Source organism: Kitasatospora sp. A2-31 (assembly GCF_022288725.1).
Classification (GTDB): domain Bacteria; phylum Actinomycetota; class Actinomycetes; order Streptomycetales; family Streptomycetaceae; genus Kitasatospora.
In genome coordinates, this window is record NZ_JAKNTA010000006.1 from 448,547 (window position 1) to 497,526 (window position 48,980).

The window sequence follows — 48,980 nt, forward strand, 5'->3', positions numbered from 1 at the left end:
GGGCCCGCGACGACACCTAGCGGTGTCAGGCCTGCTCGGCGGCCTCGGCCTCGGCGGCCGCGGGGGCCTCCTCGACCTTGGTCTCCTCGGCCTTGGCGTCGGCCTCCTTGACGGCACGCTTGGTGGCGGCCTCGGCCTCGCCGACGGCGGTCTGCGCGACGGTCAGCGCCTCGACCAGCTCGATCACGGCCATCGGGGCGTTGTCGCCACGACGGGGACCGATCTTGGTGATGCGGGTGTAGCCACCCGGGCGGTTCTCGTAGCGCGGCGCGATCTCGGTGAAGAGGGTGTGCAGCACCGAGATGTCGGTGATGGTCTTGCGCACCAGGCGACGGTTGTGGATGTCGCCCTTCTTCGCCTTGGTGATCAGCTTCTCCGCCAGCGGGCGCAGGCGGCGGGCCTTGGCCTCGGTGGTGGTGATGCGGCCGTACTGGAACAGCTCACGGGCCAGACCGGCGAGCAGCAGCGGCTCGTGGTGCGGGCCGCCGCCGAGGCGGGCACCCTTGGTGGGACGCGGCATGGAATTACTCCTCGATTCTCCGACTGCGGCCGTACCAGGTACCGCAGCGGGCGTACGGGCACTGTGCCCGCACGACTTTCACGACGACGGGGGCGGTTCCGGGGAACCGCCCCCGCGGTCAGGTCTTTCAGTACTGCTCGGTCTCCGCGTAACCCGCGTCGTCCAGGTCGTCGGCGCCGAAGGCGTCGGCGGCGGCGGTCGGGTCGAACCCGGGCGGGCTGTCCTTGAGGGCCAGGCCCATGCCGGCCAGCTTCGCCTTGACCTCGTCGATCGACTTCGCACCGAAGTTGCGGATGTCGAGCAGGTCGGCCTCGGAGCGGGCGACGAGCTCACCCACGGTGTGGATGCCCTCGCGCTTGAGGCAGTTGTACGACCGAACGGTGAGCTCCAGCTCCTCGATCGGCAGCGCCAGGTCGGCGGCCAGGGCGGCGTCCGTCGGGGACGGGCCCATGTCGATGCCCTCGGCGTCGATGTTCAGCTCGCGGGCGAGGCCGAACAGCTCCACCAGGGTCTTGCCGGCCGAGGCCATGGCGTCGCGCGGACGCATGGCGGGCTTGGTCTCGACGTCGACGATCAGCTTGTCGAAGTCGGTCCGCTGCTCGACACGGGTGGCCTCGACCTTGTAGGTGACCTTCAGCACGGGGCTGTAGATCGAGTCGACCGGGATGCGGCCGATCTCCTGGCCGGAGGCCTTGTTCTGCACGGCGGAGACGTAGCCGCGACCGCGCTCGACGGTCAGCTCCATCTCCAGCTTGCCCTTGCCGTTCAGCGTGGCGAGGACGAGCTCGGGGTTGTGCACCTCGACACCGGCCGGCGGCGCGATGTCGGCGGCGGTGACCACACCCGGGCCCTGCTTGCGCAGGTACATCACGACCGGCTCGTCGTGCTCCGAGGAGACGACCAGCTGCTTGATGTTGAGGATGAGGTCGGTCACGTCCTCCTTGACGCCCGGCACGGTGGTGAACTCGTGCAGGACACCGTCGATGCGGATGCTGGTGACGGCGGCACCCGGGATCGAGGAGAGCAGCGTGCGGCGCAGGGAGTTGCCGAGGGTGTAACCGAAGCCCGGCTCCAGCGGCTCGATCACGAACCGCGAGCGGAACTCGTCGACGACCTCTTCGGTCAGCGAGGGACGCTGAGCGATAAGCATGAGGGGTGTTCCTCCAGTTGTCTTCGGCACCCACTATTTGATGCCGACAGGACCAAGCGTACGGGGTCCCGCAGAGAACGGGACCCCGTACGAGGTTCAGAGCACTACCGGTGTGCCCGAAGGGCCGACGTCAGACGCGGCGGCGCTTCGGCGGACGGCAGCCGTTGTGCGGGGTGGGGGTGACGTCCTGGATCGAGCCGACCTCCAGGCCGGTGGCCTGGAGCGAACGGATCGCGGTCTCGCGGCCGGAGCCCGGACCCTTCACGAAGACGTCGACCTTGCGCATGCCGTGCTCCTGCGCGCGACGGGCAGCGGCCTCGGCGGCCATCTGCGCGGCGAACGGGGTGGACTTGCGCGAGCCCTTGAAGCCGACGTGGCCGGCGGAGGCCCAGGAGATCACGTTGCCCGACGGGTCGGTGATCGAAACGATGGTGTTGTTGAACGTGCTCTTGATGTGCGCGTGGCCGTGAGCGACGTTCTTCTTTTCCTTGCGGCGGATCTTCTTCGCGCCGGCAGCCTGACGACCCTTGGGGGGCATAAGTCTGTTCTCCTACTGAGGTGGTCGGTCCGCTGACCCGCGGGCCGGAGGGATGTCCGGTTACGGGACGGACTACTTCTTGCCCGGCTTCTTCTTACCGGCGATCGCGCGACGCGGGCCCTTGCGGGTACGCGCGTTGGTGTGGGTGCGCTGGCCGCGGACCGGGAGGCCACGGCGGTGACGCAGACCCTCGTAGCAGCCGATCTCGACCTTGCGGCGGATGTCGGCGGCCACCTCGCGGCGGAGGTCACCCTCGACCGTGAAGTTGGCGTCGATGTACTGGCTCAGCTTGACGAGGTCTTCCTCGGAGATGTCGCGAACGCGGACATCCGGGTTGACGCCGGTCTCGGCCAGGGTCTGCTGGGCGCGGGTACGGCCGATGCCGTACACGTAGGTGAGGGCGATCTCGATCCGCTTCTCACGGGGGAGATCAACGCCGGCGAGGCGTGCCATTCAAGGCTCCTGTGGTTCTTCAGAGGTCTTGCGTGCTGCCTACTCCGACACCTCACGGTGAGGGAGCCCCGGCCTCTGACCGGGGGTGGCAGTCCGCCCTGCGAGAGGGGGATCGGGCAGCCCGCTTATGACGTTTTCGCGTCGCGCGAAGTACTACGAGAAATGCTGGGGAGAGATCAGCCCTGGCGCTGCTTGTGGCGCAGGTTGTCGCAGATCACCATGACCCGGCCGTGACGGCGGATCACCTTGCACTTGTCGCAGATCTTCTTGACGCTCGGCTTGACCTTCATGTCTCAGGTTCTCCGGGTCTAGATCTGGCGCCACCGCCGTCAGGCGGTGGTTCTTTACTTGTAGCGGTAGACGATCCGGCCGCGCGTGAGGTCGTAGGGGCTGAGCTCCACCACGACCCGGTCGTCCGGCAGGATGCGGATGTAGTGCATGCGCATCTTGCCACTGATGTGCGCGAGGACCTTGTGACCGTTCTGCAGCTCGACCTTGAACATCGCGTTCGGAAGAGACTCGATCACGGTGCCCTCGATCTCAATGGCGCCTTGCTTCTTAGCCATGAACTGCGAGATCCACCTTCCGGGACCGGCTACCGTATGCGGAACGCTCGTGCGAACCTGGGTCCACCCCGCCCCCCTGAGGGGAAGAGGGCGTGCTGAAGCACGCTACGAGTGAGCCGACGGTCCATCCTACGCCAGTGCACGGGATGCACCAAAACCGGGGGCACCCGAATCAGCGCTGGGCCACCACGGTCAGCGGCTCGACGTGGGCGGTGCAGGCCGAGCAGCGGCGGGCGGCCTCCGGGATCTCCGTCAGGCACTCGGGGCAGGGGCGCTTCGGGGTCTTCGGCTTCTTCGGCAGGTACCGGGCGGTGGCCTTGGTGACCGGCAGCACGACGCAGAAGTACAGCACCGCGGCGGTCATGACGAAGGCGATCAGCACGTTCAGGAACTGCCCGTACGGGAACGTGACGCCGGCCACGGTCGCCTTGTACGAGCTGAAGTCGCCGGCCGCGCCGACCACCACGCCGACCAGCGGGGTGAGGAAGGCGGAGACGAAGCCGGTGACGACCCCGGTGAAGGCGGCACCGATCACCACGCCGACCGCCATGTCGACCACGTTGCCGCGCATCATGAAGTCGCGGAATCCCTTGAGCACTGCTCTCTCCTGCTCGCTCGAAGCCAGTCCAACGGCAACAGCCACTGCCAGCCGATAAAAGTAGGACAAAAGCCCTGGAGGTCCAAACCTCCAGGGCTCTGATCCGTTCTCAGCGGCCGTCCTCCGCGCGGGCTCCGCGGCCGACGCCCGGGCCGCCGGTCAGGCGAGCGGGTCCGGGGCCGCGGTGACGCCCAGCTTCGCGAGCTCGGCCTTGCCGCCGTCGAAGGCGGTCAGCACCAGCGGGCCCTGCTCCGTGACCGCGACCGAGTGCTCCCAGTGCGAGGCCCAGGTGCCGTCGTTGGTCACGACGGTCCACTCGTCCTCCAGCACCGTGGTGTGCGGGGTGCCGAGCGAGACCATCGGCTCGATCGCCAGCACGGTGCCGGGGACCAGCTTGGGGCCCTTGCCGCGGCCGCGCTCGACGTAGTTCAGCACGTGCGGCTCCATGTGCATCGCGGTGCCGATGCCGTGGCCGCCGTAGCCCTCGGTGATCCCCCACTTGCCCTTGGGCGGCAGCGGCTGGCGCCGGATGAAGCCCTCGATCGCTTTGGAGACGTCGACCAGGCGGTTGCTCTTCTTCATCTGGGCGATACCGGCCCACATCGAGCCCTCGGTGACCCGGCTCAGCATCTCGACCTCGGGGCGGACCTCGCCGACCGCCACGGTGATCGCCGCGTCGCCGTGCCAGCCGTCCAGGATGGCGCCGCAGTCGATCGAGATGAGGTCGCCCTCCTGCAGCACCCGCTCGCCGGGGATGCCGTGGACGACCTCGTTGTTCACCGAGGCGCAGATCACGCCAGGGAACCAGAGGCCGCCGTGGTGGGCGCGGAAGTTCGAGGTGGCGCCGTGCTCGGTGATGACCTTGTCCGCGACGTCGTTGAGCTCCTGGGTGGTCACCCCCGGAGCGACCGCCTCGCGGCAGGCCTTCAGCGCCTCGGCGACGACCAGCCCGGCCGCTCGCATCTTCGCGATCTGCTCGGGGGTCTTGATCTCCACCATCTGGTCACGCCTTCCTTGGGTTCCCGCCCGGTCCTTGCCGGGCGGCCGTGCACTCGTTCCACCGTACGACGCCGTACGGCCGCGCCGCCCCGGAGCGGGCGTGCGCGGCCGTACGAACGTCGGTCGGACTCAGCTGTCCTGCTTCAGCGCCTCGATCGCGCGCTGGGTGACCTCGTCCACCTTGCCGAGGGCCGGGATGACCTCCACCAGGCCCTGCTGACGGTAGTAGTCGATGATCGGCTCGGTCTCCGTGTGGTAGACCTCCAGGCGCGTGCGCACCTTCTCCTCGGTGTCGTCCGAGCGCTGGTACAGCTCGCCGCCGCACTCGTCGCAGACACCCTCGACCTTCGACGGGTTGTAGTCCACGTGGAAGACGTGACCACCGTCGTTGCGGCAGAGCCGCCGGCCGGCGATGCGCTTGACGACCTCGTCCTCGGGGACCTCCAGGTCCAGCACGCCGTCGAGCTTGATGCCCTGCTCCACGAGGAACTCGTCCAGCGCCTTGGCCTGGCCGAGGTTGCGCGGGAAGCCGTCGAGCAGGAAGCCGTCGGCGGCGTCCGCCTGGAGCATGCGGTCCTTGGCCATCCCGATGGTGACCTCGTCCGGCACCAGGCGACCCGCGTCCATGTAGCTCTTGGCCTCGAGCCCCAGCGGGGTGCCCTGGCCGATGTTGGCGCGGAACAGGTCACCGGTGGAGATGTGGGGGATGGACAGGGTCTTGGCGAGCAGGTGCGCCTGAGTACCCTTCCCGGCCCCGGGAGGCCCGACGAGGACGATACGCATCAGCGGAGGAACCCTTCGTAATTGCGCTGCTGGAGCTGGCTCTCGATCTGCTTCACAGTTTCGAGTCCGACGCCGACGACGATGAGCACGCTGGTGCCGCCGAACGGGAAGTTGGTCTGCTGTCCGAAGGCGACCAGGGCGATCATCGGGATCAACGCGATCAGGCCCAGGTAGAGCGAACCCGGCCACGTGATTCGGGTGAGCACGTAGTTCAGGTACTCGGCCGTCGGCCGGCCGGCCCGGATACCCGGGATGAACCCACCATACTTCTTCATATTGTCGGCAACTTCTTCGGGGTTGAAGGAGATGGCGACGTAGAAGAAGGCGAAGAAGACGATCAGCAGGAAGTAGGTGGCCATGTAGATCGGGTGGTCACCCTTGACGAAGTTCGTCCGGATCCACACCGCCCAGCCGGCCTGGCTGTTGGTCAGCTGCACCACCAGCGCGGGGATGTACAGCAGCGACGAGGCGAAGATGACCGGGATGACACCGGCCTGGTTCACCTTGAGCGGGATGTAGGTCGAGGTGCCGCCGAACGCGCGGCGGCCGATCATCCGCTTCGCGTACTGGACCGGGATCCGGCGCTGGGCCTGCTCCACGAAGATGACCAGCATCACAACGATGATGCCGACCGCGACCACCGAGAGGAACTCGACCCAGCCGTCGCCGATGGTGCCGGACTGCTTGATCGCCCACATCGAGGACGGGAACTGCGCCGCGATCGAGGTGAAGATCAGCAGCGACATGCCGTTGCCGATGCCGCGGTCGGTGATCAGCTCGCCGAGCCACATGATCACGGTGGTGCCGGCGGTCATGGTGAGCACCATGACGGCGATCCGGAACACGCCGGTGTCCGGCACGATCTGGTTCGCGTACGGGCAGCCCGAGAACAGCGCGCCGCTGGAGGCCGTCGCCACGATGCCGGTGCCCTGGAGCACGGCGAGCGCGATGGTCAGGTAGCGGGTGTACTGGGTGATCTTGGCGGTCCCGGCCTGGCCCTCCTTCTTCAGCGCCTCGAGTCGCGGGATCACGACGGTGAGGAGCTGGAGGATGATGCTGGCCGTGATGTACGGCATGATGCCGAGCGCGAAAATCGTCAGCTGGAGGAGCGCGCCACCGCTGAACAGGTTGACGAGCCCGAACAGGCCGCTGTTCTTGGTCTCCTTCACACAGGCGTTGACGGCCTGGAAATCCACCCCGGGTACCGGGATGTGCGATCCCAGCCGGAACAGCACCATGATGCCCAGCGTGAACAGCAGCTTCTTGCGCAGGTCGGGCGTCTGGAACGCCCGCGCGAACGCACTGAGCACGGTGCCTCCTGCGCCTCCCGCGCGTCGTCGGCGGGAGGGTCGGTCCTGAATTGGGGAGTTTGCGGTTCGGGCCCCCGTACAGACGGCACAGGCGAGCCTACGCGCAGCCTACAAGGGAACTCCACGGACTCTAACAGTGCGCGGCCACTCGAAAGAAGCGCGTACGGCCCCTCCCCCACTCACGGGGTACGGGATGCCCGGGTTTGCCACACAAAAGAACGAGGGCCCCTGCCGCCCGGGAACGCGGCCCGGCCGGCGCGCCGCCGCGGCCGGGGAAAGGCGCGAGCCCCACACCGCCCGGAAGGGGCGGTGCGGGGCTCGCGGAAGGTCAGCGGGCTCAGACGAGCTCGGTGACGGTACCGCCGGCGGCGGTGATCTTCTCGGCGGCGGAGCCGGAGACGGCGTCGACCGTCACCTGCAGCGCAACCGAGATCTCGCCGGTGCCGAGCACCTTGACGAGGGAGTTCTTGCGAACCGCGCCCTTGGCGACCAGGTCCTCGACCGTGACCTCGCCACCCTGCGGGTAGAGCTCGGCCAGCTTGTCGAGGTTGACGACCTGGAACGTGATCTTGAACGGGTTCTTGAAGCCCTTCAGCTTCGGCAGGCGCATGTGGAGCGGCATCTGGCCACCCTCGAAGCGCTGCGGAACCTGGTAGCGGGCCTTGGTGCCCTTGGTACCACGACCGGCGGTCTTACCCTTGGAGCCCTCACCACGACCCACACGGATCTTGTCGGTCTTGGCACCCGGGGCGGGCCGCAGGTTGTGGATCTTGATCGGGTTGTCGCCCATGATCAGTCCACCTCCTCAACCGTCACCAGGTGACGGACCGTGTGGGCCATCCCGCGGATCTCGGGACGGTCCTCCTTCACCACGACGTCGTGCATGCGCTTGAGACCAAGCGAACGCAGGGTGTCACGGTGGTTCTGCTTGCTGCCGATGTACGACTTGGTCTGCGTGATCTTCAGGCGAGCCATCAGGCGCTCACCCCAGCAGCACGCGCCCGCAGCAGAGCAGCGGGGGCCACGTCCTCCAGCGGCAGGCCACGACGGGCGGCGATCTCCTCGGGGCGCACGAGGCCCTTCAGAGCAGCCACGGTGGCGTGCACGATGTTGATCGCGTTGTCCGAGCCGAGCGACTTCGACAGGATGTCGTGGATGCCGGCGCACTCGAGGACGGCACGCACCGGGCCACCGGCGATAACACCGGTACCAGGGGCGGCCGGCTTCAGCAGCACGACGCCGGCGGCCTTCTCGCCCTGAACGGGGTGCGGAATGGTGCCCTGGATACGGGGAACCTTGAAGAAGTTCTTCTTGGCCTCCTCAACGCCCTTGGCGATGGCGGCCGGAACCTCCTTCGCCTTCCCGTAACCAACACCCACGGTGCCCTCGCCATCGCCCACCACGACCAGCGCGGTGAAGGAGAAACGACGACCACCCTTGACAACCTTGGCGACACGGTTGATCGCGACGACGCGCTCGACGTAAGCGGTCTTCTCGACAACCTGGGCGCCGCCCCGGTCGTCACGCTTACGGTCGCGCCGCTCGCCACCGGTGCCGCCACCGGCGCCGCTACCGCGGCGCTGGGGTCCAGCCATTGGAATTACCTCTCTCGTTTACGTCCGTCGACAGAGCCGACGAGCGGCTTAGAAGTCGAGCCCGGCCTCACGGGCCGCGTCCGCCAGGGCGGCGATGCGGCCGGCGTACCGGTTGCCCGCGCGGTCGAAGACGACCGCCTCGATGCCGGCGGCCTTGGCGCGCTCGGCGACCAGGCTCCCGACCTTCTTGGCCAGCTCGGTCTTGTCGCCCTCGGCGCCCTTGATGGACACGTCGAGGGTGGACGCCGACGCCAGGGTGTGACCCTTGGCGTCGTCGATGACCTGGGCGACCATGTGACGGTTCGAGCGCGTCACGACGAGACGCGGACGCACCTCGGTGCCGACGACGCGCTTGCGAACGCGGATCGCGCGGCGCTTGCGAGCGGCGCTCTTGTAGGCGTTGCCCTTGCCGATCTTGACAGAGACGCTCATCGCTTACTTACCACTCTTTCCGACCTTGCGGCGGATGACCTCGCCCGCGTACTTGACGCCCTTGGCCTTGTACGGGTCGGGCTTGCGCAGCTTGCGGATGTTCGCGGCGACCTCGCCGACCTTCTGCTTGTCGATGCCGTCCACGTGGAACTTGGTGGGCGACTCGACCACGAAGGAGATGCCCTCCGGGGCCTCGACCAGGATCGGGTGGCTGTAGCCGAGCTGGAACTCCATGGAGGAGCCCTTCGCAGCGACTCGGTAACCAACACCGCTGATCTCCAGCGACTTGCGGTAGCCCGCGGTCACGCCGGTGATCATGTTCGCCACCAGCGTGCGGGTCAGGCCGTGCAGGGCCTTCGACTGACGCTCGTCGTTGGGGCGGGTGACAGCCAGAGTGCCGTCCTCGCCCTTGCCGATCTCGATCGGCGCGGCGACAACGTGGGTGAGGGTGCCCTTGGGACCCTTCACCGAGACCGCCTGGCCATCGATGGTGACGTCCACGCCGGCGGGAACCGGGATGGGCAGCCGTCCAATGCGCGACATTGCTGTACCTCCGTTTCCCGAATTACCAGACGTAGGCGAGAACTTCTCCGCCTACGCCCTTCTTGGCAGCCTGCTTGTCCGTGAGGAGACCGGAGGACGTGGAGATGATCGCCACGCCCAGGCCGCCGAGGACCTTCGGCAGGTTGGTGGACTTTGCGTAGACCCGCAGGCCCGGCTTGCTGATCCGCTTGATGCCAGCGATCGAGCGCTCACGGTTGGGGCCGAACTTGAGCTCGATGGTCAGCTTCTTGCCGACCTCGCCCTCAGCGGGCTCCTCAACCTTGTAGGAGGAGATGTACCCCTCCTGCTGCAGGATCTCGGCGACGTGCGCCTTGATCTTGCTGGCCGGCATCGCCACGGAGTCGTGGTACGCCGAGTTAGCGTTACGCAGACGCGTGAGCATGTCTGCGATGGGGTCGGTCATGGTCATGATGGCCTCAGGCCTCTCTCGCCGTGGTTTCTCCGCGCAAGGTCCCCCGTACTCCTGCGGAGTACGGGGCACAGACGCAGGGGACCTACGACGTAGTAAGACTGGGTGCGAGCCCTCCGAAGAGGATCACCTGCCGCCATGGGACGGCCGTGACAGGGGGCCCGACCCCACTACCTTACGGGATTCCGTACGGGAGCCCAAAAACGGGCGATGTGGGGTCGGGCACCTCTGCTTCGCTAGGTGACTGGAACCGCCTGGACTACCAGGAGCTCTTGGTCACGCCCGGCAGCTCGCCGCGGTGCGCCATCTCACGGAGGCAGACACGGCAGAGGCCGAACTTGCGGTACACCGAGTGCGGACGGCCGCAGCGCTGGCACCGGGTGTAGGCCCGGACGCCGAACTTCGGCTTCCGCTCGGCCTTCGCGATGAGGGACTTCTTCGCCATTGGCTCACGCCTCCTTGAACGGGAAGCCCAGGGCACGCAGGAGCGCCCGGCCCTCGTCGTCGGTCTGAGCGGTGGTCACGACGGTGATGTCCATACCGCGCTGACGGTCGACCTTGTCCTGGTCGATCTCGTGGAACATAACCTGCTCGGTCAGACCGAAGGTGTAGTTGCCACGGCCGTCGAACTGCTTCGGGGAGAGGCCACGGAAGTCACGGATACGCGGCAGGGCCAGCGTCACCAGACGGTCCAGGAACTCCCACATGCGGTCACCACGGAGGGTGACGTGGGTGCCGATCGGCTGGCCCTCGCGCAGCTTGAACTGCGCGATGGACTTGCGAGCCTTGGTCACGGCCGGCTTCTGACCGGTGATCGCGGTCAGGTCGCGGATCGCGCCCTCGATCAGCTTGCTGTCACGGGCGGCCTCGCCGACACCCATGTTGACGACGACCTTGACCAGGCCGGGCGTCAGCATGACGTTCTCGTACGAGAACTGCTCCTGCAGCTGACCCTTGATCTCGGAGTTGTAACGCTCCTTGAGACGGGGGGTCACCTTCTCAACAGTCGTCTCAGACATCAGATGTCCTCACCGGTTCGCTTGGCAACGCGGATCTTGTTGCCCTCGTCGTCGAAGCGGTAGCCAACGCGGGTGACGACCTTCTTGCCGTCCTTCTCCACGACCAGCTGGACGTTGGAGACGTGCACCGGGGCCTCGACGGTGACAATGCCACCCTGGGTGCCCGGGCCCGGCTTGGTGTGCTTCTTGACCCGGTTGACACCCTCGACCAGGACCTTGTTCTCGGCGGGGAGGGCCTGGATGACCTTGCCCTGCTTGCCGCGGTCCTTGCCGGTGATGACCTGGACCAGGTCACCCTTCTTGATCTTCATGCTGTTCGCCATGAGTCAGAGCACCTCCGGCGCAAGCGAGATGATCTTCATGAACTTCTTGTCGCGCAGCTCACGGCCGACCGGGCCGAAGATGCGGGTGCCACGCGGGTCACCCTCGGTGTTCTTCAGAACGACCGCGGCGTTCTCGTCGAAACGGATGTACGAGCCATCCGGACGACGACGCTCCTTGACGGTGCGGACGACGACGCACTTGACGACGTCACCCTTCTTCACCGAACCACCGGGGATCGCGTCCTTGACGGTCGCGACGATGACGTCCCCGATGCCGGCGTAGCGGCGACCGGAGCCACCGAGAACACGGATGCAAAGGATCTCCTTGGCACCAGTGTTGTCGGCGACCCGCAGTCGCGACTCCTGCTGGATCACAGCTTTCTCCTGATCGTCAACGAGAGTCGACGGGCCGGCCGCTGCTCACACCGGCGTCCGCGGGGGACCCGGTGCACATACGGCCGTACCTCATCGGCTTCGTTACTTGGCCTTCTCGAGGATCTCGACGACGCGCCAGCGCTTCGTCGCGGACAGCGGGCGGGTCTCCGCGAGGAGGACCCGGTCACCGATGCCGCACGCGTTCTGCTCGTCGTGCGCCTTCAGCTTGTTCGTACGGCGGATGACCTTGCCGTACAGAGCGTGCTTGACGCGGTCCTCGACGGCGACGACGACGGTCTTGTCCATCTTGTCGCTGACGACGAGACCCTCACGGGTCTTGCGGAAACCGCGCGTCTCGTTGGTGTTCTCAGTCATCAGGCGTTCTCCACCGTCTCGATGCCCAGCTCGCGCTCGCGCATCAGGGTGTAGATCCGCGCGATGTCCTTACGGACGAGCTTCAGCCGTCCGTGGTTGTCGAGCTGCCCGGTCGCCGCCTGGAAGCGGAGGTTGAACAGCTCCTCCTTGGCCTCACGCAGCTTGGCAACGAGAGCCTCGTTGTCCAGCTGGCGGAGGTCAGCAGCCTTGGTAGCGGCCGACATCAGCTCTCACCGTCCTCGCGCCGGACGATCCGGCACTTCATCGGCAGCTTGTGAGCAGCGCGGGTGAGCGCCTCACGAGCGACCTTCTCGTTCGGGTACGACAGCTCGAACATGACCCGACCCGGGTGCACGTTCGCGATCCACCACTCCGGCGAACCCTTACCGGAACCCATGCGGGTCTCGGCCGGCTTCTTGGTCAGCGGGCGGTCCGGGTAGATGTTGATCCAGACCTTGCCGCCACGACGGATGTGACGGGTGATCGCGATACGAGCGGACTCGATCTGACGGTTCGTCACGTAGGCCGGGGTCACGGCCTGGATGCCGAACTGGCCGAACGCCAGCTCGGTGCCACCCTTCGAGGCGCCGCGGCGCTTCGGGTGGTGCTGCTTGCGGTGCTTGACCCGACGGGGGATCAGCATTGGGGTCAGGCCTCCGTTCCGGTGTTCTCAGCAGCCGGAGCCTCGGTCACCGGGGCCGCGGGGGCCTCGGCGGCGGGACGACGGCCACGGCCACCGCGCTCGCCACCACGGCGCTCGCCACCGCGGGCGGGACGACCGCCCTCGGGACGGGCCGGGCGGTTGCCCGAGCGGGCAGCGGCGTTCTCAGCGCGGACCTCGGCGATGTTCTTGACGTCGCCCTTGTAGATCCAGACCTTCACGCCGATGCGGCCGAAGGTGGTCTTGGCCTCGAAGAAGCCGTAGTCGACGTTCGCGCGCAGGGTGTGCAGCGGCACACGGCCCTCGCGGTAGAACTCCGAACGGCTCATCTCGGCGCCGCCGAGACGACCGGAGCACTGCACCTTGATGCCCTTGGCGCCGGACTTCATGGTGCCCTGCATCGACTTGCGCATGGCACGACGGAAGGAGACGCGGGAGGACAGCTGCTCCGCGACGCCCTGAGCCACGAGCTGGGCGTCCAGCTCGGGGTTCTTGACCTCGAGGATGTTCAGCTGGACCTGCTTGCCGGTCAGCTTCTCGAGGTCGCCGCGGATGCGGTCGGCCTCGGTGCCACGGCGGCCGATGACGATGCCGGGGCGGGCGGTGTGGATGTCAACGCGGACGCGGTCGCGGGTGCGCTCGATCTCGACCTTGGAGATGCCGGCGCGCTCCATGCCCTTCGTCATCATGCGACGAATGGCGACGTCTTCCTTGACGTAGTCCTTGTACAGCTTGTCGGCGTACCAGCGGGACTTGAAGTCCGTGCTGATGCCGAGGCGGAACCCGTGCGGGTTAACCTTCTGGCCCATTACCGGGTCCCTTCCTTGCTGCTGACGACCACGGTGATGTGGCTGGTCCGCTTGCGGATCCGGTAGGCACGGCCCTGGGCGCGCGGACGGAACCGCTTCAGGGTCGGACCCTCGTCAACGTACGCCTCAGAGATGTAGAGGTCGTCCACGTTGGAGTGGTTGTAGTTGTGCGCGGCGTTGGCGATGGCGCTGTCGAGCACCTTGCCGACCGGCACGGTGGCGGCCTGCGGAGCGAAACGCAGGACGGCCTGGGCCTCCGTGGCGTTCAGGCCACGGATGAGGTCCACCACGCGGCGGGCCTTCATGGGCGTGACGCGGATGTACCGCGCCTGGGCCCTGGCTTCCATGGTTGTCCCCTTAATGGAGTAAGTCATTGAGTCGTTCTGGCGGTGAAGCTCAGGCGACTAGCGACGCTTCGACTTGCGGTCGTCCTTGACGTGGCCGCGGAAGGTGCGGGTCGGAGCGAACTCGCCCAGCTTGTGGCCGACCATCGACTCGGTGACGAACACCGGGACGTGCTTGCGACCATCGTGAACCGCGATCGTGTGGCCGAGCATGCTCGGGGAGATCACGGAGCGACGGGACCAGGTCTTGATGACGTTCTGGGTACCCGCCTCGTTCTGAGCGTCCACCTTCTTGATGAGGTGGCCGTCGATGAAGGGGCCCTTCTTGAGACTGCGCGGCATCTGACCTGCTCCTAGCGCTTCTTGTTGGTCTTGCGGCGGCGCACGATGAGCTTGTCCGACGCCTTGTTCGGGCGACGGGTACGGCCCTCGGGCTTACCCCACGGCGAGACCGGGTGGCGACCACCGGAGGTCTTACCCTCACCACCACCGTGCGGGTGGTCGATCGGGTTCATGGCCACACCACGCACGGTCGGGCGGACGCCCTTCCAGCGCATACGGCCGGCCTTGCCCCAGTTGATGTTCGACTGCTCGGCGTTGCCGACCTCGCCGACGGTGGCACGGCAGCGCGCGTCCACCAGGCGGATCTCACCGGAGGGCATGCGCAGGTGCGCCATCTTGCCCTCACGCGCCAGCAGCTGGATGCCGGAGCCGGCCGAGCGGGCCAGCTTGGCACCGCCGCCGGGACGCAGCTCCACCGCGTGGATGGTGGTACCGACCGGGATGTTGCGCAGCGGCAGGTTGTTGCCCGGCTTGATGTCGGCCGCGGGGCCGTTCTCGATCCGGTCACCCTGCGTGATGCCGCGCGGAGCGATGATGTAGCGCTTCTCGCCGTCCGCGTAGTGCAGGAGCGCGATGCGCGCGGTGCGGTTCGGGTCGTACTCGATGTGCGCGACCTTGGCCGGCACGCCGTCCTTGTCGTGACGACGGAAGTCGATCACGCGGTAGGCGCGCTTGTGACCGCCACCCTGGTGGCGAGCGGTGACACGACCGGCGTTGTTACGGCCGCCCTTGCTGTGCAGGGGGCGAACCAGCGACTTCTCCGGCGTGGACCGCGTGATTTCTACGAAGTCGGCCACGCTGGAGCCACGACGGCCCGGCGTAGTCGGCTTGTACTTGCGGATGCCCATTTGGCTCTCTCGTCCTCGTCCTAATCGACGATCACGATCTCCCTATTCAGGAGACCGGACCACCGAAGATGTCGATGCGGTTGCCCTCGGCCAGCGTCACGATGGCGCGCTTGGTGTCCTTGCGCTTGCCAAAGCCCGTCTTGGAGCGCTTGCGCTTGCCCTGACGGTTGATCGTGTTGACAGCCTCGACCTTGACCGAGAAGACCGCCTCGACGGCCTGCTTGATCTGGGTCTTGTTGGCGCCCGGCGACACGATGAACGTGTACTTGTTCTCGTCGAGAAGGCTGTAGCTCTTCTCGGAGATGACCGGCTTCACCAGGACGTCACGGGGGTCCGTGAACGTCTTGCTCGTAACGTCGCTCATCAGGCGGCGCTCCCTTCGAGCTCGCCCTCAGCGGCAACGGCCTTGGCGGACGCGGCCGGACCGGCCACGAAACGCTCGAAGGCGGCCTGGGTGAAGACCACATCGTCGGAGACGAGCACGTCGTAGGTGTTCAGCTGACCGGCGTCCAGGATGTGCACGTGCGGCAGGTTGCGAGCGGACTTGAGGCCCAGCTCGTCCGAGCGCTCGACGACCAGGAGGACGTTCTTGCGGTCGGTGATCTTGCCGAACAGGCTCTTGGCGGCCTTGGTCGACGGCGCCTCGGTCGCGGTCACGCCGGTGACGACGTGGATGCGGTTGTGGCGGGCCCGGTCGGTGAGCGCACCGCGCAGGGCGGCGGCGATCATCTTCTTCGGGGTCCGCTGCGAGTAGTCGCGCGGCACGGGACCGTGCACGACGCCACCGCCGGCGAACTGCGGCGCACGGGTCGAGCCCTGACGGGCGCGGCCGGTGCCCTTCTGGCGGTACGGCTTCTTGCCGCCGCCACGGACCTCGCCACGAGTCTTGGTCTTGTGGGTGCCCTGACGGGCCGCAGCGAGCTGCGCCACGACGACCTGGTGCATCAGCGGAACGCTGACCTTCGCGTCGAAGATCTCGGCCGGCAGCTCGATGCTGCCGGTCTTGTCGCCAGCCGGCGACAGGATGTCAATGGTGCTCATTTCCTCACAGCCCCTTCGCCGCGGTGCGGACGAGGACGAGGCCGCCGTTCGGGCCCGGGACGGCGCCCTTGATGAGCAGCAGGCCCTTCTCCGCGTCGACCGCGTGCACGGTCAGGTTCTGGGTGGTCACACGCTCGTGACCCATCCGACCGGCCATGCGCAGGCCCTTGAACACGCGGCCCGGGGTGGCGCAGCCACCGATGGAACCGGGCGAACGGTGCTTGCGCTGGGTGCCGTGGCCGGCGCCGAGACCCTTGAAGTTGTGACGCTTCATGACACCGGCGAAGCCCTTGCCCTTGGAGGTGCCGGTCACGTCGACCTTGACACCCGCCTCGAACAGCTCGGCGGTGATCTCCTGGCCCAGGGTGTACTCGGACGCGTCCGAGGTACGCAGCTCGACCAGGTGGCGGCGCGGGGTGACACCGGCCTTGGCGAAGTGGCCCGCGAGGGGCTTGTTCACCTTGCGGGGGTCGATCTCGCCGAAGCCGATCTGGACGGCGTCGTAGCCGGCCGGGCTGTCGGCGGTGTGGACCTGGGTCACGACATTCGGCCCAGCCTTGACGACGGTCACCGGAACGATCCGGTTGTTCTCGTCCCAGACCTGGGTCATGCCGAGCTTCTCGCCCAGGATGCCCTTAATCTGCTTAGCCATCTTCGGTGCGCCTCTCAGAGCTTGATCTCGATGTCGACACCAGCCGGCAGGTCGAGACGCATGAGCGAGTCAACCGTCTTCGGCGTGGGGTCGAGGATGTCGATCAGACGCTTGTGAGTACGCATCTCGAAGTGCTCGCGCGAGTCCTTGTACTTGTGCGGCGAGCGGATGACGCAGTACACGTTCTTCTCAGTGGGCAGCGGCACCGGGCCCGCGACCTGCGCACCAGTACGGATCACCGTCTCGACGATCTTCTTCGCCGAGGAGTCGATGACCTCGTGGTCGTAGGCCTTGAGCCGGATGCGGATCTTCTGTCCCGCCATGGCTACTCAGTAGTCCTTTGTGTCGTCTGCTGCTTCTACGGCCGGATTCGTCCGGGTGGACTGTGTCCGGTGGCACCCCTGGGTGGTTACCTCCGACCCACGCGGTCGGGCGTGTCGCACTCCCGCTTGCAAAAAACCGGAAGAGTGTGTCCTCTTCTCGGTGTTCTCGCTGTGAGTCGGTGAGGTCTTGCACCCACCAGGTGCCGGGTCGAGGCCCCGCCCACGCTTCCCGGAAGATTCCCGTACGTCCGCCCCGCAGCTGCCGCGGTGTCGACTTCACACCACTGCATTCACACACTTCACGTGAACACATGAACGGCCATCACGGGAACGACGAGTACATGGGACTCGCTTCCGGTCCTCCCGGCGGGAGGCGCGCAGCATCGGCACTCAACCGAGCAACTTGGACATACTGCCACATGGAGCAGCCCGGATGCCAATCGGCCCCGACGTGGTCCGCACCACGTCGGGGCCGCTCAGCCGTTCCGGCCCCGCTACCAGGGGCGCTTGGAGCCGCAGACGAGGGCCCACTCCTCGGCCTTCACGTTGGCGCACCACAGCTGCCCCTTGTCGGGCTCGTTGTTGTACTCCTTGAGCTTGTAGTTCACCGGCGCGCAGTCCGTCGGACCGGCCGGGTCGTACTTGGGGCACTTGCCGTTGCGGTTCACCAGGATGTGCGCGCGCCAGGCGTCGGCGCCCATGTCGATGATCTCCGACTTGCCGTCCGGGATGGCCTTCGGATCGGTCGTCGGCATGTAGCGGTCGGCCGACCAGGAGGCGCCCATGGTGGCGAACAGCGCGAGGGCGCAGACCGCGCCCGCGACCATCCGGCCGGTGACCGCCGGGCGGATCGCCGCCGCCACCGGCTTGCCGTCCTCGACCCGCTGCAGCGTGCGCACCCAGCTCGTCCCGCGCTGCACGGCGAACATCAGGCCGAGCACGGCGAGGATCATCAGGGCGTACAGGATGATCCAGGTGGTGCGCGGGTAGAGCTGGATCGCCTTGTCCTCGGCCAGGTGCGAGGCGAACCAGAAGCGCAGCAGCCAGGCACCGATCAGGGTCGCCGCGACCGTCCGGACCGCGATGCTGCGCAGGCCCAGGCCCAGCGCCAGCGCCGCGCCGGCCAGCAGCAGCAGGGTGTAGGCGCTCTGGCCGGCGAGCTCGCCGCGCCACGGCCAGTCGTGGTACGTGAGCCGGCCGGAGCGGTCCGAGGCCCAGCCCATGATGTACGCCGGGTCGACGTAGACCGGCAGGTAGGCGTACCGGTCCTTGGCCTGCGCGCCCAGCTTGACCAGCTGGTACAGCAGCGGCGAGGCGACGACGCCGGCGCTCAGCACCGTCACGCCGAGGAACAGCAGGGCCCGCTTGAGCCGCGCGGCGCCACGGCGCCACGGCACGACGAACATCGTCAGGACGAAGACCCCGGGGGCCGCCCAGACGAACCAGCCGTTGTACCAGAGGAACATCACGCCGAACGAGCCGCCGAAGCCCAGGGCACGGAGCACGACCGAGCGGGTCGACAGCTCGTGGGCGCGGCGCAGCTCGCGCAGGGCGCCCGCCAGCATCGGCACCATCACGATCATGGTGACGTGGCTGTAGGGGCGGATCGGGTCGAGGAAGAGGATCGCCGACGGGACGGCGATCAGCAGGGCCCAGAACGGACGCAGCAGCAGCCGCCAGGACAGGTAGGCCATCGGGCCGACCAGCGCGCTGCAGATCAGCTGGAGGTCCTTGAGCGCGTAGCCCCCGCCGCCGACACCGCCGTAGAAGAGCTTCGACCAGACCGCCAGCGCTCCCGGGAACCCGGGCGGGTAGACGCCGGGCACGCCCTGGCCGCGCAGCATGTCGTTGGCCATGCCGATGAGGTTGCCCGGGTCGCCCTCCTGGCCGCCGAGCCCCCACTGGGTGCCGTTCAGCGCCACCACGATGCCGCCGGCCACCACGCCGGTGGACAGACCCGCCACGGCGGCGCAGACCAGCCGCTGGGCGAGCTGGGCGCGCGCCACGCTGCCCCGGTAGGCGGTGTAGAGCAGCACGGCCAGGACCGGCAGGCCGACCAGCGCCGCGTACTTCTGGATCATGGCCAGGCCGCTGACCTGGCCGACCCGGGCGAGCGGGTTGACGTCGATGCGGGTGCAGAGCAGGGCGAAGCCGAAGGCCGCCACGACCGACACCACCGCCTCGGCCGTACGGGCCGCCCAGGGCCGGGCCAGCAGGCCCGGGGCCCGCGAGCCGACCGGGTCCGTCGTCACACCGCCCGGCCGGCGCGGCTCCGTGGTGGAGCCGCCGACGGGGTCGGCAGCCAGATCAGTCATGTCAGTCGCTTTCGTGGAGTGGCGCGGATGTGGCGACGGTCAAACGGACGTCGTGGGGGCGCCGCCCGGTCCCCCGGCCTCCGCCGAATGCCTGCTTCGGCGTTGCCCGGGACGGTCAGCCGGTGCGGACCGCCCGTCCCACCATGGCCCCGGCGTGCGCGAAGTCACCGGCGCCGAGCCGGCCGGCCGCCACCATCAGCGCGTGCAGGCGCGAGGACAGGTGCAGGTCCGCGGAGCGGGCGGCGGCGTTCCAGCCCTTGGCGCGCAGCTCCTTGGCGATCAGCCCGTAGTAGCGCAGCTCCTCGTCGAAGCGCTTGCCGTCCTTGACCCGGGTCGAGGAGTCGCTGGCCTGGTGGCGGCGGTAGCGGAACACCTCGCGCTCGTCGACCAGGAGGTTGCCGCCCTCCATCAGCATGTCGACCATGAAGGCCAGGTCGTGGATGGCGTCGATGTCCGGCCGGTAGGGGATCTTCGACAGGGCGGACCGGCGGTAGGTGAGCGAGGGCGTGTAGAGCCAGTTGCCGGAGAGCAGGCTCTTCACCGCCTCCTCGCCGCTGATCACGCCGGCCTTGCGGGCCGGGGCGCTGATCTTGCGCTTGACCTTGTCACCGATGCCGACCGAGGTGAGGATCGTTCCCTCGCTGTCCATCACCCGCACGCCGGGCTGGACCGCGATCGCCTTCGGGTCGGCCCGCAGGCGCTCCAGGACGACGTCGAGGTAGTTCGGCTCCAGCAGGTCGTCGGCGCCCATCATCGAGACGAACTCGCGCTCGGCCAGGGTCGAGGCCTTGTAGGTGTTCCCGTTGGGGCCCAGCCGCTCCTCGTTGCGGATGTAGCGGATCCGCTCGTCGCCCAGGCTCTCGATGTACTCCAGCGCCCGGAAGCCCGGGTACTGGTCGTCCACGATCGTCAGCCGCCAGTCCTCCTGGTGCTGCGCCCGGATGCTGTCGATGGTGGCGAACAGGTACTCCGGGTCGCCGTAGTACGGAATGACGAAATCGACGCTCATGGCGGCGCCGCACCTCCTGGTCTTGATCGCGCTTCGGTGCACCGGCGCGCCTGCCCGGTGACGCGAAGAGGAACGGTACCCCGCACGGGGGTCCCGTTCTCTCGTCGGTGTCCTCGCCCGGCGGGCCCGGGTCAGCGCTCGGAGCTGACCGGGACGTCGAGGCGGTCGTTGTTGTGGCGGATGCCCTCGGTGATGGCCACCGTGCGTGCCAGATCGGTGATCTTCTTCTCCAGCGAGCGGAAGCGCAGGTAGGTGTTGAGCGTCAGGAAGCCCATGGCGATCACCATCAGGTACAGCACCAGGTCGGTGCCGCGGCCCACGCCCAGGGCGGTGGCCAGCTTGGTCACGCCGGTCGGCCACAGGATCGCGACGATGTTCGCGATCACGAAGAGCGAGAAGGCGATGCGCTTCCACGCCCTGGTGTTCGCGGCGTCCCAGCGCCGGACGAACAGGAGGGCCATGGCCACGGCGGCCACGACGAGGATCAGCTGAATCCAGAGGTGGTTCATCGGCGGTTACGCTCCCGCAGCGAGATGTCGAAGAGGATGTTGACGCCATTGATCAGGGACTGGCCCTTGGCGCGAGAGTAGTCGGTGTACAGGATGTCCACCGGCACCTCGGCGACCCGCAGATCCGAGCCGGCGAGGAAGGAGACGATCTCCGAAGCGTGGGCCATGCCGTTCATGGTGATCCGGATGCGGCCGGCGGCCTCGCGGTTCATGACGCGCAGACCGTTGTGCGCGTCGGTGAGCTTCAGCTTGCGGGCGGTGGGGCTGACCGCGGCGGCCGTCCGCAGCACCACGCGCTTGATCCACGGCACCTGGCCGGTCTGCTCGATGAAGCGGGAGCCGAGCACGATGTCGGCCTCGCCCTGGCGCAGCAGCGCCACCATCTTCTCGACGTCGCCGGTCTGGTGCTGGCCGTCCGCGTCGAAGGTCGCGAAGTACTCCGCGCCCTGCTGCTCCAGCGCGTACTTCAGACCGGTCTGCAGCGCGGCGCCCTGGCCGAGGTTCACCGGGTGGCGGACGAGGTGCGCACCGGTCGTCATGACGTGCTGCGCGGTGTCGTCGGTGCAGCCGTCGTCCACCACGACGATGTTGGGGAAGGTCTTGCGTGCCCCTTCCACGACCTCGGCGATCACCTGGCCTTCGTTGTAGGCCGGGATCACCAGCCAGACGTTGTCGTACTCGGACACAGGGGCTCCATGCTTGGCGATCGGCACGCCGGGGCGTGCCTGGGTCGGTCTGTCGTCGGTGCTGCTCATGGGCGTCGTCGGCCAGTCACAGTGGGGTCCTCACCGTCACGGGGTGTGCAGCGGCTCGGTCGCCCGGTCCCCGTCCGGGCGCGGGCGGGCGTGGCCGGACGGGCGGGGACGGGAGGGCATGGCGCGGTACAGGGCCCACAGCATCAGCACGGCGCTGACCGCCGCACCGGCCAGGTAGGCGAGCTCGGCGCGCAGGCCGACGGCACCGGGGGCGCACGCGACGGCCACCAATGCTACGGAACCCGCGCCCCAGCCCACCAACTGGAGGCGGTGCTGCGAGCGCGACATCAGGGCCTGGCCGAAGACGGTGGCCAGGACGTAGCAGAGCGTCCCGAGGACCAGCCAGGTGAAGTCGAGCGGGCCGAGCAGGTCCTTGGCGTTGAAGAGCAGCGGGTTGAGCCAGGCGCCGAGCGCGATGACCGGCAGACCGCCGCCGATGCACATCGCCGCGACCACCGCGGTGGTCCGGGTCAGCACCTTGCGGAACTCGCCGTGGTCCCCCGCCGCGGCCGCGCCGGAGAGCGCCGAGACCATCGAGGCCTGGAGGGCGCTGTAGGCGAAGAGCGGCACCCGGGCCATCACCACCGCCTGGCCGAGCGCGAACACCAGCGCGTCGGAGGCCTCCGAGTGCTTGGGGGCGAGCAGGCGGACGCAGACCACGGTGGCGTTGACCACCAGCTGGGAGAGCATCACCGAGGCGATCAGCAGGCCCAGGCCGCCGGTGAGCTCCTTCCAGGCCACCTCGGGGCCGGGTGCCCGGTCGGCCAGGATTCCGCGCAGGCCGATCAGGGCCGCCGCGACCGGGGCCACCACCAGGATCAGGCCGAAGGCCAGGGCGGAGTGTAGACCGACCACGGCGGTCAGCGCGGCCAGGCCGATCCGCAGGGCGCCGTCGACGGCCAGCTGGGTGCCGTACGGGCCGAACAGGCCGAGGCCGGCCAGGGCGCCGCGGGAGACGGAGCTCACCGCGAGGCCGGCCAGGCCGCCGGCGAGCGCCAGCACGAGCGAGGTGTCGCCACTGAAGAGCAGGTCGGCGATCGGGCGCGCGGCCGCGGCCAGGACGCCGCAGGCGCCGGCCAGGATCGCCAGCGCGAGCAGCAGCATCCGCCGGACGGCGGGCAGTGCGCCGGCACCGGCCACCTTGCGGGCGGCCACCAGCCTGGTCAGCTCCAGCTCGACCGGCTGGAACAGGCCCCAGCCGACCGACATGACGATGGTCCAGAGCATCGTCACCCGGGCGGCCCCGGCGGTGCCGAGGCTGTAGCCGACGAGCGCCATGTAGACGTACGCCGAGGCACCGAGCACGACCGTGCCACCGACCACGAGCCGGGCCCCCGGGGGGAGAATCCCGAGCAGCTTGGCGATCGGGTTCTTCATCACATGATCACCGAGTTCACCGGCCGACCTGGGCTCCCGTCTCCGCACGCGGTCGGCCCCCTCCGTGCGATTGCTGTGAATAGTAGCGGGTCACCGTGAATGCTCGGTGACCCTCCCGGGGCCGTCAGCCACCGGGGAAGGTCCGCTTCCACGGTTCGGTCCAGAGGTTCTGAGGATCGCTCAGCACCGTCGCCTTGACGCCCTGGGCGGCCAGGTCGTGCCTGATCCGGTCGCCCACGGAGCGGTCGGCGGTCACGATCGTCGGCGGGGCGGGCAGCTTGGCGATGAACTCCTTCAGCTTGCCGACCGACTTGCGGTAGTCCTCCTCCTTGGGGGACGGACCGCCGATGCCGATGTGGGGGTGCATGTCGTACAGCGCGGCCATGTCGCCGCCGCGCCGGTTGAGCAGCGCGGCGAGCCAGGTCGCCTTGAGGTTCTTGTAGTCGTCGTTCGCCACCAGGAAGACGACCGGGCCGGTCACCCCGGGGAGCTGCAGCGCCTCGGCGCCCTTGGGGCCCATGTCGCTGCGCCACTCGCCGCGGCCCCAGGCCACCAGCGGGTTGGCGTACCAGTCGGCGCGCTTGTCCTCGGTGCTGAGGAAGCCCCACTGGACGCCCGCGAAGAGGCTGAGCGCGGTGGCGACGGTCAGGACGGAGACGACCAGCTCGCCGGCGCGCCGTGGCAGCGTCCGGGCGCTCCCCCGGTACTGGCCCTGCAGGACGACGCCGACCGCACCGAGCGAGACCAGGCTCACCACGACGCCGACGCCGGTCATCTTGTGGAAGTAGTAGGAGTACCGCTGGATGGTGTGCAGCTGGTACAGCGCGAAGGCGCTCAGCAGCGCGCCGGTGCCGAGGAGCACCGCCAGGTGCGCCTGGCCGGTGGCCGTGCGGCGGTTGCGCGGCATCACCGCGGCCAGCAGGCCCAGCAGCCCGCCGCCGATCAGCACCGAGTTGTCGGCGCTGACGGAGGGGCCGTTCATGTTGGAGGCGCTGGCGACGTCCAGGTCGCCCATCAGCGAGAGGGCGCTCGGGAGTGCGGCGACACCGAGCGTCACCACCAGGGCGGCGAGCACCCAGGGCCAGCGGCCGGCGAACTTGCGGCGGTGCACGACGAGCGCGCCGAACAGCGCGACCCCGGCGAACGCGCCGTAGATGTTGTAGGCGTAGGTGACCGTGATCATGCCGGCGGCGCCGGCCAGCAGGAACTCGCCCACCCCCATGGCGGGGCGGACGGCGACCGCCAGCGTCAGGGTCACGAAGAAGAGCCCGATGAAGGTCGAGTCGAAGCCGTGGGCGAGCAGGTCCAGGTAGTTGGTCGCCAGCATGACCGCGCCGACGGTCGCGCAGACGGCGGTGCACCGCCAGCCGCGCAGCCGCGGCCCGCCGATCCAGCGGGCGGCCCAGACCAGCCCGCCGCAGAACAGCGCGTAGCAGACCAGCAGGTACAGGAAGTAGCGGTTGACCGTGTAGACCATCGCGCCGGGGTCGGCGGAGGAGTGGACCAGCGCGTCCACCCAGGCCAGCAGGAAGTGCGAGCCCTGCGGGTAGGTCACCTCGGACGGCGGGATCAGGTACGCCTTGGCCGCCTCCTGGTGGAGGAAGTTGAAGCCGCCGACGCCCTGGATGCCGGAGAAGAAGGAGAAGTGGGCGAGCCGGTCCTCGGAGGTGGCGAACAGCGCGACGCGCTCGGCCGCCGTCTCCCCCATCAGCGGGTGGAGGAGGTAGCGGCCCACCACCGCGACGGTGCCCAGGACGAGGAGGTCCGAGCCACGGAAGCGCAGCGGCAGCCGCGGGCGCCGGTGCGCGAGCCAGCCGCCCACCGAGATCAGGGTGAACATCACCCCGGTGGTCGGCACCGGGGCGAGGCCCCACGGCCAGAGCGAGTACACCAGGCCCAGGGTGAGCACCGAGCCGGCCACGATCAGGCCGGCGATCACCAGGCGGTCCAGCAGCACGCCGCCGGTGCGGATCACGACGGCGACCGCGAGGACGAGCAGCGGCAGGAGCAGGACGCCCAGGTGCACCGCCACCAGCCCGGCCGGTACCAGCCAGGACAGCAGCAGGGCCAGGGCCAGGTGGAGCGGGTTGCGCCGGGGCGGCCGGGCCCCGCTCCGGCCTCCGGGCCCGACGGGTCCGGCCGGCTCGGCCGGCTGCGATCGGCTCCGAGCTCCTCTGGTCAGCTCGGACTGTGCGGTCGACACGCGGAGTGCCCCTTCGGTCGGATCTCCGCCATCGCCCCCCTCTGGGCCGGGCGGGCCTCCCGTCCACCGAAACGACACAACAGCGCACGGGTAGGCTACAAAGGGCAATCATATAGACAGCCTGCGTCCCCGAACGATCGCGGGGCGCGCCGTCAACTGTCGGACAACCCGGACGGCTTGCTCCGGAAGACCCAGACCTTCAGCAACAGGAACCGGGCCACCGTGGCGAGCCCGTTCGCGGCCACCAGACCGGCGACCTCCACCACCCGGGACGCGTCCGGGACGGCGAGGTCGAGCAGGGCGAGCGCCCCGGCGCTGAGGCCGAGACCGATCACGAAGGCCACCGCACCCTGGAGCTGATGACGAATCATCCCCTCCGAGCCGGTGACTCCGAAGGTGAAACGCCGATTGGCGGCCGTGTTGGCGACCGCGCTGACGGCGAGGGCGATCAGGTTGGCGGCCTGCGGACCGGTGAACCAGCGCGCGACGACGAACAGCAGCAGGTAGAACAGCGTGCTGAGGACGCCGATGACCAGGAACGACGGGAGCTGACGCCGGGTCGAGCCGCTCGCCGGCGAGGCGGCGGGTGCGGGCGCGCTCGGCGGGGTGGGAGGCGTCGGGCCGCCGGCGGACGCCATCAGGCCCGGCCCTGCGACTCGTCGTCGGCGGAGTCGTAGCCGACGAAGTAGGCCGGCCGGGCCTGGACGGCCGAGTAGATCCGGCCGACGTACTCCCCGAGCAGGCCGACGCAGACCAGCTGGACGGCACCGATGAAGAGCATGCCTATGAACAGCGACGACCAGCCCGGCACGGTCGAGCCGAGCGCGTACTCGACGGTGGTGTAGACCGCCAGGCCGATGCAGACCAGGAAGCTCAGCAGGCCCAGCCAGGTGGCCAGCCGCAGCGGGCTGGCGGAGAAGTTGGTGATGCTGTCGAGGGCGAGCCGGACCATCTTGGACAGTGGGTAGTGGGTGCTGCCGGCCACCCGCTCCTCCCGCACGTAGACGACCTCACCGCTCGGGAAGCCCAGCCACGGCACGAGCATCCGGTAGACCGGCTGCTGCTCGGGCAGCGCCTTCAGCGCGTCCACCGCGGCCCGGCTGAGCAGCCGGAAGTCGCCGGCGTGGTTGGGCATCCGCTTGCCGACCAGCTTGCGCATCAGCCAGTAGTACGCGCCGGCCGTGTGGCGCTTGAAGAAGGTGTCGGTGCCGCGGTCCCCGCGGACGCCGTAGACGATGTCGAGGCTCTGCTCGCGGGCGAGCGAGAGCATCTCGGGGATCTTCTCGGGCGGGTCCTGCAGGTCGGCGTCGATGGAGACCACGTAGTCGCCGAAGGCCCGGTGGATGCCTGCGGTCAGCGCCGCCTGGTGCCCGGAGTTGCGCGCGAAGCGCACGATGCGGAACTCGGGCCAGTCCTGCCGGATCTTCTGCATCAGCACCGGCGTGGCGTCGGTGCTGCCGTCGTCGACGCCGACGACCTCATAGGTGACGTCGAGCCCGTCCAGGATCGGTCGCAGTCGCTCGACCGTCAGCGGCAGCGCTTCCTGCTCGTTGTAGATCGGCATCACGATCGACAACTGGGGAGCCGTGGGCATGAGCTGGTCCCGCTTTCCGCTGCTGGGGCTTGGTTTCGGCAAAGATAGCAGCCGCCTCTGAGCGGTCCGTGAAGGCTGATGAGGCGCTGGTGAGAAGGCCGAAGGGCCCCGCACACCGGGGTGTGCGGGGCCCTTCGGATGCCTGTGGAGCAGGCAGGTCAGATCGTCGATTACTTGATGATCTTGGTGACCTGGCCGGCGCCGACGGTGCGGCCACCCTCACGGATGGCGAACTTCAGGCCCTCCTCCATGGCGATCGGCTGGATCAGCACGACCGACATGGCGGTGTTGTCGCCCGGCATGACCATCTCGGTGCCCTCGGGGAGGGTCACGACGCCGGTCACGTCCGTGGTACGGAAGTAGAACTGCGGGCGGTAGTTGTTGAAGAACGGGGTGTGGCGGCCACCCTCGTCCTTCGACAGGATGTAGGCCTGGGCCTCGAACTCGGTGTGCGGGGTGACCGAGCCCGGCTTGATGATGACCTGGCCGCGCTCGACGTCCTCGCGCTTGATGCCACGGAGCAGCAGACCGACGTTCTCACCGGCCTGGCCCTCGTCGAGCAGCTTGCGGAACATCTCGATGCCGGTGACCGTGGTGGTGGTCTTGGCTTCCTTGATGCCGATGATGTCGACGGTCTCGTTGACCTTCAGGATGCCGCGCTCGATACGACCGGTGACGACGGTGCCACGACCGGTGATCGTGAAGACGTCCTCGATCGGCATCAGGAACGGCTGGTCCACGGCGCGGGCCGGGGTCGGGATGTTCTCGTCGACCGCGTGCATCAGGCCGAGGAGCTTCTCGCCCCACTCCTTGTCGCCCTCCAGCGCCTTCAGCGCGGAGACGCGGACGACCGGCAGGTCGTCGCCCGGGAACTCGTACTCGGAGAGGAGCTCACGGACCTCGAGCTCGACGAGCTCCAGGATCTCCTCGTCGTCCACCATGTCGGCCTTGTTCAGGGCGACGACGATGTAGGGGACGCCGACCTGGCGGGCCAGGAGGACGTGCTCCTTGGTCTGCGGCATCGGGCCGTCGGTGGCGGCGACGACGAGGATCGCACCGTCCATCTGGGCCGCACCGGTGATCATGTTCTTGATGTAGTCCGCGTGACCCGGGCAGTCAACGTGGGCGTAGTGACGCGCCTCGGTCTGGTACTCGACGTGCGCGATCGAGATGGTGATACCGCGCTGCCGCTCCTCCGGCGCCTTGTCGATCTGGTCGAACGGCGTGAAGGGGTTGATCTCCGGGTACGCGTCGTGCAGCACCTTGGTGATGGCCGCGGTAAGGGTCGTCTTACCGTGGTCGATGTGACCGATGGTGCCGATGTTGACGTGGGGCTTCGTCCGCTCGAACTTCGCCTTCGCCACTGCAGTCCTCCTGAGGACAGTTCTGTACGCCGTGCTGACGTCAGTTGGTCTTTGATCGGGTTGGGTACGGGGTGCCGGAGCACCCCATGCCGTCCCGCGGGTGGGGGCCGGAGGCCCCCGGGAGAATCCGGCTGGATCCTCCCGGGTTGTCTCCTAATAGCCTAAGGGTTCGCAATCGTCCCGAATGTCGGGACGTACTGCGGCCTCGGATAAGGGGCCGGCTGGCGCCGGTCCTTACTCGCCCTTGGCCTTGGCGATGATGTCGTCCGCCACGTTCCGCGGAACCTCGGCGTACGAGTCGAACTGCATCGAGTAGCTCGCGCGACCGGAGGTCTTGCTGCGCAGGTCACCGACGTAGCCGAACATCTCGGAGAGGGGCACCAGCGCCGTGACGACGCGGGCACCGTGACGCTCGTCCATGGACCGGATCTGGCCACGGCGAGAGTTGATGTCGCCGATCACGTCGCCCATGTAGTCCTCGGGCGTGGTGACCTCGACGGCCATCATCGGCTCAAGAAGGACCGGCTTGGCCTTCTTGGCGCCTTCCTTGAAGGCCATCGAACCGGCGATCTTGAACGCGAGCTCGGAGGAGTCGACGTCGTGCGCCGCACCGTCGAGCAGCTTCACGCGGACGCCCTGGAGCGGGTAACCGGCGAGGACACCGAACTCCATGGCCTCCTGGCAGCCGGCGTCGACCGACGGGATGTACTCCCGCGGCACACGACCACCGGTGACCAGGTTGACGAACTCGTAGCCCTCGGTCTGCTCGAGCGGCTCGATCGCGATCTGCACCTTGGCGAACTGACCGGAACCACCGGTCTGCTTCTTGTGGGTGTAGTCGATGCGCTCGACGGCCTGGCGGATCGTCTCGCGGTACGCGACCTGCGGCTTGCCGACGTTGGCCTCGACCTTGAACTCACGGCGCATACGGTCGACGAGCACCTCGAGGTGCAGCTCGCCCATACCCGCGATGATGGTCTGGCCGGTCTCCTCGTCCGTGTTGACCTGGAAGGACGGGTCCTCCTCGGCGAGACGCTGGATGGCGACACCCAGCTTCTCCTGGTCACCCTTGGACTTGGGCTCGATCGCGACGCGGATGACCGGGGCCGGGAAGTCCATGGACTCCAGGATGACCGGGTTCTTCTCGTCGGACAGCGTCTCACCGGTGGTGGTCTGCTTCAGGCCCATGACGGCGATGATGTCGCCGGCGCCCACCGACTCGATCTCCTCACGCTTGTTCGCGTGCATGCGGTAGATCTTGCCGATGCGCTCCTTCTTGCCCTTGACGGCGTTCAGCACCGAGGTGCCGGACTCCAGGCGGCCCGAGTAGACCCGGACGAAGGTGAGCTTGCCGAGGTGCGGGTCCGACATGATCTTGAACGCGAGCGCGGCGAGCGGCTCGTCGTCCGAGGCCTTGCGGGAGATCTTGACGGTGTCGTCGCCCGGCTTGGTGCCCTCGATGGACTCGATGTCCAGCGGGGACGGCAGGTACTTGACGACGGCGTCGAGCAGGGGCTGAACGCCCTTGTTCTTGAACGCGGTGCCGCAGAAGATCGGGGTGAAGTCCGAGTTCAGCGTGCCCTTGCGGATCGCGTCCTGCAGCAGCTCGACCGGGATCTCCTCGCCCTCGAGGGCGAGCTCCATGATCTCGTCGCTGACGTTGGACACGGTGTCGATCAGCTGCTCGCGGTACTCCGCGGCCTGCTCCTGCAGGTCGGCCGGGATGTCGACGATGTCGTACATCTCGCCCTTGGCGGCCTCGGCGGACCAGACCAGCGCCTTCATGCGGACCAGGTCGACAACGCCCTGGAAGTCCGACTCGGCACCGATCGGCAGCTGCATGACCAGCGGGGTCGCGCCGAGGCGGTCCACGATGGTCTTGACGCAGAAGAAGAAGTTCGCGCCCGTGCGGTCCAGCTTGTTGATGAAGCAGATGCGCGGGACGCCGTAGCGGTCAGCCTGCCGCCACACGGTCTCGGACTGGGGCTCGACACCCGCGACACCGTCGAACACCGTCACGGCACCGTCGAGCACGCGCAGCGAACGCTCCACCTCGACGGTGAAGTCGACGTGGCCCGGGGTGTCGATGATGTTGATGGTGTTGTCGACGCCGTCGACCGTCCAGTGACAGGTCGTCGCGGCCGACGTGATCGTGATGCCGCGCTCCTGCTCCTGCTCCATCCAGTCCATGGTGGCAGCGCCATCGTGGACCTCACCGATCTTGTACGAGACACCGGTGTAGAACAGGATCCGCTCGGTGGTGGTGGTCTTGCCCGCGTCGATGTGGGCCATGATCCCAATGTTGCGGACCCTGGCCAGGTCAAGGGAGGTTGCAGCCATGGTGGCTCGTTCTCTCTCTGTCTAGTGACGGGGTACGGACTACCAGCGGTAGTGCGCGAAGGCCTTGTTGGACTCGGCCATCTTGTGGGTGTCCTCGCGACGCTTCACGGAAGCGCCCAGGCCGTTGCTGGCGTCGAGGATCTCGTTCATCAGGCGCTCGGTCATGGTCTTCTCGCGACGGGCGCGGGAGTAACCGACCATCCAGCGCAGCGCCAGGGTGCTGGCACGGCCCGGGCGGACCTCGACCGGAACCTGGTAGGTCGCGCCACCGACACGGCGGGACTTGACCTCGAGGGCCGGCTTGACGTTCTCCAGCGCGCGCTTCAGCGTCACGACCGGGTCGGAGCCGGTCTTCTCACGGACGCCCTCGAGGGCGCCGTAGACGATCCGCTCGGCGGTGGAGCGCTTGCCGTGCAGCAGGATCTTGTTGACCAGCTGGGTGACGACCGGGGAGCCGTAAACCGGGTCGATGATGACCGGGCGCTTCGGGGCGGGGCCCTTACGAGGCATTCTTACTTCTCCTTCTTGGCGCCGTAGCGGCTGCGGGCCTGCTTGCGGTTCTTGACACCCTGGGTGTCGAGCGAACCGCGGATGATCTTGTAGCGGACACCAGGAAGGTCCTTCACACGACCACCGCGCACCAGCACGATGGAGTGCTCCTGCAGGTTGTGGCCCTCGCCCGGGATGTAAGCGGTGACCTCGATCCCGCTGGTGAGGCGCACACGGGCGACCTTGCGGAGAGCCGAGTTCGGCTTCTTCGGGGTGGTCGTGTACACACGCGTGCAGACCCCACGGCGCTGCGGGGAGCCCTTCAGCGCGGGAGTCTTGTTCTTCTCGACCTTGTCCTGCCGGCCCTTTCGGACCAGCTGCTGGATCGTAGGCACCGTTTCTCCGTTTTCTGTGTGCCAAGGCTTGGTGGAACTAACCTGCGGTGTTCCCGTCGCACACGGCCCCGTGGTCGACCCACGCGGTCGGGTGTGTTGGGTTTATTCCGGCACGGAATCCCATGGGCTGCTGTACAGCGACGGCGCTCACGCGCGGCGCGCCGAAAGGCGCTCCGGCTTGGCGCGGCGACCGGTGTGCATGCACGCACAAGGACCCGGGGACACCCCAGGCACAAGGTCAGAGCGTACCTAGCGCATCGGGCGCGGTCAAAACAAATGGAACGCCGCAGGTCGCGGCCGTCGGCCGGGTGTCGCGCGGGTGTCCCGCGCGCGGCCGCCCGGTGTCGGGCCACTCCTGATGCCGCTCTATCACACCTCGACGCCGACCGCCACCGGAGGCGCCCCGAATGGGTCGGAGGACGCCCGGGCCGGCCGGCGCCGGACTCAGCCGACCGAGAGCACCACCAGCATGAAGAGGCTCCACATCACGCACTCCAGGTAACCGAGGACCAGACCCACGGTGGCCATCGCGTCGCCGTCCTCGTTGCGCTCACGGATCTGGCCCTTGGCGATGTGGCCGGCGATCACCGCCGGCAGCCCCAGTCCGACCAGGCTGAGCACCAGCGAGGCGATCGCGGCGCCGTTGGTCGGCCGCGACGGCGGCGGCGGGGGCGGCAGGAAGGTCTGCGGCACCGGCGCGCCCGCCATCGTCATCGGCGTGACCATCGGGCCGGACGGCAGGTCGGCGACCAGCCGGGCGAGCTCGCCGTAGGTCTGCGCCGAGCTCGCGGCCTCGAAGCGCTGACCGTACTCGTCGGCGGAGAGCCGCCCCTCGGCGTACGCGGCCTTCAGCACGTCCACCGTGCGGTCCCGGTCCGTGTGCGCGGCCCGCATGGCCGCCTGCGGCACCTGCGGCGCCTGCACGGGCTGCCACGGCTGGGGGTACGGCTTGACCGGCACGTGCGGCGGCGGCGCCCCGTACCCGGAGCCCTGCTCGCCCCACGGCTGAACGGCCATCCGACACCTCCGACGCCCCGGCGCGCTCCGCGCGCTCACTGCCCTTCATAGTGCAGGACGAACCGGGGCCCTGAGTAGTTGCCACTTTGCGCGGCCGGCTGCGAGCCGGTCCCGCGCCCCGCCCTTCGGACCGCCGGCCCCCGCTGTCCGGCCCCCCGCCCCGCCTTCCCGGCGCCGCCTTCCCGGCACCGTATCGACGCGCCGCCGGGGCCGAGGCGGGCACCGGGAGCCCGGCACGGGCGGCCGCTCCCGGTCGCGGGGCCGGGCGCTCCGGCATCATGGGCGGGAGGCTGTCCTGACCGCAGGGCGGGACGAGCGACGAGGGCAGGCACACCGTGGGCAGGCGCAGGCAGCAGGGTCAGGCCGGGGCGGACGGGGGCGCGGCACCGCTGCTGGACCGGGCGGTCCGGGCGGTGCTGACCGCGCCCGAGGACGGGCTGGACCTCGCCCTGGACACCGGCGCCTCGCTGCTGGCCGCCGTCCCGGCCCAGTGGCCGGCGGTGAGCCGGGCGCTGCTCGGGTACGCGGACACCGCGGTGGGGCGCTGCTGGTCGGCGGGCTGGCGGCCGGCCGACCTGGCCCGGGTGGTCCGGCGGGAGCTGAAGCCGGTGCACCTGGCGCTGGCGGTGGACCTGATCGCCGCCGAGGGCCGGCGCCACCCGGCGGCCGCCCTGGACCGGCGCTGGCTGGAGCAGCTGCGCGAGCTGGAGGCCGAGGTCTGGTGGCAGGGCGACGAGGCGTACCTGGCCGCCTTCGCCCACCGCCACCGGGTGGACCGCTTCGCGCTGGCGACGGCGGCGCTGGAGCTGCTGCGGACGTGGGGCCGGCTGCCCCCGATCGCGCCGGTCGGCCCGGCCCCCGGGCCCGGCGGCCGGGCCGCGGGCGTTCCCCGGGCGGAACAGCGGGCGCAGGGGCCGGTGCCGGGTGAGCCGCGGATGCTCTCCCGGATCCGGGCGCTGCTGGCGAAGGCGGAGTCCACCGAGTACCCGGAGGAGGCCGAGGCGCTGACCGCCAAGGCCCAGCAGCTGATGGCGCAGCACAGCATCGACGACGCGCTGCTGGCGGCCGGCGGCCCCGACCGGAACGCCCCGGGGGCGCTGCGGATCGGCGTGGACAACCCGTACGAGGGCCCGAAGACGATGCTGCTGGACGCGGTGGCCGCGGCCAACCGGTGCCGGGTGGTCTGGGCGAAGGAGTTCGGCTTCTGCACGGTCGTCGGCTTCGACGGCGACCTGGACGGGGTCGAGCTGCTCTACACGTCGCTACTGGTGCAGATGACGCACGCGATGCAGAAGGCGGGCTCCCGTCAGCACCTGGACGGCGCCTCCCGCACCAAGGCGTTCCGGCAGTCCTTCCTGGTGGCGTACGCGGCGCGGATCCGCGAGCGGCTGACCGCGGCGACCGAGCGGGTCACCGAGGGCGCGGCGACCGGGCGGCACCTGCGCGAGGACGGCACCGAGGAGCACCTGGCGCCGGACGAGCGGCTGCTGCCCGCGCTGGCGGCCCGCACCGAGGCGGTGGACCAGGAGGTGGGGCGGATGTTCCCGAAGCTGGTCTCGCAGCGCGTCCGGGTGAGCGACGGCGAGGGCTGGGTGGCGGGCCGTGCGGCGGCCGACCGGGCCGCCCTGCACGGCCGGGCCGGGGAGATCCGCCGCTAGGGCCTCCCCTTTCGGATCTTGTCGCCCGCCCGCAGGTCCGGAAGGGAGTCCCCGGCCCGGCCGGGACGCCCCGGTGGCCGCGGGCCGGCCTGATAGAACGGACTCCGGGACGAACGAGGGGGAGCGACGGTGACCGAGCCCAAATACCCGGACCGGGTGCGCGGCGCGCTGCTCGGCGGCGCGGTCGGCGACGCCCTGGGCTGGCCGGTGGAGTTCCAGCAGCTGCACCAGATCCGCGGGCAGTACGGCCAGGCCGGTGTGACCGGGCTGCCGTCGGGCGGCCGGATCGCCGAGGTCACCGACGACACCCAGATGACGCTGTTCACCGCCGAGGGCCTGATCCGCGGCTTCGTCCGCGGTTGGTCGGGCGGCGGCGGCTCGGTGCCGGAGGCCGTGCACGGCGCCTACCGGCGCTGGCTGCTGACGCAGAACCAGGGCGCGCCGGACCGCCACCCGCTCCCCCGACCGTTCGACGGCTGGCTGCTGCGGCAGCCGTTCCTGTACGCGCGGCGGGCGCCGGGCAACGCCTGCCTGACCGGGGTGTCCTACCACCCGGAGTTCGAGGCGCCGGCGCCGTTCGGGCAGCCCGGGCCGATCAACGCGCACTCCAAGGGGTGCGGCACGGTGATGCGCTCGGCACCGTTCGGGCTGGCCCGGCTGGGTGCCGAGCAGTCCTTCGGGCTGGCGGCGCAGTGCGCGCAGCTGACCCACGGGCACCCGACCGGCTACCTGGCGGCGGGCGCGTTCGCGTCGCTGGTGGAGCGGCTGGCGGACGGGGTGGAGCCGTGGACGGCGGTCGGACTGACCGTCGAGCAGACCCGGGACTGGCCGGCCTCCAAGGAGACCGTCCAGGCGCTGGCGAGGGCCGTCCGGGTGGCTGAGGAGGCCGAGCCGTCGGCGGAGGCGGTGGAGCGGGTCGGGCTCGGCTGGATCGCCGAGGAGTGCCTGGCCGTCGCGGTGTACTGCCTGCTGGCCACCGCCTCGGAGCCGGACCCGGCGAGGAGCGCGCTGTTGCTGTCGGTGAACCACTCCGGGGACAGCGACTCCACCGGTGCGGTCTGCGGCAACCTGGTGGGCGCGGCGTACGGCGCCGACGCGCTGCCGAGGGCCTGGACCGACGCGGTGGAGGGCAACGAGACGCTGCTGCGGGTCGCGGACGACCTGCTGGTGCTGTTCGGCAGCCGGGAGCCGGCCCACCCGGCGCTCGGCGACCGCTACCCGGCCTGGTAGCGGCCCGGCCGGCACCGGGCGCGGGCCGCCGCGTTCCCGGCTCAGTGCGCCTGGGGGTCGGTGACCTGGCCGAGGAAGAGCGGCCGCCCGTTGGCGGTGTCCCGGACCACGAAGAGGAACGGCCGGTCGACGTGCAGTACGGCGGGCTGCTCGGGGGCCTGCGCGGCCGTCGCCTCCAGCCCGACGCCGCTGCCGGCGGCGGCGACCGTGCCCTCCTCGTCGACCTGGACGGTGGCCTTCTGCACGACCGTGCCGATCACCAGCCGTTCGTTGCTGCCGGGGCCGGGGATGCCGCCGAAGTCGGCCGGGCCGAAGGCCGCCTGCACGCCGAGCGCGCGCAGGGCGGGGGTGAGCTCGTTGGCGGTGTCGAAGTGGAAGCGCGGCAGCGCCAGGTCGACCTGTCGCTCGGCGAGCGAGTCCAGGATCAGGGCCAGCTGCGTCTGGTCGAGTCCCCTGCGGAAGGCCTCGAACCCGCCCTGCGCGGGCACCACCACGTCCATCGCCAGCCGGCCGCCGGCGTAGGGCAGCTCGACGGCCTGCCACGGCTCGCCGAGGATGCCGCCGGAGCCCTCGGCGTAGCGCAGGGTCTCGGTCTGGCTCATCGTGCTGACCGCCGGGGTGGAGCCGTCGAGGCGGTGGAACGGCCGGTCCGCGGTGTTCACGGCCTTGAACGGGGAGGCCCACTTCGCCTTGAGGTAGAGCGCGTCGGTGAGGGCCAGCCGGGTGTCCCGGTTGATCCCGTGCGGACCGAAGAGGTCCTTGATCCGGCCCTCGGTCGCCTTCTCCACCGCCGCGTTGACGGTCTTGCGGGCGTCGTCCGGATGCTTCAGGAAGTCGACCGGGTGCACGCCGGTGTCGAAGGCGGCGGCCAGCGTGGCCAGGTAGTCCTGGCCGAGCGGGAAGCCCTGCTGGACCCAGAGGTCGTCGGCCTGGCGGAGGGTCAGGCCGTCGGCGGGCGGGACGCCGCGGCCGAGGGCGCCCATGGCGACGGCGTACTGCTGCGGGGGGAGGTCGGTGTGCAGCGCCCTGGCGAGTTCGTCGGCGGTGGTGCCGCGGGCGCCGGGCAGCACCATGGCGAGCACGGTCGCCAGGCCGGACGGGGAGAGCACCAGGTTCCGCCCGGCCTGGTCGGGCGTCGCGGTCAGGGTGCGCAGCAGGTCGAGGCCGAAGGCGTTGGCGGCGGTCGCGGTCGCCGCGATCCGGGCCGGGTCGGCGGGCGGCAGGGAGGCGGGTGCGGAGGCCCGCACGACGATCGGCGCGCCGGCTGCGCCGCTGCCGCACCCGGCGATCAGCGGCGCGGCGAGCGCGGCGGTGAGGAGCAGGACCGCCGGGCGGTGGGCGGGGAACGGGGTTCCGTGCGTGCGGCTCGTCATGGCGGTTCGACGTACCCGCCGCGCGACCGGTTCCACGGCCCGCCCGGCGCCGACGGCTCCGTTCGCCCCCGTTCGGTTCACCCGGCCGGGTGCCGCCGGCCGGTTCAGACCTCGACCAGCAGCTCCTGCAGCCCGCGGATCACGTAGCCCGGGCGCCACTCGGGCTCGCGGACCAGCCGCAGGCCCGGCGCCCGGCGCAGCAGCGCGCCGTACGACTCGCTCAGCTCCAGCCTGGCGAGCGGGGCACCGAGGCAGAAGTGGATGCCCGCGCCGAAGGTGATGTGCGGGTTGTCGGCACGGCCGAGGTCGAGCCGGTCGGGGTCGGCGAAACGGGCCGGGTCGCGGTTGGCGGAGCCGAAGAGCAGGGCGATCTCGGCGCCGCGCGGGATGGTGACGCCGCGCAGCTCGATGTCCTCCAGCACCCAGCGCTCGAACATCTGCAGCGGGGTGTCCCAGCGCATCAGCTCCTCGACGGCGGTCGGCAGCAGGCCGTCCACGTCGGCGCGCAGCCTGGCCAGCTCGTCGGGGTTGCGGAACAGCGCCCACCAGCCGTTGCCGGTGGTGTTGACGGTCGCCTCGTGGCCGGCGTTGAGCAGCAGCACGCAGGTGGAGACCATCTCCTGCTCGCTGAGCGCGTCCGAGCCCTCCTGGGCCTGGATCAGCGCGCTGATCAGGTCGCCGCCGGGGGCGGCCCGGCGCTCGCGGATCAGCGCCCGCAGGTAGTCGGAGAACTCGGTGCTCGCGGCGACGGCCCGGCGGGCGGCCTCCTCGGTGGGGTTGAGCTCGAACATGCCGGTGATGTCGGCGGACCAGGGCCGCAGCAGGTGCCGGTCCGCCTCGGGGACGCCGAGCATCTCGGCGATCACCGCGACCGGCAGCGGTTCGGCGACGGCGGCGATCAGGTCGCCGCCGCCCGCCGCGAGCAGCCCGTCGACCAGGTCACCGGCGAGCCGCTGCACGGTCGGCCGCAGGCCCTCGACCATCCGCGGGGTGAACGCCTTGGAGACGAGCCGGCGGATCCGGGTGTGGTCCGGTCCCTCCAGGTCGAGCAGCCCGTGGTCGTTGAGCGTGTGGAACGGCTCGTGCGCCGGGTCGGGCGCGGGCCGGCCGAACTCCTCGTGGGTGAAGCGGTGGGTGTACGTCCGCCCGAGCCGCCGGTCCCGCAGCAGCGCGCTGACGTCCTCGTAGCGGGACACCAGCCACTGGCCGGTCGGTTCGAAGTACGTCACCGGCGCGTGCTCGCGCAGCTCGGCGTACGCGTCGTACGGGTGGGCCACGAACTCCGCCGACCAGGGGTCGAACTTCGCCGTCGTCGTCATCGATCGATCACTCCTGGCCGAGAGGGGGGGGGGAGCCGGGGTGATCATCGTACGCACGCGGCCCGTCCGGTCCAGGCCCCTTCCGAGCGCCGGTCCGCACGGCGTCCGGGGCCGGCCCGGCAGGGCGGGCCGGCTTTGGGCCCGTACGGCTCGGCCCGGCCTAGCCGTACTGCTCGACCAGCCGGCGGACCAGTGCCGGGAGCGCCGTGGAGATGGGCTCGCGGACCACCTCGGCCGCCACCTCGTCCAAGGGGGTGGGCTCGCCGTTCACGACGACCAGCCGGGCACCGCTCCGCACCGCCTCCAACGGCAGGCCCGCCACCGGGAAGACCTGGAGGCTGGTGCCGACCGCGACGAAGAGGTCGCACGACCTGGCGATGGTGTCGGCCTGCTGGAGCACCGTCCGGTCCAGCGCCTCCCCGAACATCACCGTGCGGGGCCGGAGGATGCCGCCGCAGTTCCGGCAGGCCGGGTCCGGCTCGCCGGCCGCCACACGCTCCAGCGCCTCGGCCATGGTGCCGACCGTCCGACAGTCCACGCACTGCACCTCCTGTGCGGTGCCGTGCAGTTCGAGGACCTTGCGGGGCGTCAGACCGGCCCGCTGCTGCAGGCCGTCGACGTTCTGGGTGAGCACCCGCATCGGCAGCCCGCTGCGTTCCAGCTCGACCAGGGCCCGGTGGCCGGCGTTCGGCTCGGCGGCCAGGGCGCCGGCGTCCCGGCGCAGCAGCCAGGCCCGGCGGCGGACGTCCGGATCGGCCAGGTACGGGCCGATGGTCACCAGGTCCTGGGCGCTCGGGTCACGCTGCCAGAGCCCGTTCGGGCCGCGGTAGTCGGGGATGCCGGAATCGGTGGAGATGCCGGCTCCGGTGAGCACGGCGATCAGCGGACGCTTCGCGTTCATGCCCCGGACGGTACGGTCCGCCCGTCGGGGGGCGCCAGCGAATTCCTCCGGCGCCCGGCACCGCTGCGACCTCACCGGCCCGCTCTCTCCCCACGCCGGCCCGCTCTCAGAAAGTGTTGGGTAACTGGGTGATCACTCGCTCGTGAGGTCGTCGGCGAGGCGGCGGGCTGCTTCGATCTCGATGGGGCCGTGGGGTTCGATCGTCTCGTCGGCGAGGCGGGCGGCCATGAGGCGGATCATCGCGACCTTGATCATCGCTTCGGCGTGCGCGGTCTTGCGCTCGTAGTCCCGTGCCAACCGTCTGCACCGTCCCAGCCAGGAGAATGTCCGCTCGACCACCCACCTGCGGGGCAGCACCTGGAAGCCTTTCACATCCGCATTCCGGGGCACCGCGACGATCTCCAGGTTCTCCCGCTCCGCCGCCCAGCCGACGAGCCCCGCATCGATCGCGTTGACGTAGCCCCCGTCCACCCACACCAGTCCGACCTGCGGAAACGCATCGCGGACACCGGCGAGGACCAGCTTCGCCCCGGCGCGCTCCTGCACCGAGGCCGAGTGCACGACCGCCCGCAGCACGAGGCCGCAGGTGTCCACCAGAAGGTGCCGCTTGCGGCCCCGAACGCGCTTGCCCGCGTCGTAGCCGATGGCCTCGCCGCCCTGGTGACTGCGCACGGATTGTGAGTCCAGCACCGCCGCCGACGGCTGCGGATCTCGGCCGTCCGCCACCCGGAGCCGCTCGCGCAGCGCATCGTGGACCCGGTCCCAGGTCCCGTCCGCCGTCCAGGCGCGGAACCACCGGTAGGCCGCATCCCACGGCGCGAGATCGTGGGGCAGCAGCCGCCACGCACAGCCCGTGACCAGCACGTACAAGACGCTGTCCACGACGAGTCGACGAGGGAACTTCAACGGACGGCCACCCCGGCGCGGATCCCGCCCGGGCAGCAGCGGCTCGATCACCGCCCACTGAGCGTCCGTCAACGACGAGTCATAGGACGGCTTGCAGGAACAGGCACACATGGTGGTGATCTTCGCGGACCCGTCACCCACGAAGATCATCGCCAGCGCATCACGCCATGCAGTTGATCAATTACCCAACACCTTCTCAGGCCCGGGCGGCCACCGGGCGGCGCAGCCCGGTGAGGCCCGCCAGCGGGGCCAGGGCCACCAGGTAGAGCACCGCGGCCACCGGGATCAGCGCCAGGTCGGCCGCCGTCATCGCCGTGCCGGCCAGCACCAGTACCGGGCTCCACCAGCGCAGCGTGCGCGACCGGCCCGCCGCGGCGGCCACCAGCAGCGCCAGCAGGCCGACGTAGAACAGCAGCGGTCCGACCGAGTAGAAGGCCGGCAGCACGCCCGGCCGGCTCTGGACGGCGTCGAACAGCCGGTGCTGGTCCGCCTTGTCGACGGCCACCGCCCCGACGTACAGGTCGATGCCGATCTGCCCGAGCGAGGCCGCCAGGCCCGCGAAGGCCGTCCCCGCAGCCGAGTTCGCGGCGAGCCGGCCCAGCGCCCCGCGGGGCCGCAGCCCCCGGCGCAGCGCCGCCAGGACCACGCCGAACAGCAGCAGTCCGACGAACATCAGACCGTGGCCGACCAGCCAGCCGGGGCCCGGGTCACGGGAGCCCTCCAGCAGCCGGACGCCGCCGTACAGGCCCATCAGGGCGGGGGCGCCGACGACGGCGAGCGGGGTGAGGCGGGCGGGCTTCGAGGTGTCCATGGGGTGCGCTCCGAATCTGCGGTCCGTTCCGACACCACCGATGCTGGCCGCCGCGGCCCTCGTCACGGATCGCCCGTACCGGCGAAGTGGCCGCCTCCCCCGCACGGGTGAGCCCCGCTCAGGCCTGCCCTGCACGCAGCCTCGCACGCAGCCCCGCACCGCACCCGGTCGTGCACGGCACCCGGGCCCGCACCGCGCTCGGACCCGCACCCCGCTCAGCCCCGCAACCGCGCTCAGGCCTGCAACCGCCCTCAGGCCCGCAACCGCGCTCAGGCCTGCCCCGCGACGACCGCCCCGGCCTCGTAGGCGAACACCACCGCGTGCACCCGGTCCCGCAGTCCGAGCTTGGCCAGCACGTTGCTGACGTGCGTCTTCACCGTGTGCTCGCTCACCACCAGCTCGGCCGCGATCTCCGCGTTGGAGAGCCCGCGGGCCAGCAACCGCAGCGTCTCCTGCTCCCGCACGGTCAGCTGCTCCAGCAGCCGGGACGGCGCCCGCACGCCCTGCACCCCCTGGGCCGCGGCGCCCGGCCCGCCCGGGCGGCGGGCGGCGAACTCGCCGATCAGCCGGCGCGTCACCGACGGTGCCAGCAGCGCCTCGCCGGAGGCCACCATCCGCACGCCGTGCGCCAGGTCGTCCCGGCGGACGTCCTTCAGCAGGAAGCCGCTGGCCCCCGCGTACAGCGCGTCGAAGACGTAGTCGTCGACGTCGAAGGTGGTCAGCATGATCACCTTGGTGGCCGGGTACTCCGCACAGACCCGCCGGGCCGCCTCCAGTCCGTCCATCACCGGCATCCGGACGTCCAGCAGCAGCACGTCGGGCTCGTGCACCCGCACCGCCTCGATCGCCTCGGCCCCGTCGCAGGCCTCGCCGACCACCTCGATGTCCGGCTGAGCGTCCAGGATCATCCCGAACCCCGCCCGCACCAGCTCCTGGTCGTCCGCGACGACCACCCGTATCGGCTGCATCAGCCCACCCTCTCCGCCAGGCCCGCTGCGCCCACGGGCAGCCGGGCACTCACCAGGAAACCCCTGCCGCCCGGGCCCGGCCCGGCCTCGGCCCGGCCGCCGCAGGCCGCCGCCCGCTCCCGGATGCCGACCAGGCCGCGCCCGCCGGACCAGCCGTTCGCCACGTGCTCCGACGACAGCCGCAGCCCGCGCCCGTCGTCGGCCACCGTGACCGACAGCTCCTCCCCCGCGCGGACCACCCGCACCGACACCCGCGAGGCCTCGGCGTGCTTCACGGCGTTGGTCAGCGCCTCCTGCACGATCCGGTAGGCCGCCGCCTCCACCTCGGCCGGCAACGGCCCGGCGGAGGGGTCCACCTCCAGCTCGACCGCCGGCCCGGTGCCGCTCACCCGCGCGGCCAGCGCCGGAAGTTCGGCCAGCCGCGGCTGCGGGGACAGCTCCGGTGCCGCGCCGTCCTCCTTCAACACACCGAGCACCCGCCGCAGTTGGACCATCGCATCGCGGCCCGCGCCGGCGATGTCGTCGAAGGCGCGGATCGCCCGGTCCGGGTTGTCACGCACCACCAACGGCCCCGCCTCGGCCTGGATGACCATCAGCGAGACGGCGTGCGCCAGGATGTCGTGCATCTCCCGGGCGATCCGGGCCCGCTCCTCGGCCACCGCACGGGCCGCGTCGCTGGCCGCCCGCCGCCCGGCTTCCAGCGCCCGGTCCGCCTCCACCCGGGCGAGCCGGCGCAGCTCCCGCACCAGCGAACCGAGGACGAAGGTGCCGACGGTCAGCAGCAGGCTGAAGAACGCCCCGTTCACCGAGTGCGTGCCCAGGATGTTGGAGACCACCAGGACCCCCAGCAGCAGCCCGCGCTGCCAGTCCCGGCCCCGGTCCGCCACCGTGTAGATGGTGACCACCGCGTACACCGGGATCTGCGGCATCACCGAGTGGGCGACCACCGACACCGGGATCGACGCCAGACCGCTGAGCGCGGCCACCGTCAGCGGCGCCCGACGGCGCCAGGGCAGCGGCAGGGCGGTGCCGATCGTCATGGCGTAGACCCACCAGGGCCAGTCCGTGTCGTCGTTGCGGACCGACCAGAGCGAGACCGCGAACGAGAACAACGCCAGCGGGACGTCCAGCAGGTAGGGGTTCCCCCCGGCCCACCGGGTCCACCACTGTGCCACGCGCCCCACGGCGACCCCTCCCCCGAGTCCGGGAGCACCGCCCCCGCGGAGAAGATCATGCCCCACCGGCGGGATGCTCGGCACGCCGCTCTCAGCCATGCCCGACCGTCACGCCACCCGTCTCGGCCCGGGCGAGGATGCCGCGCGGCGCCCCCGGCTGCCGCGGCACCGCCACGTCCACCTCGCCCGTCCCGGTGCTCGCGTCCACCGCGTAGGCGTCTCCGGCCGGCACCCACAACCGGACCCCGCCGGTCCCGGTCCGCGCCTCGACCCTCGCCGGCGCGGCGGCGAAGGACGCCTCGACCCCGCCGGTGCCGGACCGCAGCAGCGCCGTCCGCGAGGTCAGCCCGGTCGCCTCCACCCCGCCGGTGGAGACCGTCGCCTCCACCTCGCCGGCCAGCCCGCTCAGCCGCACGCCGCCGGTCTCCGCCGTCACCCGCACGGCCGTCCCGGCCGGCACGTCCACCTCGTAGCCGAGCCCGCAGTCCTCGCAGTCGTAGGTCAGCGTCAGCGTCCCGTCCTTCAGCTCGTGGTTGCTCCGGGGCGCCTCCCCCCGGTAGCTCTGGTGCTCGGTGACCCGCACCCCGCTGCCGCCGCCGCGCACGACCACCCCGCCGACGCGGCCCTGGACGACCAGCACCCGGACCGGCTCGGCCACCGCGTAGCTGACGTCCCGCCGCTCGTCGTCGTCCCCGACGAAGCACCCGGACATCCCGGCCAGCACCGCCCCCGTGATCGCCACCGCACCCAGCACCCGCTTCATCCCCGGCTCCTCCCGCATCCGTGCTCCGACGCCCCGAGACTCCCCCGGGCCGGCCCGCCGGCGCCTCGCCCGCAGGAGCGGTTCCGCCGCCTCCCCCGCGCGACGGATCCGGACGCGCGAACGCCGCAGGGCGGCCACCCGAAAGGGGTGACCGCCCTGCGGCGTTCGGTGACCGTGGACTCAGCCGGTGTACGGGCCGTAGTCGTAGTCGTCCAGCGGGACCGCCTGGCCGGAGCCGGCGCCGAAGGGCGACAGGTCGTAGTCGTCGTAGCCGACGGCCGAGTACATCGCGGCCTTGGCCTCCTCGGTCGGCTCGACCCGGATGTTGCGGTAGCGGGGCAGACCCGTACCGGCCGGGATGAGCTTACCGAGGATGACGTTCTCCTTGAGGCCCAGCAGCGGGTCCGACTTGGCGTGGATCGCCGCGTCGGTGAGGACCCGGGTCGTCTCCTGGAAGGAGGCGGCCGACAGCCAGGACTCGGTGGCCAGCGAGGCCTTGGTGATACCCATCAGCTGCGGACGGCCGGAGGCGGGGTGACCGCCCTCGGAGACCACGCGACGGTTCTCCTGCTCGAAGCGGCCGCGCTCGACGAGCTCGCCCGGGAGCAGCTCGGCGTCGCCCGACTCGATGATCGTCACGCGGCGGAGCATCTGCCGGATGATGATCTCGATGTGCTTGTCGTGGATCGACACGCCCTGCGAGTTGTAGACCTTCTGGACCTCGGCGACCAGGTGGACCTGGACGGCACGCTGGCCCATGATGCGCAGGACGTCGTGCGGGTTGGTGGCACCCATGGTCAGCTTCTGGCCGACCTCGACCGCCTCGCCCTCGCTGACGAGCAGCTTCACACGCTTGGAGACCGGGTAGGCGATCTCGTCGCTACCGTCGTCCGGCGTGATGACCAGCTTGCGGGTCTTCTCGGTGTCCTCGATGCGGACCCGGCCCTGCGCCTCCGAGATCGGGGCCACACCCTTGGGGGTACGGGCCTCGAAGAGCTCGACGACACGCGGCAGACCCTGGGTGATGTCGTCACCGGCCACACCACCGGTGTGGAAGGTACGCATGGTCAGCTGGGTACCGGGCTCACCGATGGACTGGGCGGCGATGATGCCGACCGCCTCGCCGATGTCGACCAGCTTGCCGGTGGCCAGCGAGCGTCCGTAGCACATGGCACAGGTGCCGACGGCCGACTCACAGGTCAGGATCGAGCGGGTCTTGACCTCGCTGATGCCGTGGCGGATCAGCTCGTCGATCAGCACGTCACCGAGGTCGGTGTTGGCGGTGGCGAGGAGCTTGCCGTCCACCGTGATGTCCTCGGCGAGCATGCGGGCGTAGACGCTGGTCTCGACGTCGTCGGCCTTGCGCAGCACGCCGTCGGCGCCGACGGAACCGATCGCCAGCTTCAGGCCGCGCTCGGTGCCGCAGTCCTCCTCGCGGATGATGACGTCCTGGGAGACGTCGACCAGACGACGGGTGAGGTAACCGGAGTCGGCGGTACGCAGCGCGGTGTCCGCGAGACCCTTACGGGCACCGTGGGTGGAGATGAAGTACTCCAGCACGGAGAGACCCTCACGGAACGACGCCTTGATGGGTCGCGGGATGGTCTCGTTCTTCGCGTTGGACACCAGACCACGCATACCGGCGATCTGGCGCATCTGCATCATGTTTCCACGAGCACCCGAGTCGACCATCATGAAGATGGGGTTCGTCTTCGGGAAGTTCGCGGCCATGGCGTCCGCGACCTCGTTGGTCGCCTGGGTCCAGATGCCGACGAGCTCCTGCTTGCGCTCGTCGTTGGTGATCAGACCGCGCTCGTACTGCTTCTGGACCTTCTCCGCCTTCGCCTCGAAGCCCTCCAGGATCTGGGGCTTGCTCGGCGGGACGATGACGTCCGAGATCGAGACGGTGACACCCGAGCGGGTCGACCAGTGGAAGCCGGCCGCCTTCAGGTTGTCCAGGGTCGCCGCGACGACGACCTTGGGGTAGCGCTCCGCCAGGTCGTTGACGATCGCGGAGAGCTGCTTCTTGCCCACCTCGAAGTCGACGAACGGGTAGTCCTCGGGCAGCAGCTCGTTGAAGAGCGCACGGCCCAGGGTGGTGTTCAGGCGGAAGGACTCGCCCTCGAACCAGGTCGGGCGGCCCTCCTCGTCCACCGGCGGGGTCCAGCCGCGGGGCGGGACGGTGCCGATGGGCAGGCGCAGCTCGATCGGGGCCTGGACGTCCAGCTCGCGGGCGTCGAAGGCCATGATCGCCTCGGCGGTCGACGAGAAGGAGCGGCCGGCGCCCTTCACGTTCTCGCGGTCCGAGGTGAGGAAGAACAGACCGAGCACCATGTCCTGGGTCGGCATGGTGACGGGGCGACCGTCGGCCGGCTTCAGGATGTTGTTCGAGGACAGCATCAGGATGCGGGCCTCGGCCTGCGCCTCCGCGGAGAGCGGCAGGTGGACGGCCATCTGGTCACCGTCGAAGTCCGCGTTGAACGCGGTGCAGACGAGCGGGTGGATCTGGATGGCCTTGCCCTCGACCAGCTGCGGCTCGAAGGCCTGGATGCCGAGGCGGTGCAGGGTGGGTGCACGGTTCAGCAGCACCGGGTGCTCGGCGATGACCTCTTCGAGCACGTCCCACACGACCGGGCGGGCGCGCTCGACCATGCGCTTGGCCGACTTGATGTTCTGCGCGTGGTTCAGGTCGACCAGGCGCTTCATCACGAACGGCTTGAAGAGCTCCAGCGCCATGGCCTTCGGCAGACCGCACTGGTGCAGCTTGAGCTGCGGGCCGACGACGATGACCGAACGGGCCGAGTAGTCGACTCGCTTGCCGAGCAGGTTCTGGCGGAAACGACCCTGCTTGCCCTTCAGCATGTCGCTGAGGGACTTCAGCGGGCGGTTGCCCGGACCGGTGACCGGACGGCCGCGGCGGCCGTTGTCGAACAGCGCGTCGACGGCCTCCTGGAGCATGCGCTTCTCGTTGTTCACGATGATCTCGGGCGCGCCGAGGTCGAGAAGCCGCTTCAGGCGGTTGTTGCGGTTGATGACGCGGCGGTACAGGTCGTTCAGGTCGGAGGTCGCGAAGCGGCCACCGTCCAGCTGCACCATCGGACGCAGGTCCGGCGGGATGACCGGGACGCAGTCCAGCACCATGCCGTTGGGCTTGTTGGTGGTCTGCAGGAACGCGGAGACGACCTTGAGGCGCTTGAGCGCACGGGTCTTCTTCTGGCCCTTGCCGGTGCGGATGATCTCGCGCAGGCGCTCGGACTCCTCGGCCAGGTCGAAGGTCTCGAGGCGGTCCTTGAGGGCCGCCGCGCCCATCGAGCCGGAGAAGTAGGTGCCGAAGCGGTCGCGCAGCTCGCGGTAGAGCAGCTCGTCGCCCTCGAGGTCCTGGACCTTGAGGTTCTTGAAGCGGGCCCACACCTCGTCGAGACGGTCGAGCTCGCGCTGCGCGCGGTCGCGCAGCTGCTTCATCTCGCGCTCGGCGCCCTCGCGCACCTTGCGGCGGACGTCGGCCTTGGCGCCCTCGGCCTCCAGCTCGGCCAGGTCGGTCTCGGCCTTCTTGGCGCGGGCCTCGAGGTCGGCGTCGCGGCGGTTCTCGATCTGCTGGCGCTCGACCGAGACGTGCGCCTCCAGGGACGGCAGGTCGCGCTGGCGGCGCTCGTCGTCGACCCAGGTGATCATGTAGGCGGCGAAGTAGATGACCTTCTCGAGGTCCTTCGGCGCCAGGTCCAGCAGGTAGCCCAGGCGCGACGGGACACCCTTGAAGTACCAGATGTGGGTGACCGGAGCGGCCAGCTCGATGTGGCCCATCCGCTCACGGCGCACCTTGGCACGGGTCACCTCGACGCCGCAGCGCTCACAGATGATGCCCTTGAAGCGGACGCGCTTGTACTTGCCGCAGTAGCACTCCCAGTCCCGGGTGGGGCCGAAGATCTTCTCGCAGAAGAGTCCGTCCTTTTCGGGCTTCAGGGTGCGGTAGTTGATGGTCTCCGGCTTCTTGACCTCGCCGTGCGACCACTGGCGGATGTCGTCGGCGGTGGCCAGGCCGATGCGGAGCTCGTCGAAGAAGTTGACGTCAAGCACTGGTCGTCAAGCCCTCTTTCGTAAGTCGAGAGTCGTTCGTGTGGTCTGAGGGGGGCCTGGGGGCGGGCCGGCTGCTCAGCGGGCAGCCGGCCCAACCTCCGTCAGACCTCTTCGACGCTGCTCGGCTCGCGCCGGGACAGGTCGATGCCGAGCTCCTCGGCGGCGCGGAACACGTCCTCGTCGGAGTCCCGCATCTCGATGGACTGGCCGTCCGAGGACAGCACCTCCACGTTGAGGCAGAGCGACTGCATTTCCTTGATGAGGACCTTGAAGGACTCGGGAATGCCGGGCTCGGGGATGTTCTCGCCCTTGACGATGGCCTCGTAGACCTTCACACGGCCGAGAACGTCATCGGACTTGATGGTGAGCAGCTCCTGCAGCGCGTACGCGGCGCCGTATGCCTCAAGGGCCCACACCTCCATCTCACCGAAGCGCTGACCACCGAACTGCGCCTTACCACCGAGCGGCTGCTGGGTGATCATCGAGTACGGGCCGGTCGAGCGGGCGTGCAGCTTGTCGTCGACCAGGTGGTGCAGCTTGAGGATGTACATGTAGCCGACCGAGATCGGCATCGGGAACGGCTCGCCGGAGCGGCCGTCGAACAGCCGGGCCTTGCCGGTGGAGTTCACCAGGCGCTCACCGTCACGGGTGAGGGTGGTGTTGTCCAGCAGACCGGTGATCTCGTCCTCGCGGGCGCCGTCGAAGACCGGGGTGGCGAGGTTGGTGCCGCCCTGGACCTTGTCCGCACCGATCGCCTGCAGGCGCTGGGCCCACTCGTCGGCCAGGCCAGAGACGTCCCAGCCCTGCTGGGCGAGCCAGCCGAGGTGGATCTCCAGGACCTGTCCCGGGTTCATTCGGGACGGGACACCCAGCGGGTTGAGGATGATGTCGACCGGGGTGCCGTCCTCGAGGAAGGGCATGTCCTCGACCGGGAGGATCTTGGAGATGACACCCTTGTTGCCGTGGCGGCCGGCGAGCTTGTCACCGTTGGTGATCTTGCGCTTCTGGGCCACGTAGACGCGGACCAGCTGGTTCACGCCCGGGGGAAGCTCGTCGCCCTCCTCGCGGTCGAAGACGCGCACGCCGATGACCTTGCCGGACTCACCGTGCGGCACCTTCAGCGAGGTGTCGCGGACCTCGCGCGCCTTCTCGCCGAAGATCGCGCGGAGCAGGCGCTCCTCCGGGGTCAGCTCGGTCTCACCCTTCGGGGTGACCTTGCCGACCAGGATGTCGCCGGTGACGACGTCGGCGCCGATGCGGATGATGCCGCGCTCGTCGAGGTCGGCGAGGACCTCCTCGGAGACGTTCGGGATGTCCCGGGTGATCTCCTCGGGGCCGAGCTTGGTGTCACGGGCGTCGACCTCGTGCTCCTCGATGTGGATCGAGGAGAGGACGTCGTCCTGCAC

55 protein-coding genes and 1 pseudogene are annotated in these 48,980 nt (G+C 69.8%); 2 read left to right on the top strand and 54 right to left on the bottom strand.

The window, feature by feature from the left end:
* Positions 1-25 precede the first annotated feature (25 nt).
* From rplQ to MCM47_RS20130, 44 genes are all read right to left on the bottom strand, one after another.
* Complete coding sequence (gene rplQ / locus MCM47_RS19915) at positions 26-520, bottom strand: 50S ribosomal protein L17 (protein WP_238862980.1); 495 nt, start codon at positions 518-520, stop codon at positions 26-28.
* 127 nt (positions 521-647) lie between these two features.
* The gene (locus tag MCM47_RS19920; RefSeq protein ID WP_030055844.1) at positions 648-1,670 is read right to left on the bottom strand and encodes a DNA-directed RNA polymerase subunit alpha; all 1,023 of its coding nucleotides are present in this window, start codon (positions 1,668-1,670) and stop codon (positions 648-650) included.
* A gap of 130 nt (positions 1,671-1,800) precedes the next feature.
* Positions 1,801-2,208 carry a 30S ribosomal protein S11 gene (gene rpsK / locus MCM47_RS19925; protein ID WP_014136257.1) on the bottom strand — a complete coding sequence of 136 codons (408 nt, stop codon included), beginning with the start codon at positions 2,206-2,208 and terminating at the stop codon, positions 1,801-1,803.
* Positions 2,209-2,280: 72 nt separating this feature from the next.
* The gene (gene rpsM / locus MCM47_RS19930; RefSeq protein ID WP_238862981.1) at positions 2,281-2,661 is read right to left on the bottom strand and encodes a 30S ribosomal protein S13; all 381 of its coding nucleotides are present in this window, start codon (positions 2,659-2,661) and stop codon (positions 2,281-2,283) included.
* A gap of 176 nt (positions 2,662-2,837) precedes the next feature.
* Complete coding sequence (gene rpmJ, locus MCM47_RS19935; protein ID WP_003956441.1) at positions 2,838-2,951, bottom strand: 50S ribosomal protein L36; 114 nt, start codon at positions 2,949-2,951, stop codon at positions 2,838-2,840.
* Between the two features lie 54 nt (positions 2,952-3,005).
* A complete protein-coding gene (infA, locus tag MCM47_RS19940; RefSeq protein WP_003956442.1) occupies positions 3,006-3,227 on the bottom strand; it encodes a translation initiation factor IF-1 in 222 nt (73 codons plus the stop codon).
* 172 nt (positions 3,228-3,399) lie between these two features.
* Positions 3,400-3,825, bottom strand: coding sequence for a large conductance mechanosensitive channel protein MscL (mscL, locus tag MCM47_RS19945; protein WP_238862982.1), 426 nt, complete (start codon positions 3,823-3,825; stop codon positions 3,400-3,402).
* 159 nt (positions 3,826-3,984) lie between these two features.
* Positions 3,985-4,824 carry a type I methionyl aminopeptidase gene (map, locus tag MCM47_RS19950; protein WP_238862983.1) on the bottom strand — a complete coding sequence of 280 codons (840 nt, stop codon included), beginning with the start codon at positions 4,822-4,824 and terminating at the stop codon, positions 3,985-3,987.
* A 129-nt stretch (positions 4,825-4,953) separates the two neighbouring features.
* Positions 4,954-5,607 carry an adenylate kinase gene (locus MCM47_RS19955; protein WP_238862984.1) on the bottom strand — a complete coding sequence of 218 codons (654 nt, stop codon included), beginning with the start codon at positions 5,605-5,607 and terminating at the stop codon, positions 4,954-4,956.
* Positions 5,607-6,917 carry a preprotein translocase subunit SecY gene (gene secY, locus MCM47_RS19960; RefSeq protein WP_238862985.1) on the bottom strand — a complete coding sequence of 437 codons (1,311 nt, stop codon included), beginning with the start codon at positions 6,915-6,917 and terminating at the stop codon, positions 5,607-5,609. Before secY ends, MCM47_RS19955 begins: the two co-directional genes overlap by 1 nt.
* A 337-nt stretch (positions 6,918-7,254) precedes the next feature.
* The gene (gene rplO, locus MCM47_RS19965; protein WP_255752515.1) at positions 7,255-7,707 is read right to left on the bottom strand and encodes a 50S ribosomal protein L15; all 453 of its coding nucleotides are present in this window, start codon (positions 7,705-7,707) and stop codon (positions 7,255-7,257) included.
* A 2-nt stretch (positions 7,708-7,709) separates the two neighbouring features.
* A complete protein-coding gene (gene rpmD / locus MCM47_RS19970; protein WP_030055835.1) occupies positions 7,710-7,892 on the bottom strand; it encodes a 50S ribosomal protein L30 in 183 nt (60 codons plus the stop codon).
* Positions 7,892-8,512, bottom strand: a complete 621-nt coding sequence (rpsE, locus tag MCM47_RS19975) for a 30S ribosomal protein S5 (RefSeq protein ID WP_238862986.1) — start codon at positions 8,510-8,512, stop codon at positions 7,892-7,894. Before rpsE ends, rpmD begins: the two co-directional genes overlap by 1 nt.
* A 48-nt stretch (positions 8,513-8,560) precedes the next feature.
* Positions 8,561-8,944, bottom strand: coding sequence for a 50S ribosomal protein L18 (gene rplR, locus MCM47_RS19980; protein WP_030232494.1), 384 nt, complete (start codon positions 8,942-8,944; stop codon positions 8,561-8,563).
* Positions 8,945-8,947: 3 nt separating this feature from the next.
* Positions 8,948-9,487 carry a 50S ribosomal protein L6 gene (gene rplF / locus MCM47_RS19985; protein WP_238862987.1) on the bottom strand — a complete coding sequence of 180 codons (540 nt, stop codon included), beginning with the start codon at positions 9,485-9,487 and terminating at the stop codon, positions 8,948-8,950.
* A 22-nt stretch (positions 9,488-9,509) separates the two neighbouring features.
* The gene (gene rpsH, locus MCM47_RS19990; protein WP_238862988.1) at positions 9,510-9,917 is read right to left on the bottom strand and encodes a 30S ribosomal protein S8; all 408 of its coding nucleotides are present in this window, start codon (positions 9,915-9,917) and stop codon (positions 9,510-9,512) included.
* A 259-nt stretch (positions 9,918-10,176) separates the two neighbouring features.
* Positions 10,177-10,362 carry a type Z 30S ribosomal protein S14 gene (locus MCM47_RS19995; RefSeq protein ID WP_030393303.1) on the bottom strand — a complete coding sequence of 62 codons (186 nt, stop codon included), beginning with the start codon at positions 10,360-10,362 and terminating at the stop codon, positions 10,177-10,179.
* 4 nt (positions 10,363-10,366) lie between these two features.
* Positions 10,367-10,936, bottom strand: coding sequence for a 50S ribosomal protein L5 (gene rplE, locus MCM47_RS20000; protein ID WP_238862989.1), 570 nt, complete (start codon positions 10,934-10,936; stop codon positions 10,367-10,369).
* The gene (gene rplX, locus MCM47_RS20005; protein ID WP_148644962.1) at positions 10,936-11,247 is read right to left on the bottom strand and encodes a 50S ribosomal protein L24; all 312 of its coding nucleotides are present in this window, start codon (positions 11,245-11,247) and stop codon (positions 10,936-10,938) included. Before rplX ends, rplE begins: the two co-directional genes overlap by 1 nt.
* A 15-nt stretch (positions 11,248-11,262) precedes the next feature.
* Positions 11,263-11,634 (bottom strand): 50S ribosomal protein L14, encoded by a 372-nt coding sequence (rplN, locus tag MCM47_RS20010; RefSeq protein WP_030232481.1) that lies wholly within the window; start codon positions 11,632-11,634, stop codon positions 11,263-11,265.
* 102 nt (positions 11,635-11,736) lie between these two features.
* On the bottom strand, positions 11,737-12,009 hold the full coding sequence (gene rpsQ, locus MCM47_RS20015) for a 30S ribosomal protein S17 (RefSeq protein ID WP_110670527.1): 273 nt from the start codon (positions 12,007-12,009) through the stop codon (positions 11,737-11,739).
* Positions 12,009-12,233, bottom strand: a complete 225-nt coding sequence (gene rpmC, locus MCM47_RS20020; protein ID WP_209414070.1) for a 50S ribosomal protein L29 — start codon at positions 12,231-12,233, stop codon at positions 12,009-12,011. The genes rpsQ and rpmC overlap by 1 nt, the downstream gene beginning before the upstream one ends.
* Complete coding sequence (gene rplP, locus MCM47_RS20025; protein ID WP_030300385.1) at positions 12,233-12,652, bottom strand: 50S ribosomal protein L16; 420 nt, start codon at positions 12,650-12,652, stop codon at positions 12,233-12,235. Before rplP ends, rpmC begins: the two co-directional genes overlap by 1 nt.
* Positions 12,653-12,657: 5 nt before the next feature.
* The gene (gene rpsC / locus MCM47_RS20030; protein WP_209414069.1) at positions 12,658-13,479 is read right to left on the bottom strand and encodes a 30S ribosomal protein S3; all 822 of its coding nucleotides are present in this window, start codon (positions 13,477-13,479) and stop codon (positions 12,658-12,660) included.
* Positions 13,479-13,826, bottom strand: coding sequence for a 50S ribosomal protein L22 (rplV, locus tag MCM47_RS20035; protein ID WP_030232471.1), 348 nt, complete (start codon positions 13,824-13,826; stop codon positions 13,479-13,481). Before rplV ends, rpsC begins: the two co-directional genes overlap by 1 nt.
* Positions 13,827-13,883: 57 nt before the next feature.
* Positions 13,884-14,165 carry a 30S ribosomal protein S19 gene (gene rpsS / locus MCM47_RS20040; protein WP_035848164.1) on the bottom strand — a complete coding sequence of 94 codons (282 nt, stop codon included), beginning with the start codon at positions 14,163-14,165 and terminating at the stop codon, positions 13,884-13,886.
* A gap of 11 nt (positions 14,166-14,176) precedes the next feature.
* On the bottom strand, positions 14,177-15,013 hold the full coding sequence (gene rplB, locus MCM47_RS20045) for a 50S ribosomal protein L2 (protein WP_209414068.1): 837 nt from the start codon (positions 15,011-15,013) through the stop codon (positions 14,177-14,179).
* Between the two features lie 46 nt (positions 15,014-15,059).
* On the bottom strand, positions 15,060-15,377 hold the full coding sequence (rplW, locus tag MCM47_RS20050) for a 50S ribosomal protein L23 (RefSeq protein ID WP_030280768.1): 318 nt from the start codon (positions 15,375-15,377) through the stop codon (positions 15,060-15,062).
* Positions 15,377-16,054, bottom strand: a complete 678-nt coding sequence (gene rplD, locus MCM47_RS20055; RefSeq protein ID WP_238862990.1) for a 50S ribosomal protein L4 — start codon at positions 16,052-16,054, stop codon at positions 15,377-15,379. The genes rplW and rplD overlap by 1 nt, the downstream gene beginning before the upstream one ends.
* Before the next feature lie 4 nt (positions 16,055-16,058).
* A complete protein-coding gene (gene rplC / locus MCM47_RS20060; RefSeq protein ID WP_030263524.1) occupies positions 16,059-16,706 on the bottom strand; it encodes a 50S ribosomal protein L3 in 648 nt (215 codons plus the stop codon).
* Between the two features lie 14 nt (positions 16,707-16,720).
* Entirely contained in the window at positions 16,721-17,029 is a 309-nt protein-coding gene (rpsJ, locus tag MCM47_RS20065) for a 30S ribosomal protein S10 (RefSeq protein WP_012785157.1), read from the bottom strand.
* A gap of 494 nt (positions 17,030-17,523) precedes the next feature.
* Positions 17,524-19,344, bottom strand: coding sequence for a hypothetical protein (locus MCM47_RS20070; RefSeq protein WP_238862991.1), 1,821 nt, complete (start codon positions 19,342-19,344; stop codon positions 17,524-17,526).
* Positions 19,345-19,459: 115 nt separating this feature from the next.
* A complete protein-coding gene (locus MCM47_RS20075) occupies positions 19,460-20,353 on the bottom strand; it encodes a glycosyltransferase (RefSeq protein WP_238862992.1) in 894 nt (297 codons plus the stop codon).
* A gap of 131 nt (positions 20,354-20,484) precedes the next feature.
* Positions 20,485-20,862 (bottom strand): DUF2304 domain-containing protein, encoded by a 378-nt coding sequence (locus MCM47_RS20080; RefSeq protein WP_238862993.1) that lies wholly within the window; start codon positions 20,860-20,862, stop codon positions 20,485-20,487.
* Entirely contained in the window at positions 20,859-21,548 is a 690-nt protein-coding gene (locus MCM47_RS20085) for a glycosyltransferase family 2 protein (protein WP_238862994.1), read from the bottom strand. Before MCM47_RS20085 ends, MCM47_RS20080 begins: the two co-directional genes overlap by 4 nt.
* Before the next feature lie 105 nt (positions 21,549-21,653).
* The gene (locus MCM47_RS20090) at positions 21,654-22,994 is read right to left on the bottom strand and encodes a hypothetical protein (RefSeq protein WP_238862995.1); all 1,341 of its coding nucleotides are present in this window, start codon (positions 22,992-22,994) and stop codon (positions 21,654-21,656) included.
* A 124-nt stretch (positions 22,995-23,118) separates the two neighbouring features.
* Complete coding sequence (locus MCM47_RS20095) at positions 23,119-25,197, bottom strand: hypothetical protein (protein ID WP_238862996.1); 2,079 nt, start codon at positions 25,195-25,197, stop codon at positions 23,119-23,121.
* 152 nt (positions 25,198-25,349) lie between these two features.
* Entirely contained in the window at positions 25,350-25,835 is a 486-nt protein-coding gene (locus MCM47_RS20100) for a GtrA family protein (protein ID WP_238862997.1), read from the bottom strand.
* Positions 25,835-26,791, bottom strand: coding sequence for a glycosyltransferase family 2 protein (locus MCM47_RS20105; RefSeq protein WP_238862998.1), 957 nt, complete (start codon positions 26,789-26,791; stop codon positions 25,835-25,837). Before MCM47_RS20105 ends, MCM47_RS20100 begins: the two co-directional genes overlap by 1 nt.
* Before the next feature lie 170 nt (positions 26,792-26,961).
* The gene (tuf, locus tag MCM47_RS20110) at positions 26,962-28,155 is read right to left on the bottom strand and encodes an elongation factor Tu (RefSeq protein WP_238862999.1); all 1,194 of its coding nucleotides are present in this window, start codon (positions 28,153-28,155) and stop codon (positions 26,962-26,964) included.
* Between the two features lie 234 nt (positions 28,156-28,389).
* Complete coding sequence (fusA, locus tag MCM47_RS20115; RefSeq protein ID WP_238863000.1) at positions 28,390-30,495, bottom strand: elongation factor G; 2,106 nt, start codon at positions 30,493-30,495, stop codon at positions 28,390-28,392.
* Between the two features lie 39 nt (positions 30,496-30,534).
* Positions 30,535-31,005 (bottom strand): 30S ribosomal protein S7, encoded by a 471-nt coding sequence (rpsG, locus tag MCM47_RS20120; RefSeq protein ID WP_030055803.1) that lies wholly within the window; start codon positions 31,003-31,005, stop codon positions 30,535-30,537.
* A 2-nt stretch (positions 31,006-31,007) separates the two neighbouring features.
* The gene (rpsL, locus tag MCM47_RS20125; RefSeq protein ID WP_014144289.1) at positions 31,008-31,379 is read right to left on the bottom strand and encodes a 30S ribosomal protein S12; all 372 of its coding nucleotides are present in this window, start codon (positions 31,377-31,379) and stop codon (positions 31,008-31,010) included.
* A gap of 444 nt (positions 31,380-31,823) precedes the next feature.
* Complete coding sequence (locus tag MCM47_RS20130; protein WP_238863001.1) at positions 31,824-32,396, bottom strand: DUF1707 and DUF4190 domain-containing protein; 573 nt, start codon at positions 32,394-32,396, stop codon at positions 31,824-31,826.
* A gap of 335 nt (positions 32,397-32,731) precedes the next feature.
* Between MCM47_RS20130 and MCM47_RS20135 the strand changes: the two genes are divergently transcribed.
* Both MCM47_RS20135 and MCM47_RS20140 read left to right on the top strand, forming a co-directional pair.
* On the top strand, positions 32,732-34,054 hold the full coding sequence (locus tag MCM47_RS20135) for a DUF2786 domain-containing protein (protein ID WP_238863002.1): 1,323 nt from the start codon (positions 32,732-32,734) through the stop codon (positions 34,052-34,054).
* A gap of 129 nt (positions 34,055-34,183) precedes the next feature.
* Positions 34,184-35,284 (top strand): ADP-ribosylglycohydrolase family protein, encoded by a 1,101-nt coding sequence (locus MCM47_RS20140; protein WP_238863003.1) that lies wholly within the window; start codon positions 34,184-34,186, stop codon positions 35,282-35,284.
* Between the two features lie 41 nt (positions 35,285-35,325).
* Here MCM47_RS20140 and MCM47_RS20145 read toward each other — a convergent pair whose 3' ends face one another.
* From MCM47_RS20145 to MCM47_RS20190, 10 genes and pseudogenes are all read right to left on the bottom strand, one after another.
* Positions 35,326-36,657, bottom strand: coding sequence for a serpin family protein (locus MCM47_RS20145; protein ID WP_238863004.1), 1,332 nt, complete (start codon positions 36,655-36,657; stop codon positions 35,326-35,328).
* A 104-nt stretch (positions 36,658-36,761) separates the two neighbouring features.
* Complete coding sequence (locus tag MCM47_RS20150) at positions 36,762-37,976, bottom strand: cytochrome P450 (RefSeq protein ID WP_238863005.1); 1,215 nt, start codon at positions 37,974-37,976, stop codon at positions 36,762-36,764.
* A gap of 160 nt (positions 37,977-38,136) precedes the next feature.
* On the bottom strand, positions 38,137-38,877 hold the full coding sequence (locus MCM47_RS20155; RefSeq protein WP_238863006.1) for a Sir2 family NAD-dependent protein deacetylase: 741 nt from the start codon (positions 38,875-38,877) through the stop codon (positions 38,137-38,139).
* Between the two features lie 132 nt (positions 38,878-39,009).
* Positions 39,010-39,894, bottom strand: coding sequence for an IS5 family transposase (locus tag MCM47_RS20160; protein ID WP_238863051.1), 885 nt, complete (start codon positions 39,892-39,894; stop codon positions 39,010-39,012).
* 85 nt (positions 39,895-39,979) lie between these two features.
* Positions 39,980-40,594, bottom strand: a complete 615-nt coding sequence (locus MCM47_RS20165; RefSeq protein ID WP_238863007.1) for a hypothetical protein — start codon at positions 40,592-40,594, stop codon at positions 39,980-39,982.
* A 269-nt stretch (positions 40,595-40,863) separates the two neighbouring features.
* Positions 40,864-41,562, bottom strand: coding sequence for a response regulator transcription factor (locus tag MCM47_RS20170; protein WP_238863008.1), 699 nt, complete (start codon positions 41,560-41,562; stop codon positions 40,864-40,866).
* On the bottom strand, positions 41,562-42,746 hold the full coding sequence (locus MCM47_RS20175; protein ID WP_238863009.1) for a sensor histidine kinase: 1,185 nt from the start codon (positions 42,744-42,746) through the stop codon (positions 41,562-41,564). The genes MCM47_RS20170 and MCM47_RS20175 overlap by 1 nt, the downstream gene beginning before the upstream one ends.
* Before the next feature lie 82 nt (positions 42,747-42,828).
* The gene (locus tag MCM47_RS20180; protein WP_238863010.1) at positions 42,829-43,500 is read right to left on the bottom strand and encodes a DUF4097 domain-containing protein; all 672 of its coding nucleotides are present in this window, start codon (positions 43,498-43,500) and stop codon (positions 42,829-42,831) included.
* 180 nt (positions 43,501-43,680) lie between these two features.
* Complete coding sequence (locus tag MCM47_RS20185; protein ID WP_238863011.1) at positions 43,681-47,574, bottom strand: DNA-directed RNA polymerase subunit beta'; 3,894 nt, start codon at positions 47,572-47,574, stop codon at positions 43,681-43,683.
* Positions 47,575-47,675: 101 nt separating this feature from the next.
* Positions 47,676-48,980, bottom strand: a pseudogene (locus MCM47_RS20190) (DNA-directed RNA polymerase subunit beta); the annotation flags it as partial.

Bases quoted from the DNA above. Each gene is read 5' to 3' on its own strand.
- rplQ (WP_238862980.1), bottom strand. From the start codon at position 520: ATGCCGCGTCCCACCAAGGGTGCCCGCCTCGGCGGCGGCCCGCACCAC.
- MCM47_RS19920 (WP_030055844.1), bottom strand. From the start codon at position 1,670: ATGCTTATCGCTCAGCGTCCCTCGCTGACCGAAGAGGTCGTCGACGAG.
- rpsK (WP_014136257.1), bottom strand. From the start codon at position 2,208: ATGCCCCCCAAGGGTCGTCAGGCTGCCGGCGCGAAGAAGATCCGCCGC.
- rpsM (WP_238862981.1), bottom strand. From the start codon at position 2,661: ATGGCACGCCTCGCCGGCGTTGATCTCCCCCGTGAGAAGCGGATCGAG.
- rpmJ (WP_003956441.1), bottom strand. From the start codon at position 2,951: ATGAAGGTCAAGCCGAGCGTCAAGAAGATCTGCGACAAGTGCAAGGTG.
- infA (WP_003956442.1), bottom strand. From the start codon at position 3,227: ATGGCTAAGAAGCAAGGCGCCATTGAGATCGAGGGCACCGTGATCGAG.
- map (WP_238862983.1), bottom strand. From the start codon at position 4,824: ATGGTGGAGATCAAGACCCCCGAGCAGATCGCGAAGATGCGAGCGGCC.
- MCM47_RS19955 (WP_238862984.1), bottom strand. From the start codon at position 5,607: ATGCGTATCGTCCTCGTCGGGCCTCCCGGGGCCGGGAAGGGTACTCAG.
- rplO (WP_255752515.1), bottom strand. From the start codon at position 7,707: ATGGGCGACAACCCGATCAAGATCCACAACCTGCGGCCCGCCCCGGGT.
- rpmD (WP_030055835.1), bottom strand. From the start codon at position 7,892: ATGGCTCGCCTGAAGATCACGCAGACCAAGTCGTACATCGGCAGCAAG.
- rpsE (WP_238862986.1), bottom strand. From the start codon at position 8,512: ATGGCTGGACCCCAGCGCCGCGGTAGCGGCGCCGGTGGCGGCACCGGT.
- rplR (WP_030232494.1), bottom strand. From the start codon at position 8,944: ATGAGCGTCTCTGTCAAGATCGGCAAGGGCAACGCCTACAAGAGCGCC.
- rplF (WP_238862987.1), bottom strand. From the start codon at position 9,487: ATGTCGCGCATTGGACGGCTGCCCATCCCGGTTCCCGCCGGCGTGGAC.
- rpsH (WP_238862988.1), bottom strand. From the start codon at position 9,917: ATGACCATGACCGACCCCATCGCAGACATGCTCACGCGTCTGCGTAAC.
- MCM47_RS19995 (WP_030393303.1), bottom strand. From the start codon at position 10,362: ATGGCGAAGAAGTCCCTCATCGCGAAGGCCGAGCGGAAGCCGAAGTTC.
- rplE (WP_238862989.1), bottom strand. From the start codon at position 10,936: ATGTCTGAGACGACTGTTGAGAAGGTGACCCCCCGTCTCAAGGAGCGT.
- rplX (WP_148644962.1), bottom strand. From the start codon at position 11,247: ATGAAGATCAAGAAGGGTGACCTGGTCCAGGTCATCACCGGCAAGGAC.
- rpsQ (WP_110670527.1), bottom strand. From the start codon at position 12,009: ATGACTGAGAACACCAACGAGACGCGCGGTTTCCGCAAGACCCGTGAG.
- rpmC (WP_209414070.1), bottom strand. From the start codon at position 12,233: ATGTCGGCCGCTACCAAGGCTGCTGACCTCCGCCAGCTGGACAACGAG.
- rplP (WP_030300385.1), bottom strand. From the start codon at position 12,652: ATGCTGATCCCCCGTCGGGTCAAGCACCGCAAGCAGCACCACCCGAAG.
- rpsC (WP_209414069.1), bottom strand. From the start codon at position 13,479: ATGGGCCAGAAGGTTAACCCGCACGGGTTCCGCCTCGGCATCAGCACG.
- rplV (WP_030232471.1), bottom strand. From the start codon at position 13,826: ATGGAAGCCAGGGCCCAGGCGCGGTACATCCGCGTCACGCCCATGAAG.
- rpsS (WP_035848164.1), bottom strand. From the start codon at position 14,165: ATGCCGCGCAGTCTCAAGAAGGGCCCCTTCATCGACGGCCACCTCATC.
- rplB (WP_209414068.1), bottom strand. From the start codon at position 15,013: ATGGGCATCCGCAAGTACAAGCCGACTACGCCGGGCCGTCGTGGCTCC.
- rplW (WP_030280768.1), bottom strand. From the start codon at position 15,377: ATGAGCGACGTTACGAGCAAGACGTTCACGGACCCCCGTGACGTCCTG.
- rplD (WP_238862990.1), bottom strand. From the start codon at position 16,054: ATGAGCACCATTGACATCCTGTCGCCGGCTGGCGACAAGACCGGCAGC.
- rplC (WP_030263524.1), bottom strand. From the start codon at position 16,706: ATGGCTAAGCAGATTAAGGGCATCCTGGGCGAGAAGCTCGGCATGACC.
- rpsJ (WP_012785157.1), bottom strand. From the start codon at position 17,029: ATGGCGGGACAGAAGATCCGCATCCGGCTCAAGGCCTACGACCACGAG.
- MCM47_RS20070 (WP_238862991.1), bottom strand. From the start codon at position 19,344: ATGACTGATCTGGCTGCCGACCCCGTCGGCGGCTCCACCACGGAGCCG.
- MCM47_RS20075 (WP_238862992.1), bottom strand. From the start codon at position 20,353: ATGAGCGTCGATTTCGTCATTCCGTACTACGGCGACCCGGAGTACCTG.
- MCM47_RS20080 (WP_238862993.1), bottom strand. From the start codon at position 20,862: ATGAACCACCTCTGGATTCAGCTGATCCTCGTCGTGGCCGCCGTGGCC.
- MCM47_RS20090 (WP_238862995.1), bottom strand. From the start codon at position 22,994: ATGAAGAACCCGATCGCCAAGCTGCTCGGGATTCTCCCCCCGGGGGCC.
- MCM47_RS20100 (WP_238862997.1), bottom strand. From the start codon at position 25,835: ATGGCGTCCGCCGGCGGCCCGACGCCTCCCACCCCGCCGAGCGCGCCC.
- MCM47_RS20105 (WP_238862998.1), bottom strand. From the start codon at position 26,791: ATGCCCACGGCTCCCCAGTTGTCGATCGTGATGCCGATCTACAACGAG.
- fusA (WP_238863000.1), bottom strand. From the start codon at position 30,495: ATGGCTGCAACCTCCCTTGACCTGGCCAGGGTCCGCAACATTGGGATC.
- rpsG (WP_030055803.1), bottom strand. From the start codon at position 31,005: ATGCCTCGTAAGGGCCCCGCCCCGAAGCGCCCGGTCATCATCGACCCG.
- MCM47_RS20130 (WP_238863001.1), bottom strand. From the start codon at position 32,396: ATGGCCGTTCAGCCGTGGGGCGAGCAGGGCTCCGGGTACGGGGCGCCG.
- MCM47_RS20145 (WP_238863004.1), bottom strand. From the start codon at position 36,657: ATGACGAGCCGCACGCACGGAACCCCGTTCCCCGCCCACCGCCCGGCG.
- MCM47_RS20150 (WP_238863005.1), bottom strand. From the start codon at position 37,976: ATGACGACGACGGCGAAGTTCGACCCCTGGTCGGCGGAGTTCGTGGCC.
- MCM47_RS20155 (WP_238863006.1), bottom strand. From the start codon at position 38,877: ATGAACGCGAAGCGTCCGCTGATCGCCGTGCTCACCGGAGCCGGCATC.
- MCM47_RS20160 (WP_238863051.1), bottom strand. From the start codon at position 39,894: ATGTGTGCCTGTTCCTGCAAGCCGTCCTATGACTCGTCGTTGACGGAC.
- MCM47_RS20165 (WP_238863007.1), bottom strand. From the start codon at position 40,594: ATGGACACCTCGAAGCCCGCCCGCCTCACCCCGCTCGCCGTCGTCGGC.
- MCM47_RS20170 (WP_238863008.1), bottom strand. From the start codon at position 41,562: ATGCAGCCGATACGGGTGGTCGTCGCGGACGACCAGGAGCTGGTGCGG.
- MCM47_RS20180 (WP_238863010.1), bottom strand. From the start codon at position 43,500: ATGAAGCGGGTGCTGGGTGCGGTGGCGATCACGGGGGCGGTGCTGGCC.